Below are 55,388 nucleotides of genomic sequence, written 5' to 3' on the forward strand. Positions count from 1 at the left end.
CGCCCCTCTTTTTTTCTGGTCCTTATAATATATCACTTTTTTTTTTTCCCCCCCCCCCCCCCGGGGGGGGTGCGGGCCCCCCCGCCCCCGGCGCCCCCACGACAGTGGAGAGTGAGGCGCCGACGTCGCGCCTCACAGCGGAGCTTAGCGGCTAGCCGTACCGCCCGTGGCAGTGCTTGTACTTCTTGCCTGAGCCGCACGGGCAATCCTCGTTGCGGCCGACCTTGCCCCAGCTTGCGGGGTTCTTCGGATCGCGAAGAGCTGCGTCGGAAGCCTGCGCACCGAGCGTGACGCTGGCGAGCGCCATTTCGTCCTCGCCGGTGTTCGGGTCGAACTTGTGCGCTTCCATCGGCGGCAGCACGGGGGCTTCCTGCTCCGGCGGGACGATCTCGACCCGCATCAGCTGCGCCGTGACGGCCTCGCGCAGATGCGCGCTCATCTCCTGGAAGAGATTGAAGGCCTCGGTCTTGTACTCCTGCAACGGATCGCGCTGGCCGTAGCCACGCAGGCCGATGACCTGGCGCAGATGGTCGAGCATGATCAGATGCTCGCGCCAGAGATGGTCGAGCGTCTGGAGCAGAATGGTCTTCTCGACGTAACGCATCACGTCGGGACCCCATTGCCCGACCTTGGCCGCCATGTGCTCGTCGGCTTTGGTCTCGATGCGGGTGAGCAGCTCCTCGTCGGCGATGCCCTCTTCCTTGGCCCATTCGTCGACCGGCAGGTCGAGATCGAGCACGCGCTTCAGCTCTTCCTTCAGGCCGGCCACATCCCACTGCTCGGCATAGGCATGCTCGGGCACGTGCTTGGCGACGAGGTCGTCGATGAAGGCGTGGCGCATGTCGGTAACGGTCTCGGCGACGCTGTCGTCCTTCATCAGGTCGACGCGCTGATCGAAGATCACCTTGCGCTGGTCGTTCTGGACGTTGTCGAACTTGAGCAGGTTCTTGCGGATGTCGAAGTTGCGCGCCTCGACCTTCTGCTGCGCCTTCTCGAGCGCCTTGTTGATCCAGGGATGGATGATCGCCTCGCCTTCCTTGAGGCCGAGACGCTGCAGCATGCTGTCGAGGCGATCCGAGCCGAAGATGCGCATCAGATCGTCTTCCAGCGACAGGAAGAACTTCGAGCGGCCGGGGTCGCCCTGACGGCCGGAACGGCCGCGCAGCTGGTTGTCGATGCGGCGGGATTCGTGACGCTCGGATCCCATGATGTAGAGGCCGCCGGGCTTCTTCACGGTCTTGGCGGGCTTCGAACCCTTCGCCGGCTCGATCTCGACCTCTTCCTCGGCCTTCAGCACGATCTCGCGGAAGTGCTCGATGTCGGCCTTGATCTGCTCGATCTTCTTCGCCTTCTCCGCCTCGTCCTCGATGCCGGCAGTCTCCTGCTGGATCCGCATCTCGAGCGAGCCGCCGAGCTTGATGTCGGTACCGCGGCCGGCCATGTTGGTGGCGATCGTGATCGCGCCAGGCACGCCGGCTTCCGCGACGATATAGGCTTCCTGCTCGTGGAAGCGCGCGTTCAGCACCGCAAACAGTTTTGCCGGCTTGCCGGCGCGGGCCGCGGCGTACAGCTTCTGCATCGAATTCTCGTTGCCGAAATCGATCTGCCGGTAGCCGTGCTTCTTGAGGTATTCGGCGATCACTTCCGATTTTTCGATCGAGGCGGTGCCGACCAGCACCGGCTGCAGTCGCGCATTGGCGCGCTCGATCTCGGCCAGGATCGCGGCGTATTTCTCGGTCTGGGTGCGATAGACCTCGTCGTCCTCGTCGAGGCGGCCGACCGGCACGTTGGTCGGGATCTCCACGACTTCGAGCTTGTAGATGTCGAAGAGTTCGTCGGCTTCGGTCAGCGCCGTGCCGGTCATGCCGGCGAGCTTTTCGTACATCCGGAAATAGTTCTGGAAGGTGATCGAGGCCAGCGTCTGGTTTTCCGGCTGAACCTGGACATGCTCCTTGGCTTCAAGCGCCTGATGCAGGCCTTCCGAATAACGTCGGCCGGCCATCATGCGTCCCGTGAACTCGTCGATGATGACGACCTCGTCGTCGCGGACGATGTAGTCCTTGTCGCGCGTGAACAGCGTGTGGGCGCGCAGCGCCTGGTTGATGTGGTGCACGACGGAAACGTTCTCGACGTCGTAGAGCGACTCGCCCTTGAGCTGGCCGGCGTCGCGCAGCAACGTCTCGATCTTCTCCATGCCACCTTCGGTCAGCGTCACCGTACGCTGCTTCTCGTCGACGTCGTAGTCGCTCTTGTCGAGCTTGGGCAGGAAGCCGTCGATGGTGTTGTAGAAGTCGGAACGGTCGTCGAGCGGGCCGGAGATGATCAGCGGCGTGCGCGCTTCGTCGATCAGGATCGAGTCGACCTCGTCGACGATGGCGTAGAAGTGCGGCCGCTGGACCATGTCCTCGAGCCGGTACTTCATGTTGTCGCGCAGATAGTCGAAGCCGTACTCGTTGTTGGTGCCGTAGGTGATGTCGCAGGCATAGGCGGCCTTGCGCTCGGCATCGTCCAGGCCGTGCACGATCACGCCGGTGGTCAGGCCGAGGAAGCCGTAGATCTGGCCCATCCAGCCGGAGTCGCGGCGGGCGAGGTAGTCGTTGACGGTGACGACGTGAATGCCCTTGCCGGCGAGCGCGTTGAGATAGACCGCGAGCGTTGCGACCAGCGTCTTGCCTTCGCCGGTCTTCATCTCCGCGATGTCGCCCTCGTGCAGCACGATGCCGCCGATCAGCTGCACGTCGAAATGCCGCTGGCCGAGCGTGCGCTTGGCGGCCTCGCGCACGGTGGCGAAGGCCGGCACCAGCAGATCGTCGAGCGTCTTGCCCTCGGCGAGCTGTTTCTTGAACTCGACGGTGCGGGCCTTCAGTGCCTCGTCGGAGAGTTTCGAAACCTCCGGCTCCAGCGCGTTGATCGCGTTGACGCGGGACTGGTATCCCTTCACCCGCCGGTCGTTGGCGGAGCCGAAAAACTTGCGGGCGAGCGCGCCGATCATGCCTAGTTCCTGTGTTCGCGATTCAACCGCGTTGCAGCCAAGAAGTTGTCACCCCCCTGCCTATCAACTCACCGTGACGCCTGATGGCGACAGAGCCCGGACTGCGGGGGGTCATCCGCCATATGGGTGGGAATTGGGCAAGTCTGGGTTCAACGGCCAAAAACGCAGCAAAATAAACGCCATCGCCATGGTCGCGACCGGGCAGAGATATGGCCCGGTCAGGGCCTTGTCAACGGCGGGCGCATTGCGGCTAATTCATCATTTTGACAGACTTTTCGCGTTGCCAAGCCCCCCTGAATTGGGCGAGTGTCCGCCCCGCTAGAGCAGCCCCCTGCTTCAACAAAAGGATTTTCCATGACCACCTCGTTCCCGGTAACCAAAACCGGCCTGCGCTTCGGCCTCGCCACCGCCCTCGTGGGCTGCCTTGCGTTGGCGCTGATCGCGGGTCCCGGCCGGGCTGCCGACGATCCGGTGCTGGCGAAGGTCAATGGCGCGGAAATCAAGAAGAGCGACGTCGCCATGGCCGAGGAGGAACTCGGGGCGAGCCTCGCCCAGATGGACCCGGCGACCAAGGACGAGAACGTGCTGTCCTTCCTGATCGACATGAAGATCGTCAGCAAGGCTGCCGAGGACAAGAAGGTCGCCGACGGCGACGAGTTCAAGAAGCGCCTGGCGTTCGCCCGGAACCGCCTGCTGATGGACAGCCTGCTCGCCAACGAGGGCAAGGCCGCCACCACCCCCGACGCCATGAAGAAGGTCTATGAGGAGGCCTCCAAGCAGATCACCGGCGAGCAGGAGGTCCGCGCCCGCCACATCCTGGTCGAGACCGAGGACGAGGCCAAGGCGGTGAAGGCCGAGCTCGACAAGGGCGCCGATTTCGCCGAGCTCGCCAAGAAGAAGTCCAAGGATCCGGGCTCCGCCGATGGCGGCGACCTCGGCTTCTTCACCAAGGAGCAGATGGTGCCGGAGTTCTCGGCCGTGGCCTTCACGCTGGAGCCGGGCAAGATCTCCGATCCCGTGAAGTCGCAGTTCGGCTGGCACATCATCAAGGTCGAGGAAAAGCGCAACCGCAAGGCGCCGGACTTCGAGCAGGTCAAGGCCCAGATCGAGCAGTACGTCACCCGCAAGGCCCAGGCCGACTACGTCGCCAAGCTCCGCGCGGAAGCCAAGGTCGAGCGGACGGACCAGCCGGCAGCGGATGCCAAGCCGGATGCCAAGCCGGCCGACCCTGCCAAGCCGTCCGACAGCAAGATGGCGCCCCCCGCGAAGAAGTAAGAATTCGCTGTCACTTCGCGGACGCCAATAGTATCTAACGTCGCAATGGCCGGGCAAATGCCCGGCCATCTGCATATCCAGACCTCACCAAGGCGCCCCGATGTCCTCCTCCGTCTCCCCGCTCGCCCCCAAAACTGTCCCCGACATGCCCGTGATCGCGGGCGTCCGTCTTGCGACGGCCGAAGCCGGCATCCGCTACAAGAACCGCACCGACGTGCTGCTGGCTGTGATGGACAAGGGCACCGCGGTCGCGGGCGTCTTCACCAGGTCGAAATGCCCCTCCGCGCCGGTGGAATGGTGCCGCGCCAAGCTGAAGGGCGGCAAGGCGCGCGCGCTGGTGGTGAATTCCGGCAACGCCAATGCCTTCACCGGCAAGACCGGACGCAGCTCCACCGCGCTGACCGCGAAGATCGCAGCCAAGGCGGTCGGATGCAGCGAGGGCGAGATCTTCCTGGCCTCGACCGGCGTGATCGGCGAGCCGCTGGACGCGACCAAGTTCGACGGTGTGCTCGGCCGGCTGGCCGAGACTGCCGAGTCCGGCGACTATCTCGCCGCGGCCAAGGCCATCATGACCACCGACACCTTCCCGAAGGTCGCGACCGCGACCGTCAAGCTCGGCAAGGCCAAGGTCACCATCAACGGCATGGCCAAGGGCGCCGGCATGATCGCCCCCGACATGGCGACGATGCTGTCCTTCATCTTCACCGACGCGCCGATCGCGCCCGGTGCACTGCAAGCCCTGCTCAAGAGCGGCGTCGAGGACACCTTTAACGCGGTGACGATCGACGGCGACACCTCGACGTCGGACACGCTGCTGGCCTTCGCCACCGGCGCCGCCGCCGAGCACGGCGCGCCGAAGATCAGCCGCGCCAGCGATCCGCGCCTGAAGGCCTTCGTCAAGGCCTTCAACCAGGTGCTCGCCAATCTCTCCGAGCAGGTCGCCCGCGACGGCGAAGGCGCGCGCAAGCTGGTCGAGATCACCGTGGAAGGCGCCAAGACCAAGGCGTCGGCGCGCAAGATCGCGATGTCGATTGCGAACTCGCCGCTGGTCAAGACCGCAATCGCCGGCGAGGACGCCAATTGGGGCCGCGTGGTGATGGCGGTCGGCAAGGCCGGCGAGCCGGCCGATCGCGACAAGCTCTCGATCTCCTTCAACGGCATCCGCGTCGCCAAGAGCGGCGCGCGCGATCCCGACTACGACGAGGCGCAGGTGTCGGAGGCGATGAAGGCCCCGGAGATCGCCATCAAGGTCTCGCTCGGCCTCGGCAAGGGTCGCGACCGCGTGCTGACCTGCGACCTGACGAAGGAGTATGTCGCGATCAACGGGGATTACAGGTCTTAAACCGAACGCCGATGGCCGATCTCAAACTGACATTGGTGGTGGCCTGCGCGCTCGTCGACGCCGACAAGCGCGTCCTGATCGCGCAGCGCCCGGAGGGCAAGACGCTTGCGGGCCTCTGGGAATTCCCCGGCGGCAAGTGTGAGCCCGGCGAGCGGCCGGAGCAGAGCCTGATCCGCGAGCTGCACGAAGAGCTCGGCATCACCGTCGCCGAACCGTGCCTGGCGCCGCTGACCTTTGCGAGCTACGGCTACGAGACCTTTCACCTGCTGATGCCGCTTTACATCTGCCGGCGCTGGGAGGGGCTGGTCACCCCGCGCGAAGGCCAGACCCTGGCCTGGGTCCGCTCCAACAAGCTGCGCGACTACCCGATGCCGCCCGCGGACATTCCGCTGATCCCGCATCTGATCGATTTGCTGATGTGAGTACGGACCTCATCCTGAGGAGCGCGGCACGCGCGTCTCGAAGGATGGCCACACGGCGAGAGCGGGGCCTGCATGGTTCTCGCGGCGATGCGAAGCATCGTCCGCTAAGCGCGCCTCACGCGCCTCCTCACCATGAGGATCACTCCTTCCCCGCCTTCTTCACTGCCTCCGCCAGGCTCGCTTTTGCCGACCACGGCTTCAGCGGCTGCTGCTGGCTCGCATGCGGGGCCCAGCCGGAGAGCCAGATGATGTCGAATGTCGCGCGGATGCGGCCGTCGGCATCCGCAAAGCGTTCGGCGTAGATTTCGGCCATGCGCAGCAGCGTCGCGCGGGGCGTCGGCGTGCGCCGCCGCTCGATCAGCACATTGGCCGCGCCCATGCGGCGGAGATCCTGCATCAGCGCAAACGCATTGGCGTAGCGCACCACGACACGGTCGACATCGGTGACCGGAAGCGCAAAGCCTGCCCGCTGCAACAGCGCGCCGATATCGCGCAGATCGGCGAACGGGGCCACGCGCGGCGACACGCCGCCCTCGCATTCGGCCTCCGCCGCGGCAAAGGCCTGGCGCAACTCGGTCAGGCTGTCGCCGCCGATCATCGCGGCGAGCAGCAATCCGTCCGGCTTCAGCGCACGCCGCACCTGCGCAAGCACCCCCGGCAGGTCGTTGACGAATTGCAGCGCCAGTGCCGAGACGACGAGATCGAGACTTTCCGGGGCAAAGGGCAGTTTTTCCACGCCCGCTTCGTCGAGCGCGATCCGCTGGAGTGATGGCAGCCCCGTGAGCCCCTCTCCGGGTGTCCAGAGATCGGCCGCAGCATGAAACTCCCGCATCACGGCGGCCAGCCGGTCGGTCATGTCCTCTGCAACACGATCGAGCAGGAATGTCACCTCGCCCTGCGCAAGTGCGCGCCGCTGCCGCGCATGCAGCAATGCGCGATCGAACAGAGCGGGCGGGGTTTGCGGGGTCTGGGCCATGCCGCTGGTTACGCCGATCGCCACGGTTCTGGCAACGCTCTCGTGTCCCGGACGCGCTGAAGCGCTCTTAGCGCTGCTGCGCAGAGCCGGGACCCAGAAGGCACCACCGCATGATGCGGTGAGATGGGCCCCGGCTCTGCAGCGCACCGCACCGGACGATGCTTCGCATCGCCGGGAGCGCTGCGCTGCGTCCGGGGCACGAGAGTGTGGCTTGAGCGGCTCTTCCCATAACGCTAGCCTCTCCCCATGGAAGCCGACGCTGCCCCCACCCGCTCCATCGCCGCGCCGCTGCGTGCAGCATGGACGGCCGGCCGCCACGTGCTGTCGCGCGCCGCACGGCTCGCGCTCGACATTGCGCTGCCGACGCTGTGCGTGTCCTGCCGCGAGCCGGTCGACGGCGAGGGCGTCTGCGCGGCCTGCTGGGCGCGGCTGTCGTTCATCGAACGGCCCTATTGCCCGCGCCTCGGCATTCCCTTCGTCTATGATCCCGGCCCCGAGATGCTGTCGATGGAGGCGATCGCCAGCCCGCCGGCTTACCAGCGTGCACGCGCGGCGGTGCGCTATGACGACGTCGCGCGCACGCTGGTGCATGCGCTGAAATACCAGGACCGTACCGATTTGGCGCCGGCCATGGGCCGCTGGATGGCGCGCGCGGGCGCCGAACTGCTCACCGGAGCCGACATGCTGGTGCCGGTGCCCCTGCATTGGCGCAGGGCGTGGCGCCGCCGCTACAACCAGTCCGGGGCGCTGGCGCGCATCATCGCGCGGCAGAGCGGTGTCAGGGTGCGCGGCGAAGTGCTGCGCCGGGTGCGCGCGACCGAGCAGCAGATCGGCCTGTCGCGGACCCAGCGCGCCACCAATGTGCAGGGCGCATTCCAGGTATCCCCCGACCGCCAGGGGGAAATCCAGGGCCGCCGCATCGTCCTGATCGACGATGTCCTCACCTCGGGGGCGACGCTGGACGCCTGTGCGCGGGCCCTGCTCCGCGCCAAGGCGGCCCAGGTGGACGTGCTGGTGTTCGCCCGGGTTGTCGAGAGCGGCCCCCGTCCCATATAATTCAATGACTTCATGACATGAGAGCGCCACACGACATGACCGACGCTGTCGAAATCTACACCAGGCCGGGCTGTGGCTATTGTTCCGCCGCCAAATCGCTGCTGACCCGCAAGAAGGCAACCTTCACGGAGTTCGACATCGCCAGGAACCCGTCCTGGCGCGAAGAGATGTACGACCGCGCCGGCGGGGGCTCGACTTTCCCGCAGATCTGGATCGGCGGAACCCATGTCGGCGGTTGCGACGAGCTCTATGCGCTCGACCGCGAGGGCAAGCTCGACGGCCTGCTCGAAAGCGTAAAGGCGGTGTCATGAGCGAGGATCGCACCTTCACCGCCGCGATGATCCAGATGCGCACCGGCCTGATGCCCGAGCCGAGCCTCGCGCAGGCCACCAGGCTGATCCGGCAGGCTGCCGCCAACGGCGCCGACTACGTGCAGACGCCCGAAGTCAGCAACATGATGCAGCTCAACCGAAAGGCGTTGTTCGAGCACCTCCAGAGCGAAGAGGACGACACCTCGCTGAAGGCCTATCGCGCGCTCGCGGCGGAACTCGGAATTCACATTCATGTCGGATCGCTGGCGCTGCGCTACTCGGACGAAAAAGCGGTCAACCGCTCTTTCCTGATCGGGCCCGAGGGCAGTGTGCTCGCGAGCTACGACAAGATCCACATGTTCGACATCGAATTGCCGGACGGCGAGAGCTATCGCGAATCCGCCAATTACCAGCCGGGCGAGACCGCCGTGATCTCCGACCTGCCCTGGGGCCGCGTCGGGCTGACGATCTGCTACGACGTGCGCTTCCCCGCGCTCTACCGCGCGCTGGCCGAGAGCGGCGCGTATTTCATCACCGTGCCCTCGGCCTTCACCCGCAAGACCGGCGAGGCGCATTGGCACATCCTGCTGCGCTCGCGCGCGATCGAGACCGGCTGCTTCATCTTCGCGGCGGCGCAGGCAGGCACCCACGAGAACAAGCGCGAGACCTATGGCCACTCGCTGATCATCGACCCCTGGGGCGAGATCCTCGCCGAGGGTGACGTCGAGCCCGGGATCATCATGGCCAAGATCGACCCGGCCAAGGTCGAGACCGCACGCCGCGCGATCCCCTCGCTCCAGCACGGCCGCCGCTTCGGCGTCGCCGATCCCAAGGCCGGGCCGGACCATCTCCACCTCGTGCGGGGATCGGCATGATCCGCTACGCGCTCCACTGCGACCGAAGCCACGCATTCGAAAGCTGGTTCCAGAGCTCGTCGGCTTATGATTCGCAGGTGAAGCGCAAGCTCGTGACTTGCCCGATCTGCGGCTCGGCCAAGGTCGAGAAGGCGATCATGGCCCCGCGGATCATCGGCAAGAAGGGCCGCGGACGGGCGACGCCGCCGCCGGAGCCGGCTTCAACGCCTGCGCCCGAGGCCGCGCCGTCGGGACCGACCTCGCTGATGATGGCGCAGGAGCGCGAGTTGCGCGCCAAGCTCAAGGAGCTGCGCGATCACATCGTCAAGAACGCCGACAATGTCGGCGAGCGTTTTGCGAACGAAGCCCGCGCGATGCATTACGGCGACAAGGAGCACCGTCCGATCTATGGCGAGGCTTCGCCCGACGAGGCAAAGTCGCTGATCGACGAAGGCATCGAGGTGTCGCCGCTGCCGACGCTCCCGGAAGATAGGAACTGACAGTTCGCACTCTCCGTCATGGCCGGGCTTGACGGCGGTGAGATGCGGCTACACTCCCACCAGCAACGCAACTCCAACCACGATCAGCGCGATACCAAAGATCTCGCGCGGCGCGATCGGCTGATTGAACGAGTAATACGCCACGCCTTGCGCGAACAGCACCTCGATCAAAGCGAGCGTGCGGACGTTGGCGGCGGCCGTCAGCGCGAAGGCCAGGAACCAGAATTGCGAGGCGAACGCGCCCATGAAGCCGGCGAGCAGCGACGGCTTCCACAATCCCAGGATCGACTGGAGCACCTTTGGCGCGCGCCAGAGCAGATAGATGGTCAGGATCAGCGTCTGCACGAACAGGCCGAGCACCAGCGTGAACGAGGCTGCCGTCACGAAGGAGACGTCAGGCACGTTGATGATGGCGCCGCGGAAGCCAACGGCTGAGAGCGCGAACGCCGCGGCCGCAACGAGGCCCGTGATGGTCGGCCTCAATTCCGCAAAGCTCTTCTCGCCGCCGGGCCGGAGCGCGGTGATGACGACGCCGACAGTCGCGATCACGATCGCCAGCACCTTCAGCCAGGTCAGATGATCGCCGAGGAAGACGAAGCCGAAAATTGCGGTCTGGATCGCCTCGGTCTTCAGGTACGCCGTCGTCACCACGAAGGAGCGATCGTTCATCGCGAGCAGCATCAGCCCGGTCGCAACGATCTGGCTGAGCGCCCCGAGCAACAGCCAGGGCCAGAACACGGTCGGCGGCATGCCGAGGTGATCACCGGTCGCGACCAGCACCACGCCCAGAAACAGCAGCGAGAACGGGAAGCCGAACAGGAAGCGGATATTGGTCGCGCCCCAGGTCCCCAGCGGCTTCGTCAGCGACCGCTGCATCGCATTGCGCGCGACCTGGCCTAGCGCAGCAATGACGGTGAAGGGAATCCAGAGGCTGGCGATGGTAAGCATGCGGGTGGAGCGGTAGGAGGGGAAGCCGTGGCCAACCTGCCGCTAGCGGCGAAGCAGGTCAATCACGCCCACGTCATGGGTGCGATGCTCGCGCCTCGCGTACCCCTCAGACCATCCCTTCCGCCACGACCATGTAGTTCACGTCCATGTCGGAGGAGAGGGTCCATTTGTCGGCGAAGGGTGAGTAGACGACGCCGGTCTGCTCGGTGATGACGAGGCGGTTGTCGAGGAGATATTTGGTCAGCTCGTCAGGGGTGACGAACTTGTTCCATTCGTGGGTGCCGCGCGGCAGCCAGCGCAGGACGTATTCGGCGCCGACGATGGCGAGCGCGAAGCTCTTCCAGTTCCGGTTCAGCGTCGAGACCACCATCAGCCCGTTCGGCTTCAGCAGCGCCGCGCAGCGCTTGAGGAAAACGCCGACATCGACGACGTGCTCGACCACTTCCATCGCCAGCACGATGTCGAAGCGCTCGCGCGGGTCGATCTCCTCGACCGTGGTGCAGCGGTAATCGATCGAAAGATGGCTCTTGTCGGCATGCAGCTTCGCGGCGGCGATGTTGCTGACCGAGGGATCGACGCCGATGACCTGGGCGCCGAGGCGCGACAGCGGCTCGCACAACAGGCCGGCGCCGCAGCCGATGTCGAGCACGCGCAGGCCGCCGAGGCAGTTGAGGCTGCGCACGTTGCGCTCGAACTTGCGGCAGGCGGCGTCGCGGATGTAGCCGAGCCGCAGCGGGTTGATCCGGTGCAGCGGCGCCATCTTGCCGTTGGGGTCCCACCACTCGGCCGAAAGTTTCGAGAATTTCGCGATCTCGGCGGCGTCGACGGTCGAGCCCGGCTGCGGGCTTGCGGTTGCGGAAGTATTTTGCTGCATGCTCATGGTTAGGCGCGGTCCTACCGCGTGGTGATCGAACTACGGAAGGCGAGCGGCGTGTCGACGGTCGTGATCTTTTCGATCCCCTCGCCAACGCCGCGAATCGTCACGTCGCCGTAGTTGAGAATACGTCCAAGAATCGACTGGTCGACGTCGACACTCTCGACCTTGTCCAGCGCCATTTCAAAGGTCCGGCGCTTGATGAACCCCGTCTTGTGCACAACCCGCAAGTTGGTGACGTCGGTCTCGGTCGTGAAGCGATGGAACCAGCCCTTGATGGTCCAGTATAGGGCGGCCAGAGCCACGACGCCGGCGGCTATGAGGCACAGCACCCTGAGACCATCGGCCGTGGCCTGCGGCATCAGGACGAGAAAGGCAAGAGCCACGATCCAGGCCACGATGGCCGGAAAATAGAAGATCCAGTGCGCATTGGTCGAATACAGCACCCGCTCGCCCGGTTGCAGGATCTCGTCGATATAACGCGCCATGATCTCGGTTAACCCATACCCCCAAGCCCGACCTTAGGTCGGACCTTACCCTGCCCCCGCAGGAACCCGCTTGCCCCCGGCCCCGCCGCTATGTATACGCGCGGTCGGTGTCCGCTGGCACCCGTCCGGTGCGGGTCACCATACTGATCCTTATGAGGGAATGCACGCGTCGTCATGAGCCGCCTCGTGATGAAATTCGGCGGCACGTCCGTCGCCAATATCGAACGTATCCGCAACGTCGCACGCCATGTGAAGCGTGAGGTCGACGCCGGCCACGAAGTGGCCGTGGTCGTCTCGGCGATGTCCGGCAAAACCAACGAGCTGGTGGCCTGGTGCACCGAGGCCTCGCCGATGCACGACGCGCGCGAATACGACGCCGTTGTCGCCTCCGGCGAACAGGTGACGTCGGGCCTGCTCGCCATCGTGCTTCAGGGCATGGGCATCCAGGCCCGCTCCTGGCAGGGCTGGCAGATCCCGATCAAGACCAGCGACGCCCATGCCTCGGCCCGAATCGAGGACATCGACGGCAACGAGATCATCAAGCGCTTCCGGGAGCGCAAGGAGGTCGCGGTCATCGCCGGCTTCCAGGGTATCAATCCCGAGACCAATCGCATCACCACGCTCGGCCGCGGCGGCTCCGACACCTCGGCCGTGGCGATCGCCGCCGCCGTCAAGGCCGACCGCTGCGACATCTACACCGACGTCGACGGCGTCTACACCACCGACCCGCGAATCGTGCCGAAGGCCCGCCGCCTCGACAAGATCGCGTTCGAAGACATGCTGGAACTGGCCTCCCAGGGCGCAAAAGTGCTCCAGGTCCGCTCGGTGGAACTCGGCATGGTCCACAACATGCCGATCTTCGTCCGCTCGAGCTTCGACAAGCCCGAGGATATCGACCCGCATGCCAACCAGCCGCCCGGCACGCTGATCTGCAGCGAGGAGGAGATCATGGAAAGCCACGTCGTCACCGGCATCGCCTTTTCGAAGGACGAGGCCCAGATCTCGGTACGCCAGATCGAGGACAAGCCCGGCGTGGCAGCGTCGATCTTCGGCCCACTGGCGGATGCCAACATCAACGTCGACATGATCGTGCAAAACGTCTCCGAGGACGGCAAGACCACCGATCTCACCTTCACGGTGCCGGCGGCCGACTACACCCGCGCCAAGGACACGATCACGGCCGCCAAGGGCAAGATCGGCTATGCCCGGCTCGATACCGCCACCGACGTCGCCAAGATATCGGTAATCGGCAGCGGCATGCGCAGCCATGCCGGCGTCGCCGCCCAGGCGTTTTCGGCCCTCGCCGGACGGAATATCAACATCCGGGCCATTACAACCTCCGAGATCAAATTCTCGGTTTTGATCGACACCGCCTATACCGAGCTCGCGGTACGCACCCTGCACACGCTCTACGGTCTCGATCAGGCCTAGACGAATTTTCTCTTAGCGGTCGCAGCAAACGCGAAGGTGTACACACCTTCGCGTTTGGCAGGCGTTTTGCTTGGCAAAACAAGCCTCGATTCGCTATACGGCGAACAGGGTGGGCTGCCGCAGACTGTGTCCCAGTTCAGGCGGCGCTGATTCGGTGCAAGCGCTAAATCTTGAGTAGATTTGTGTTTGTGCCTGCGCCGGACGAACAATTTGGTTGTTTTTCTGGAATTTTGGGCCAGCCGCCGGCCGATACCGCCGGGCCAGGCAGACGGAGGAGATTGACGGTTCATGCGGAGCGCGTCGGGAGGTCCCCGCGTCTTGTTGAGACGGCTCCGCGAAACCATGGCGGAGCAGGTCTCGGCCCAGGAGCGGCTGGACAAGATCGTGGTGCTGATCGCCGCCAATATGGTGGCCGAGGTGTGCTCGGTCTATGTGCTGCGCATCGACAACACGCTCGAGCTCTACGCCACCGAAGGTCTCAACCGCGAGGCGGTGCACCATACCGTGCTCAGCGCCCATGAGGGCCTGGTCGGCCTCGTCGCCAGCGAGGCGACCCCGCTCAACCTCAGCGACGCGCAAAGCCATCCGGCCTTCTCGTTTCGCCCGGAGACCGGCGAAGAAATCTACCACTCCTTCCTCGGCGTGCCGATCCTGCGCGCCGGCAACACACTCGGCGTGCTGGTGGTGCAGAACCGTGCCAAGCGCAATTATGTCGAGGAGGAGCTCGAGGCGCTCCAGACCACCGCGATGGTGCTGGCGGAGCTGATCGCCTCCGGCGAATTGTCTGCGCTGGCCCAGCCGGGCCAGGAGCCGGCCGCGCGCCATTCGGCGCAGAAGGTCGGCGCCATCCTCTCGGAGGGCATTGCGCTCGGCCATGTCGTGCTGCACGAGCCGCGCGTCGTCATCAAGGACTACATCGCCGAGGATCTGCCGAAGGAGATCAAGCGGCTCGACACCGCGCTTGCCAAGCTGCGCGCCGATCTCGACCGCATGCTGGAGCGTGGCGACGTTGCCGAGGGCGGCGAGCACCGCGAGGTGCTGGAAGCCTATCGCATGTTCGCCAACGACCAGGGCTGGTCGCACAAGCTGCATGAGGCGGTCGCCACCGGCCTCACGGCGGAAGCCGCCGTCGAACGCGTGCAGTCCGACACCCGCGCGCGCATGCTGCGCTCCACCGATCCCTATTTGCGTGACCGGCTGCACGATCTCGAGGATCTCGGCTACCGCCTGATGCGGCAGCTGGTCGGCCAGGACCACGCGCCGTCGCGCGAGCAATTGCCCGACAATGCCATCGTCATCGCGCGCGCAATGGGCCCGGCGGCGCTGCTCGACTACGACCGCAAGCGCCTGCGCGGCATCGTGCTGGAGGAAGGCACCGCCAACTCCCACGTCTCGATCGTGGCCCGCGCGCTCGGCATCCCCGCGGTCGGCGAGGTCCCGAACGCGCCCGGCATCGCCGATCCCGGCGACGCCATCATCGTCGACGGCACCTCGGGCTCGATCTATGTGCGCCCGTCGCAGGAGGTCGAAGCGGCCTTTGCCGAGCGCGTGCGCTTCCGCGCCCGCCGCCAGGCGCAATACCTTGCACTGCGCGACCGCCCCTGCGTCACCAAGGACGGCCAGAAGGTCGAGCTGATGATCAACGCAGGTCTTGCGATCGACCTGCCGCATATTGAGGACACCGGCAGCGCCGGCATCGGCCTGTTCCGCACCGAGCTGCAATTCATGGTGGGACAGAGCCTGCCGCGCACCAGCGACCAGCTCGCGCTCTATCGCACGGTGCTGGATGCCGCGGGCACCAAGCCCGTCACCTTCCGCACCCTCGACATCGGTGGCGACAAGGCACTGCCTTACATGGAAGCGGTGATCGAGGAGAATCCAGCACTCGGCTGGCGCGCGATCCGGCTCGGGCTCGATCGCCCCGGCCTGCTGCGCGGCCAGATCCGCGCGCTGCTGCGCGCCGGCGGCGGCCGCGCGCTGCGCATCATGTTCCCGATGATCTCGGAGGTCGCCGAATTCGATTCGGCGAAGGCGTTGGTCGAGCGCGAGCTGACTTATCTGCGCCAGCACGGCCACACCCTGCCGGAGCGGATCGACATCGGCACCATGGTCGAGGTGCCCGCCCTGCTCTACCAGCTCGACGAGCTCCTGAAGAAGGTCGACTTCATCTCGGTCGGGTCCAACGATCTGTTCCAGTTCCTGTTCGCGGTCGATCGCGGCAATGCGAAAGTCTCCGAGCGCTTCGACACCATGTCGGCGCCGATCCTGCGCGTGCTGCGCGAGATCGCGCGGAAGTCGAACGATGCGAAGAAGTCGTTATCGCTGTGCGGCGAGATGGCCTCCAAGCCGATCGGCGCACTGGCGCTGATCGCGATGGGCTATCGCTCGCTGTCGCTCTCGGCGACGGCGCTCGGTCCGGTCAAGGCGATGGTCATCGATCTCGACGCGAAGAAGGCCGAAGCGATGCTCGGCCCGCTGCTGGACGCGCCCTCCGGCAGCGTCTCGATCCGGCAGAAGCTGACGGAATTTGCCGAGGCCGAAGGCCTGGCGTTGTAGCGGGCCTGTCGCCCCCTCCCGCCGCCTCGCCCTCTTCCGCCATTTGAGACTGAACCGATGTCGTCACTCCCCGAAGCCAAACTGGACGTCCTGCTCGCGCATCACGCCTCGCTCGAGGCCGAATCGCTCGGCCAGCTCGCCTCCGAACGCTACGTGCAGATCACCCGCGAGCTCGCCGAGCTCACCCCGCTGATCGAGGCGGTGAAGGCGTATCGTTCTGCGGTCAAAGAACTCGCCGACACCGAGGCGCTGATCGCCGATCCCGCGACGGATTCCGAGATGCGCGGCATGGCTGAAGCCGAGCGCGACGAGCTGACGCCTAAAATCGAAGAGCTGGTCCAGAAGATTCGCGTCGCGCTGCTGCCCAAGGACGCCATGGACGACCGCAACGTGGTGCTGGAAATCCGCGCCGGCACCGGCGGCGACGAGGCCTCGCTGTTCGCCGGCGATCTGTTCCGGATGTACGAGCGCTTCGCGGCCTTGCAGGGCTGGAAGGTCGAGGTGATCTCGGCCAGCGAAGGCACCGTCGGCGGCTACAAGGAAATCATCGCGGAGGTGCAGGGCCGCGGCGCGTTCTCGAAGCTGAAATTCGAATCCGGTGTGCACCGGGTGCAGCGCGTGCCGGACACCGAAACGCAGGGACGCATCCACACCTCCGCCGCTACCGTCGCCGTGATGCCGGAGGTCGAGGAGGTCGACGTCGACATCAAGAACGACGATCTGCGGATCGAGACCATGCGGGCGCAGGGCGCCGGCGGCCAGCACGTCAACAAGACCGAATCGGCGATCCGCATCACCCACATCCCGACCGGCATCGTGGTGATGATGCAGGACAGCCGCTCACAGCATAAGAACCGCGCCTCCGCCATGAACATTCTGCGCTCGCGCATCTACGATGCCGAACAGCAGCGCCTCGACGCCGCACGCTCGGCCGAACGCAAGGAGAAGGTCGGCTCCGGCGACCGCAGCGAGCGCATCCGCACCTACAATTTCCCGCAAGGACGCGTCACCGATCATCGCATCAACCTGACGCTCTACAAGCTGCCGCAGGTGATCGCCGGCGAAGCGCTCGGCGAATTGACCGACGCGCTGACCACCGAGCATCAGGCCGCACAGCTCGCCGCGCAAGGCGCAGCCGCCTGAACCGCGCCTCAGCGCGCTTTGGCCCGGAACGATCGCAGGATCCTGGCCAGGGCGGGCGCGGCGGCACCCAGCTCGTCCAGGTGAATGCGCGAGAGCGATCGCAGCTTCTGCTCGCCCTTGGCCGTCAGCCTGACCAGGACGCGTCTTGCGTCCTGCGGATCGGCTTCCCGGCCGATCAGCTTCAGCTTCGCCATGCGATCCACCAGCTCCACCGCGGTATGGTGCCGGATCAGGAGGAAGCGCGCGATGTCGCCGACGCTTGCGCCGTCAGGGGCGGCCAGCCCCTTGATCGCCAGCAGCGCCTGATGCTGCTGCGGCGTCAAGCCGGCACTCTGGGCCGCGGCTTCGCTGAACGCCAGGAAGGTCCGGAGCTGATAGCGGAACTGTGCGAGCGCCGCATAGTCGGCCTCGCGCATCGCGCCGCCCTTTGAGGGCGCCGCGGACGCGGGACGCGTCGTCTTCCGCTTCGATTGAGTCATTCCTGCCTGCGACGTCGAGCCCACCGATGAAGCGGGCGGGCGCTGCCGAGACTAGCAAGGAAGGACCGGCGGAACCAACCGAGCGGCGCCGCGGATGCACAAATATCGGGGGCTATTCGAAACTGGAGAGCAGGATCTTCACCAGGATGACCTGAAACGCGATCGGGATGCGAACGCTCTTTCGCCTGATCGAGCGCTGGAGCGCGCTGGCGATCTCGGCGCTGGTCAAGGCCCCGGCCGACGCATTGGCAATCAACTCCGCCCACATCTGCGACAGCGAGCCGCCGGGCGGTATCACCGGCTTGATGGTCACGCCGCAGCCCTGGGCCCAATCCACGATCTCCCGCATCGTGTGAGGACCGCAGTTGCGCGTGGTCGCAAGGCGCTCGGCCGTCAGCGCGAGCAGCAACTCGCGCGACGGCAGCCAATTCCCCTTCGGCGGCTGTTCGCCGGTGAGCTCCACCGCAAGCTCCTTCAGAACATTCTGCGCGCGCACGCTCAGCTTCTGCATCGGGCCGGGCGCGCGCTTGGCCTGGACCTTGGCCTGGACGGAGCCGACGACGGGTCCGCGCCGGCCGGCTGACCGGCTGCACGGCTCGGACACGCGGGAGGCATCGCCCGACTGCGGCGCCGCGCGCTGGTCGCTGCCCTCCCCCGCGGGCCACGCGGCCTCCGGCCGCTCCGCCTCCTGCGGCCAGGATCGTCGCTTCCGGGCACTCGCCACTGTCGTCTGCCGCGCCATTTCTCTCGCCGAACCCGCCAGCCTCGTACTCACAAAGACTAATATATATCGTGATCCGATATGTTTTCACGTGATAATTTTCGTCGTTCGACCAAAGACGAAATTGACAGAAGGACTTCACGAGCAATGCTTAGGGCCAAGAGCTACACGCGGATGTGACGTGCCCGGCGCAGCAGGCCAGCGAGGCCGGCTGGCGCCGGACAGGTCGTGCTTGCGCCTGCAAACAAGAACGATGTTCGGAGGAAACGACCATGACTGACGATCTCATCCGCCGCGGCCTCTCGCGCCGTGGCCTGCTCCAGACCACAGCTAGCCTCATCGGCGGCTCGATGCTGCCCGCGACGCCGGCCTTTGCCGAGGACAAGCCGGCGATCGGCTCGTATCCCGCCGGCGTTTCGGGTTCCACCGCGTTCATCGGAATCTCGGTCCCGCGCACCGGCACCTATGCCGTGCAGGGCGAGGACGAGCTCAAGGGCTACCAGCTCGCGATCGAGCACATCAACAGCGGCCACGACCTGATCAAGAAGATTTCGCCGAAGACCAGCAAGGGCGTGCTCGGCAAGGAGCTGAAGTTCGGCGTCGCGGATTCCGCGGCCAAGCCGAACGAGGCGGTGCAGGCGCAGCAGCGCTTCATCAGCGAGAACAAGGCGATCATGATCACCGGCGGCACGTCGAGCGCCGTCGCGGTCGCGCTCAACAAGCTCGCGCAGCGCGAACACGTGCTGTTCGTGTGCGGCATTTCCGGCTCGAACGACACCACCGGCAAGGACTGCGTTCGCTACGGCTTCCGCCAGAATTTCTTCGGCCAGACCGCCGCCGCGGCGATCGGCCCGGTGATGGTGAGGGAGTTCGGCAAGAACAAGAAGGCCGCCTACCTGACGCCCGATTACACCTACGGCCACACCGTCACCAAGTCGATGCAGGACTTCCTCGCGACCGCGGGCTGGACGACGGTGACCAACCAGGTCGCACCGCTCGGCGCGCCCGACTACTCCTCATATCTGCTGAACGTCGCGAATTCCGGCGCCGACGTGCTCATCAACGTCAACTGGGGCCACGACGCGGTACTGTCGACCCAGCAGGCCAAGCAGTTCGGCGTGCTCGACAAGATGAAGCTGGTCGTCCCCTACCAGGTGCCCTTCATCGCACGCGAGACCGGCGGCCTGATGCAGGGCGTGTACGCCGCCACCGACTATTGGTGGACGATCGAGGACAAGTTCCCACTCGCCAAGATGTTCAACGAGGCCTTCGAGAAGAAGTACGGCTACAAGCCCGAATGGGGCGCCGAGAACGCCTATGTCAGCTTCGCACACTGGGCCCACATGTGCGAGCAGGCCGGTAGCTTCAATCCGCCCGACGTGATCAAGGCCTATGAGAAGGGCGAGACGATCCCCTCCCTGGTCGGCGACGTACATTACCGCCCCGAGGATCACCAATGCGTCCGCCCGGTGATCATCGTGAAGGGCAAGCAGCAGAAGGACATGAAGAACAAGGAAGACTGGTACGACGTCGTCGAGATCGTCCCCGGTGAAGGCCTGATGCAGAAGCCGGACGCGTTCGGCTGCCATCCCGGCGATTACAGCTGAGCCCGCGCTAACCCCTGTGACGCCGCGGGCTGCACTCTGGTCCTGCGGCGTCACCTTTTTCTGACGCGCACCTTGGCGCGTCACAACGGCGATTGTCGCATGATCAGTTGGCCCAACCTCGTTTCGCAGCTTTTCAACGGGCTCGCGCTCGGCGCCCTGCTCGCGCTGATCAGCTCCGGCCTGACCATCATCTACGGCACGCTCGGCGTGCTCAACCTCGCGCATGGCGCGATGTTCATGATCGGCGGCTATGCCGGCTTCGTCGCCTACCAGTACACGGAGTCCTTCATCATCGCCGTCATCGCGGGCTCGCTGTTCGTGATGCTGCTTGGCGTCGCGATGGAACGCGTCATCATCCGCCATTTCTATCATCGCCCGCACGAGGATCAGCTGCTCGTGACCTTCGGGCTCGGCATCTGTTTCGTCGAGCTCGTGCGCCTGATCTTCTCGAGCCAGTCGCAGCTGGTGCCGCCGCCGGCCCTGTTCCAGGGCATCACCAATCTCGGCTTCATGTTCTATCCGACCTACCGCCTCGCCGTCGTCGGCATCGTCGCAATCGCCCTCGGCGCACTGTTCATCGTGCTCTACCGGACCCGGCTCGGCATGATCGTGCGCGCCGGCATCGAGGATTCGGTGATGGTCGATTCCCTCGGCATCAACGTCTACCGCGTCTTCATGGTCGTGTTCGGCATCGGCGCAATGGCCGCCGGATTTGCCGGCATCGTCAACGCGCCGGTGGTGTCACTGACACCGGGCATCGGCGACGACATCCTGGTCCAGACCTTCGTCGTGGTGGTGATCGGCGGCGTCGGCTCGTTCCCGGGCGCCATCCTCGGCGGCCTGATCGCCGGCGAGATCATCAGCGTCACCTCCATGTTCAACCCCGGCTACGCCTATGTGATGCTGTTTGCGGCGATGACGCTCGTGCTCGTGGTGCGACCGCATGGCCTGCTCGGCGTCCAGGGCCGCGAGTAAGCGATTTCCTGATGCTCAAGCAACGCCCGTTCCTGATCGAGACCCTGACCGCGATCGGTTTGATCGCAGCCCCGTTCGTGCTGCCTCATCTCGGCTTCGCCCCGAACACCGTGAACCGGATCCTGGTCTGGGGCCTGTTCGGTCTCGGCTTCGACATCCTGTTCGGATTCACCGGCCTGCTGTCGTTCGGCCAGTCCGCCTTCTACGGCACCGGCGGCTTTGTCGCGGCCTACCTCCTGACCCGCGCGGGTTTCGGCAACGTGCTGGGCGCGCTGATCATCGGCATGATCGCGGCGGCCGCGACCGGCTACCTGATCGGCCTGATCGCACTGCGCCGCACCGGCATCTATTTCGCCATGATCACCGTGGCGATCGCGGAGGTGTTCTTCTTCGTCGAGTTCAATCCGCTCTCGGATTTCACCGGCGGCGAGAACGGCCTGCCGGGCGTACCGACGCCGAGCTTCAATCTCGGCTTCACCACCATCCACTTCACCAATGGCTGGTCGCTCTATCAGTTCATCGCGCTGTGCTATTTCATCGGCGTCATCATCGCGCTCAGGATCGTCCGCTCGCCTGTCGGCGCCATCTTCAGCGCGATCCGCGACAATCCGCTGCGCGCCACCGCCGTCGGCCACAACATCCACGGCTACAAGCTGACCGCCTTCGTGATCGCGGCGGCCTATGCGGGATTCGCCGGCGGCCTGCTCGGCGTATTGCAGGCCTTCATGCCGCCCGACGCCTTCACCTTCGACACCTCGGGTCAGCTCGTGATGCAGACTGCCATTGGCGGCCGCGGCACGCTGTTCGGACCGCTGGTCGGCGCAACAGTTTGGCTCTTCCTTCAGGATTTCCTCCAGTCCGCGCTGGGCCTCGGGGCGGCCTGGAAGCTGGTGCTCGGCGTCGTGTTCGTGGTGCTGGTCTGCTTCCTGCGCGGCGGCATTGTGGGCGGCCTCGTCGATCTCTACGGCCTCGTGTCCGGCAAGCGAGCGCGGAAGGCTGCGGAGACGGAGGAGGAGGCCGAGATCGATACGCCACAGCAAGCTCCGCCTGCGCCGATGCAGGCCAAGGAGGTCGAGCATCCCGCCTACTCCGGACCGATTCTGAAAGCCACGGGCCTGACCAAGCGCTATGGCGGTCTCGTCGCCAACAGCGACATCGATTTCAGCGTCAATCAGGGCGAACTGCGCGGCATCATCGGCCCCAACGGCGCCGGCAAATCGACCTTCTTCAAGATGCTGACCTGCGAGATCGCGCCGACCTCCGGCCAGATCGTTTTCGAGGGGCGCGATATCACGGGACTGAAGGTCACCGAGGTTTGCCAGCTGGGGCTCACCAAGAGCTACCAGGTCAACCAGCTCTTCACTGGCCTCACGGTGCGGCAGAACCTGACGATCGCAGCACTCGCCGAGCTGCGCGGCAAATTCCGGCTCGATCTGTTCCGCAAGCTCTCGGGCGTGAAGGGCCTGACGGAGCAGGTCGAGCACACGCTCGCCCTGGTCAATTTGACCCGCCGCGCCGACACGCCGGTATCCGGGCTCGCCTATGGCGAGAAGCGCCGGCTGGAGATCGGGCTTGCGCTCGCCACCTCGCCACGCCTGCTGCTGCTCGACGAGCCGCTCGCCGGCATGAGCCCGCGCGAGCGGGTCGAGACCGTCAAGCTGCTCAAATCGATCGCGCGCGGCCGCACCATGATCATCATCGACCACGACATGGACTCGCTGTTCGAGCTGGTCGAGCGCGTGACGGTGCTCCAGGAGGGCAAGGTGCTGCTGGACGGCACACCGGAGGAAATCAGGACCAACGCCGCAGTGCAGGAAGCCTATCTCGGCGGCGTTCACGGAGAGATCGCCGCATGAGCCTGATCGAGGTCAACGGCCTGAACAGCTATTACGGCGACTCCCACATCCTGTTCGACGTCGCCATGCGCGTCGAGCGGCACGAGGTGGTGGCACTGCTCGGGCGGAACGGCGCCGGCAAGAGCACGACGCTCAAGAGCCTGATGGGCGTCGTGACGCCCCGCAGCGGCAGCGTGAAGTTCGACGGCATCGATATCGCCGGACGCAAGAGCCACAGAATCGCGCAGGCCGGCATGCAGCTCGTGCACGAGGAGCGCCGGATCTTCGGCAGCTTGTCGGTGGAGGAGAACATCGTCCTCGCCGGGATCACCGCACCGAAGCGCTGGCCGCTTGAGCGCATCTACGAGATGTTTCCGCGGCTGAAGGAGCGGCGCAACAACCGCGGCACCGAGCTCTCCGGCGGCGAGCAGCAGATGCTCGCGATCGCCAGGGCGCTGGTGCGCGATCCCAATATCGTGCTGCTGGACGAGCCGTTCGAGGGGCTCGCGCCCGTCATCGTCCACGATCTCGTCAAGGCCTGCCGCGAGCTCGCAGCCGCCGGCCAGACCATCGTGCTGGTCGAGCAGAATCTGGCAGCGACGCTGGCGCTGGCGACGCGGATCTACATCATCAACAACGGCCACATCGTGCACGAGGGACCGGCGCAGGAGCTCAAGGCCCAGCCGGAGCTGCTGCAGCGATACCTTGGCGTCTAGGTCGAGTCCCCCTAAACTCCGGGATATCTGCTTTCGAGGGCGCAGCATGCGGCCTCGCCCCCGGAATGTCGCCTTGGGCCCAAAGCGGACACAGGGTCGCCTTTAGCCGAGGTGAGGTCTTGCCAAGCCGAACCAAACCTGAGGGAGGAGACGCTATGAGCGCGATCTGGCCGGAGATTCCCTTCGAGGCATGGCGCGAAACCTGTTCCGCGCTTCATCTGTATTGCCAGATTGTCGGCAAGTATCGGCTCGCAAGAACGCCATGGGTCAACCATTCCTGGCACGCGACCTTCTACGTGAATGCACGCGGGCTCACGACTTCGCTGATTCCAGACGCATCAGGTATCGAGATCGTCTTCGATCTCTCCCGTCACGTCCTGATCGGAGAAGCAGCTGATGGGCGCAGGGCGGAAATGCCGCTCGGGCGAATGTCCGTCGCCGAATTTCACGCCCGGTTCTGTGATTTGGTAGGACATCTCGGCGGAACACCAGAATTTGACGGTCGGCCCAGTGAGGTCCCAGATCCGATCCCGTTCACGGAGGACCGCCAAATCAGGCCCTATGACGCAGACGCCGTGACGCGGTTCTTCCGCACCCTCGTCGCGATCAGCGGAGTGTTTTATCGGTTTCGGACGGGGTTCATCGGGAAAGTCAGTCCGGTCCATCTCTTCTGGGGCAGCTTCGATCTCGCGGTGACGCGCTTCTCTGGGCGTTCCGCTCCGCTTCACCCGGGTGGCGTCCCGGGTTTGCCGGACGTCGTGACACGCGAGGCCTATAGCGATGAGGTCTCGTCCGCCGGCTTTTGGCCGGGCGGAGGTGGTACAGACTTTGCGGCTTTCTACTCCTATGCCTACCCCACCCCGAATGGCTTTGCTGACGGACAGGTCATGCCGGCGGGCGCATACTTCGATCGGAAGCTCGGCGAATATCTCCTTCCCTACGACCTTGTGCGAAAATCCAGCGAGCCAGAGGCCACGCTCATGGCGTTTCTGCAAACCACCTATCAGGCAGCAGCTGATGTCGGACGCTGGGATCGTGCCGCGCTCGAATGTCCGATTGGCTCTCCCCTTCGACCCCGCCCGCTGAACAGGAACTGATGAAGGTTCGATGAAAGATCGCTGGCTCGCAGTTTCGGTGGAGCGAAGCTGCGCCAGTCGATTTCGAGTTTGTCTCGATGATGGATTTCGCAACAGCTCTACCCGTCCTACGGTCTTGCTGCAGCGCTATCTCGATCAACTGCCAAGCGCCGCAATCATCCGCTTGGCGTGATCGGCCAGCACGGCCATGTCTTCCTTGCGCGTCTGCGCCGGCAGCAGCTTGATTCCGGCCCTGACCGGCATGACGTGCATGTGCAGGTGGAAGACCACCTGCCCGCTCGCCGGTTCGCTGAACTGCTGCAGGATGATACCCTCCGCGTCGAACGCCTTCATCGCCGCAATCGCGATCCGCTTGCCGGTTCGGGCGACCGCGGCGAGATCGTCATCCGCGATGTCGAGGATGCCGCGCGCCGGCGCCCGGGGAATGACCAGCGTATGTCCGGGCGAGCGCGGCATGATGTCGAGGAAGGCGAGGCTGCGGTCGTCGCTGAAAACCTCGAAGCAGGGAATCTCGCCGCGCAGGATCTTTGCGAAGACGTTCTGATCGTCGTAAGCCGTCATGGCCCCCTCGCTCGCTGCGAGGTGCGATCAGACGCGCTCCTTTCCGTTGACGCAAGCAATGCCGCCGATCTATCCACGATACTAGGCAGGATGGCTCCATTGGCGACAGGTTTCGATTCCGGACACAGCATCGAGAGTGCGCGGCGCGCGCTTGCGGCACTGCTGCAATCGGCCGGCATCGAAGAGCCCGGCCTCGACGCGCGCCTGCTCGTCGGAGCCGCGCTGAGGCTTGATTTGACCGGCATCGTCACGCAGGCGGCGCGCCAGCTCACGCCCGAAGAGGCTGCGCGGCTCGAAGCCTATGCGCAGCGCCGGCTCGCGCATGAGCCGGTCGCCCGCATTCTCGGCGCGCGCGAATTCTGGGGCCTGCCGTTCCAACTGTCCGAAGCGACGCTGGTGCCGCGGCCGGACACCGAGACCGTGGTCGAACTGGCACTGGAAATCTTTCGGGAGGCCGCGATATCGGGGCAGCGCCCGCGAATCGCGGATATCGGCACTGGATCCGGCGCGATCCTGCTCGCGCTGCTGCACGAAATTCCCGATGCCTTCGGTGTCGGAACCGATCTCAGCCTCTCCGCGCTCGCCACCGCGCGGAGCAATGCCGCAGCACTGGGCCTCGCCGACCGTTCCGGCTTCGTCGCCTGCTCCTATGCGGCGGCGCTGCGCGGCCCGTTCGATCTCATCGTGTCGAATCCGCCCTATATTCCCTCAGGGGAAATTCCGAAACTGAGCCTCGACGTGCGCGAGCACGATCCGCATCTGGCGCTCGACGGCGGCAATGACGGCTATGACGCCTACCGCGCCCTGATCCCGCAGGCGGCCGAGCGGCTCGCCCCCGGCGGGGCGCTGATCGTCGAGGCTGGGCAAGGGCAGGCCCGGGATATTGAAACCTTGATGACAGCCGCCGCGTTGTCTGTGGACAGGCCGCCCAAGGCCGATTTGGCGGGCATCCCGCGGGCGGTTTCGGCCCGAAAAATGCCCCCATAAAAGCCGGATTGGGTTGCAAAAAACCTCTTGGAATATCCCTTGGGAACGACTACGTTCCGGTCAACACATCGGTGCCGGCCCCGTAGACCTACGGGCAAAAGCCGGGCTCTCGGGCGAGAGCTTTACTGATTTAAAGGTTCCAAGCCGCAGGTCCTGTTGAGCGCGATGGCCATTGGAGCTGCGCTGCTCTCCGACCGCAAAGTGAACGAAAGCCTGATATTGCGCTTGAAGACTTACGCAACAAAGCTGGGCTTGTTTCGGCAGGCGATATGAATGGGTTCGCTGGCAATGGATGCTGGCGGGTGGGGAACGCGTCTTTGTTGAACGCGACGGTCGACGGACATCGGCAGGGTTCAAGCCGCTCTTGCGCGCGGTGCGCATGAGAGATGTGAACCTCTGTCATCAGGTCACTCCGAGCAATCAGTAATGCGTGCAACCTTTAGGGCTGGAATTAAAGGCAGGACATGAGAAACGGTCAGAACAAGCAGCGGATGCGCAACCGCAATAACAATAATAATAACAACAACAACAACCGGCGCGGCCAGAACCCGATGACCCGGGTTTACGAATCGAACGGACCCGACATCAAGATCCGCGGCACGGCTTCGCACATCGCCGAAAAATATCTTCAGCTCGCGCGCGATGCGCGCTCTTCCGGCGACCCGGTCGCCGCCGAGAACTACTACCAGCACGCCGAGCATTATTTCCGCCTGATCGCGGCAGCCCAGGAACAGTTCCGCCAGAACCAGCAGCCGCGCGGCGACGAGCCCGTCAGCAACAGCGGCGACGACAGCGAGGACGACGGCGAGAATTTCTCGAATTTCGGCCAGGAGCCGGGCTTCGTCCCGCAGCCGCCGCAGCAGCAACAGCCCTTCATGCGCGACCGCGACGGCCAGCGCGATCACCAGCGTGATCATCAGCCGCGTGATGGCCAGCAGCCCTATCAGCGCGACAACCAGCAGCCCCGCGAACATCGCGAACGCGACCATCGTGCGCAGCCGCAATATCAGCCGCAGCCGCTGCCGCTGAACCAGCCGCAGCCCGTCGTTGCCGACACCGGCAGCGTCGATCGCCTGCCCTCCTTCATCACCGGCGCACAGCCGCAAGTGAATAGTGCCGCGAATGGCGGTCCTGGTGGCCTGGAAGGCGGCGGTGGCGGCGAACGCTTTCCGCGGCGGCGCCGCCGGCCGCATGGCCCGCGCCCCGAGCGCGAGGCGGCTCCGGCCGGCTCCAGCGACGAAGTCGCCTCCGGCGAGTAAGCTTTTTCCGATGTTCTGATCTGCAATCGTCCCGGCCTCGCGCCGGGACGATTTGTTTTCAAGTGCGCGTCACCGTCGAGGACGGCACCAGCACCGGCTTCAACGAGGGAATCAGCCGCGCGCGCTCGCGCTTGGCGGGGATCGCGCGATAGACCTGCTTGGTCGCCTCGACAATGTGCACGCCGGCAAAGGGCAACGACAGCGCCGCGCCCGCACGCTCCCACACCTGCGCCGATTTCAGCACCCAGCCGCCGGCATAGGGCGGCATGAACAGCGCCTCGCCCCAGGCAGTCGGCGTGAACCAGGTCTGGCGCAACAGGTCGGTGATCTGCGAGCGCGAATAGGGCCGGCCGTGACCGAACGGCGTGCTGTCGGTGCGGGTCCAGACCCCGCGCCGGTTCGGGATCACCGCGATCACGCGGCCGGAGGGCGACAGCACCCGCCACACCTCGCGCAAGAGCGCAGCCGGGTCGTCCGACATCTCCAGCGCATGAATCAGCAGGATCCGGTCGACCGCGGCGTCAGGAAGCGGCAGCGAGAATTCATCGACCAGCGAGGCCAGCGCTGGCCGGCCCGTCGGCCATTTCAAGACGCCCTGCGCCGACGGCATGAAGGCGATACAGCGCTCCGCGTCCTCGCGGAACAGGCCGAGATAGGGGGTGGGATAGCCGATGCCGAGCACACGCTGGCCCGCGGCGGTCGGCCAGCGCTCCCTGATGCCGCGATTGATCATTTGCCGCGCCACAATCCCGAGGCGACGGGAGTAGAACTCGCGGAGGTCGACGACATCAATGGTCATAACGGCAATGTAACATGCACGAGGCGGCTCCCGCGCGCGGAATATTGCATTGCCTGCGCAACGTTAACGCCATATTTGTCTGCGGGGCTGAGCGCGATGGAGATGACATGGCCGCCGAAATTCGTACTTTCACCTGTTTAAACGACAATTTCGGTTATCTGATCCACGATGTGGAAACCAAGGCGACGGCGTCGATCGACGCGCCGGAGGCCGGCCCCATCCTGAAGGCGCTTGAGCGCGAGGGCTGGCAGCTCACCGACATCCTGATCACCCATCATCATGGCGATCATGTCGGCGGGGTCGCCGAACTCAAGCAGAAATACAATTGCCGCGTCGTCGCGCCGCATGACAAGACGACTGAGATCGCCAACGTCGACCTGCGCGTCGCCAATGCCGACATCGTCAAGGTCGGCAGCTTGCTGGGGCGCGTGCTGGAGACGCCCGGCCACACGCTCGACCACATCTCCTACGTGTTCGACAATGAGAAGACGCTGTTCGCGGCCGACACGCTGTTCTCGATCGGCTGCGGCCGCGTGTTCGAAGGCGACTACCCGATGATGTGGGACTCGCTTCTGAAGCTGCGGGCGCTGCCTGACGACTTCAAGCTCTATTGCGGGCACGAATACACTGCGTCCAACGTCAAATTCGCACTCACCATCGACCCCGACAATGCGGCGCTCCAGGCACGCGCGGCGGAAGTGGCGAAGCTGCGGGCCGAGAACAAGCCGACCATTCCTTCACTACTTGGTGACGAGAAGCGAGCAAACGTGTTCCTGCGTGCTGATGAACCGTCGGTCGCAACCAGGCTACACATGAAGGGCGCGGACGCCGCCGCGGTGTTCGGCGAACTGCGCGAGCGCAAGAACAAATCCTGAAGAAGAAATCCTGACGGGGATCGATGCCGACCGCAGCCGAGATCATCGCACGCCTCGAACTCCGCCCGCATCCCGAAGGCGGCCACTACCGCGAGACGTTTCGCGACCAGACCACTGATACCAACGGCCGCTCGCGCTCGACTCTCATTTATTTCCTGCTCGCGCGCGGCGAACGCTCGCATTGGCATCGCATCGACGCCGTGGAGACCTGGCACTACTACGCCGGCAGCCCGCTGACGCTGCGCATCGCGCATGAAGGCTGCTCGCAACACGAGGTACGGCTCGGCACGGACCTTGTGAGCGGCGAACGGCCGCAGGGAATCGTGCCGGCGAATGCCTGGCAGATGGCGGAGAGCATGGGAGAGTGGACGCTGGTCGGTTGCACCGTGGCACCCGCGTTCGAGTTCGCAAAGTTCGAGCTCGCGCCGAAGGGCTGGGAGCCGTAAGGCGCACTGTCATTCCGGGGCGCCGCATGGCGGCGAACCCGGCAACAGCTGTCACCGCTTCCGCAGCACCATATCCTTCGCCGCGATCAGGCCGCCGCCGGCGATCAGGATCGCGGCGATGGCGATGTTGGCGCTGGCTTTTGCAAAACCGGCGGCGATGAGGAATCCGGTCGAGAGCAGCGGCGTCGCATAGGATGCGGCGCCGAGCACGCGGATGTCGCCGCGCTTCATGCCGATGTCCCAGGCGTAGAACGCGGCGCCGACGGGGCCGATGCCGAGAGCGGCCACGGAGAGCCATTGCAGCGTCGTCTCCGGCCACACCGTGGTTTCAAGCAGACCATGCATCAGCGCGGCAAGCGCGGCGGTGGCAAGGCAGAAGCCCGCGACCGCATCGGTCGGCACCGCCTTTAATCGCCGCGACAGCACCGAATAGGTCGCCCAGACGAACGCCGCGATGAACGCCGCAATCAATCCCGGCAGCTGGCCCGGCGCGAAGCCGGAGGTGCTCCCGGCGAACAGCAGCACGGTGCCGACGAGGCCGAGCACGGCACCGATGATGTGATGCACCGCAAGCCGCTCGCCCGGCAGGAACGACGAGAACAGCACGATCAGGAGCGGCCACATGTAATTCAAAAGACCGGCTTCGGCCGGCGGCGCAAAGCGCAGCGCCAGGAAATACAGTGCGTGATAGCCGAACAGGCCACCGACGCCGACGACCCATACGACCAGCGGCTGACGCAAGCTCCTCGCCGCATCGCCGCGGCCGACCCAGGTGAGGAGGCCGACGAGACCGCCGATCGCGAACGTCATGGCGGCGAGCTGGAACGCCGGAATCTTTCCGGTCGCCACCGTCATCACTGATAGCAGCGACCACATCAGAATCGCGGTCAATCCGATCAGTGTGGCTGTGCGCGGGGTCATCAATCGAAAGGCCCTGAGGACGATGATGCCCGGCACGAGGCCGGGCATTTCGTCTTCACTATCGCCTTGTCGCGCCTGAATCTACAGGCTTGACGTCCTATCAGGCGTGATACTGGCCGCCATTGATGGTCAGCGTCGAGCCGGTGATGAAGCCGGCCTCGTCGGCGGCGAGGAACACCACGGCGCGCGCGATCTCCTCGGGTTCGCCGAGACGATTGACCGGGATCTGCGGGATCACGTTCTTTTCCAGCACGTCCTTCGGCACCGCCTGCACCATCTCGGTGTTGATGTAGCCCGGTGCGATCGCGTTGACGGTGATGCCGCCCTTGGCGTTCTCGATCGCGAGCGCCTTGGTGAAGCCGATGTCGCCGGCCTTTGCTGCGGAATAGTTGACCTGGCCGAATTGCCCCTTCTGGCCGTTGATCGACGAGATCGAGATGACGCGGCCGAACTTGCGCGCGCGCATGCCCTCGATGACCTGGCGCGTCATGTTGAACAGCGAGCCGAGATTGGTGTTGATGACGGCGTTCCACTGCTCGAGCGTCATCTTGTGGAAGGCGGTGTCCCGGGTGATGCCGGCGTTGTTGACGAGCACGTCGACGGGGCCGAGCTCGGCCTCGACCTTCTTCACGCCTTCGGCGCAAGCATCGAAATTGCTGACGTCCCATTTGTAGACGGCGATGCCGGTCTCAGCCTTGAACTTCTCCGCCGCCACATCGTTGCCGGCATAGCTTGCCGCGACCTTGTAGCCGGCCGCCTTCAGCGCCTTGCTGATCGCAGCTCCGATGCCCCGCGTACCACCCGTCACCAGTGCAACACGTGCCATATCGTATTCCTTCCCTTGGACTCTGCGGACGTTTCTGAGTGATCGTTTTAGATGCGGATTATGCGGTTGGTTTGACGGACATCAAGAACAAAACGCCCGGCATCGAGCCGGGCGTTTGTATTTAGTCGAGGCTGGCGCTGTTGCGAAGAATATTTGATTTGCAACCGCCGCCTTTTTAGTCGCGTGCGATGCACTCATCTATGTGTGCAGCGCACGCGCAAGTGACACGTAAGTTAGATGTCAGCTTCAGTCGCGCGCCAGGCACATCGCGATACCCATGCCGCCGCCGATGCACAGCGTGGCGAGGCCCTTCTTCGAATCGCGCTTCTGCATTTCGTGCAGCAGCGTCACCAGCACGCGTGCGCCGGAAGCGCCGACCGGATGGCCGATCGCGATCGCACCGCCGTTGACGTTGACCTTCGAGGTGTCCCAGCCGAGATCCTTGTTGACGGCACAGGCCTGCGCCGCGAAGGCCTCGTTGGCCTCGATCAGGTCGAGATCGCCGACGCTCCAGCCGGCCTTCTTCAGCGCGGCGCGCGAGGCCGGGATCGGGCCCGAGCCCATGATCTTCGGATCGACGCCGGCCTGCGCCCAGGACACGATGCGCGCGAGCGGCTTCTTGCCTTCCTTGGCGGCCTGCTTCGCCGTCATCAGCACAACGGCAGCGGCGCCGTCGTTGATGCCGGAGGCCGAACCCGCGGTGACCGTGCCTTCCTTCTCGAAGGCGGGCTTGAGCTTCGCCATCCCGTCGAGCGTTGCGCCATGACGCGGATATTCGTCGGCGCTGACGACGATGTCGCCCTTGCGGGTCTTGATGGTGACGGGAACGATCTCGTCGTTGAACTTGCCGGCCTTCTGCGCCGCCTCGGCCTTCTGCTGCGAGTGGACCGCGAACTCGTCCTGCTGGGCGCGGGTAATCTGCCACTGGCGCGCGACGTTCTCGGCCGTATTCCCCATGTGATAGCCGTTGAAGGCATCCCACAGGCCGTCCTTGATCATGGTGTCGACGAACTCGACCGGGCCCATCTTGACGCCGCCGCGCAGATACTGGGCGTGCGGAGCCATGCTCATGGATTCCTGGCCGCCGGCGACCACGATCTCGGAATCGCCGTTGAGCAGCGCCTGGTAGCCCAACGCGACGGTGCGCAGGCCCGAGCCGCAAAGCTGGTTGACGCCCCAGGCCGGGCTCTCCACCGGAATGCCGGCGGCAATCGAGGCCTGGCGGGCCGGGTTCTGGCCCTGAGCCGCGGTCAGGATCTGCCCCATGATGACTTCGGAGACCCGGCCGGGCTCGATGCCACCGCGCTCCAGCGCGGCCTTGATGGCGATGGCGCCGAGGTCATGGGCGGGAAGGGTCGCGAACGCTCCGTTGAAGCTTCCGACCGGGGTGCGGGCGGCGCTGACGATGACGACATCGTCTGACATGGGCATCTCCTGGTGTTGAAAGGGGGCAGGCGGGGCTGGGGAAACGGCTCGCCAGTCTCGAATGGCATCCTGTTAACGTCGTTGAGGCATGTCAATCGGCCGGCGACCGAATTCATGCCGCAACGCATTCAAAATAGCGTTCTTGGCGCTTTCGCAAGCACGTTTTTGCTGCCCGATTAACCGTGGCGCACAAAACGGTAGCGTGACCCCTTTGAAAATGCTTATTTTGTTGCGTTGCGTACTCTTCCCGCCCTGCGGCATTATCCGCCGGGTTCCCGTTCTCCGCGCTTGCAAGTGAGAGCCCATGGCGAAATCAGACCAACCCACCACCATCAAGAAATACGCGAACCGCCGGCTCTATAACACCGGAACGAGCACCTACGTGACGCTCGAAGACCTCGCCGCCATGGTCAAGGACGGAGAGGATTTCCTGGTCTACGACGCCAAGACCGGCGACGACATCACCCGCTCCGTGCTCGCCCAGATCATCTTCGAGCAGGAGAACAAGGCCGGCCAGAACCTGCTTCCGACCACCTTCCTGCGCCAGCTCATCCGCTTCTACGGCGACAGCATGCAGATGGTGGTGCCGAAATATCTGGAGCAGTCGATCGCGACGCTGACCCAGGAGCAGGAGAAGTTCCGCAAGCAGATCGCCAACTCGCTCTCCGGCACTCCTTTTGCTCCGTTGGAAGAACAGGTCCGCCGCAACATGGAGCTGTTCCAGCAGACCTTCTCGATGTTCAAGCCGTTTGCCCCCAACGCGGGCCGTCCGGCGACCAGCCCCGAACCGGAGGCCGACGCAAGCGCTGCGGCGCCGACGGACACCAGCAACATCGACGACCTTCGTCAGCAGATGAAGGACATGCAGGAACGCCTCGAGCGGATGTCGAAGAAGGACGAGTAGGGATTTCGTTCGCGCCCGCGCGTCCACCTTCGGCGGGCGCGCGGGCCGCCGGTTCGTAGCAGCGCGACTTGCGCGCTGTCGTCCCGGCCAGGCCGGAGCCGCCATGTCCGACCGCAGCACCCACTGGGACAACGTCTACGCCACCAAGGGCGAGGCCGAGGTAAGCTGGTTTCAGGACAGCCCAGCGATCTCCCTCGAGATGATCCGTTCGGCCCGTCCTGACCATGGCGCCGCCATCATCGACATCGGCGGCGGTGCTTCGCGGCTGGTGGACGCCCTCCTGCGGGACGGATACCGCGACCTCGCCGTGCTCGATCTCTCCGCCAACGCGCTTGAAGCGGCGAAGAGACGAATCGGTCGAGCCGCTTCAGCAGTCGACTGGATCGTTGCCGACGCCACGACATGGCGGCCGGGGCACAGCTACAACCTCTGGCACGATCGCGCGGCATTTCACTTCCTGACCGATCCGCGCGACAGGGCCGCTTACGTCGAGCGCCTGCGCTCGGCGATTACGCCCGGCGGCCAAATCATCATCGCGACATTTGCGCTTGATGGCCCGGAGAAATGCAGCGGCCTGCCGGTGCAGCGGCACGACAGCGCGAGTCTTGCTGCGGAGCTTGGGCCGGAGTTCGAGCTGAGCGAGACGCGGAGCGAGACGCATCACACGCCGTGGAAGTCGACCCAGGCGTTTCAGTTCAGCCGGTTTAAGAGACGTGGCTAGGACGCCGAAAAGCGCGGATCAAGCCGCCAGCTTCACCGCATGCGCAAAGTCCCAATAGAGCTTGCGCGCTTTGGTGTAGAGCGGGCCCGGCTTCAGTTCGCGATCGTCGATGCGGATGACGGGGGCGACCTTGGCGAAATTGCCGGTCGAGAAAATCTCGTCGGCAGCGAGGAAGTCGGCATAGCGCAGCGTCTTCTCGACCACGGTAACGCCGTCGCCGCGCAGCAGGCTGATGACGCGCTGGCGCGTGATGCCGTTCAGGAACGTGCCGTTCGGGACCGGCGTGTAGACCACGCCGTCCTTGGCCATGAACACGTTGGAATTGCCGAACTCCGCGACATTGCCGAGCATGTCGAGCATCAGCGCGTTCTGGAAGCCGCGCCCGGCGGCTTCCGCGAGCGCGCGCGAATTGTTCGGATAGAGACAGGCGGCCTTGGCCTCGACCGGCGCACATTCGGCCGTGGGTCTGCGGAACGGCGACAGCGTGATGGCGTTGCCGACGGGTTTCGGCATCGGCGCCTCGTAGATGCACAGGCACCAATTGGTCGTCTCGGGGTCGAACAGCACGCCGCCGCCCGAACCGTTCTGCGCCCAGTACATCGGGCGGACGTACAGCTCGGCATTCGCGGCGAAGCGCGCGATGCCTTCGTGTGCGAGCGAAAGCCAGGTGCCGGTGTCGACCACCGGCTTCAGGCCAAAATTGATCGCGGATTGGTTGGCGCGGGCGACGTGACGGTCGAGGTCGGGCGCGACGCCCTCGAACGCGCGCGCGCCGTCGAACACGACCGAGCCGAGCCAGGCGGCATGCGTGCGCGGGCCCATGATCGGCACGTTGCCGTCGTGCCATTTGCCCTCGAAGAAGGTCCAGCTCGGCGAATATTCGATCGGTTTCTTGATCTCGGCCATGACCGGCCTCCCTTGGAAATATCCGGGCACTATTGTCCCAATGTCTAAATGATTCCCTGCTGGGATATGGTGCGTTACCCTCTCCGACGAGGGGAGAAGGATCCATGCCGCTCGATCCGCTTGCAAGGCGTTTGTTGACCATGATGGCTGCGGCCGCCCCGCAGGGGCGGAGCCGGCCGAGCGTGGAGGCACGGCGGCAGTCGCTGGCGAAGCTGATGCAGTTTGCGCGCACTGATGCGCCGGATGTGACCACCGCCGACGGCACGCTTCCGGGTCCCGGCGGAGAGCTGCCCTATCGCCTTTATTCGCCCGCATCAGCCGGCGACCACGCGCCGGGCTTCGTGTTCTTTCATGGCGGCGGGCTCGTGGCCGGCAGCATTGCGACCCATGACCGCATCGCGGCGGCGCTGGCGCATGTGACCGGCTGTCGCCTCGTCTCGGTCGATTACCGGCTCGCGCCTGAGTACAAATTTCCTGCTGCCGTCATTGATGCGATCGCGGCCACGGAGTGGGTCGCGCGGCAAGCTTCGTCGCTGGGCATCGACGCCGAACGGCTGGTGGTCGGCGGCGATTCCGCCGGCGCCACGCTCGCGGCGATCGTGTGCCAGGAAGCGATGCAGACCGCCGGCCTCTCGATCGTCGCGCAATGCCTGATCTGCCCGGTGCTGGATTTCGAGGAGACCTCGCCTTCGCGCGAGGCATTCGCCGAAGGCCATCTGATCGATCGCGCCACCATCGAAGCCGATCTCGCCGATTATCTGCCTGATGGCATCGACACCGCCGACCCCCGCATCTCCCCCTTGCGCGCGACGCGGCTTGCAGGCCTGCCGACCGCGATCATCCACACCGCCGAATTCGATCCGATGCGCGACGAGGGCAATGCCTATGCGCGCAAGCTGCTCGCCGCCGGCGTCGCGGTCGAGCATGTCTGCCATGACGGCATGGTCCACAATTTCCACGCCATGGGCGCGATCCTGCCGCAGGCGCAGCTCGTGCTGTCGCAGATCGGCGAACAGGTCCGGCGGGCGGTGGAGAAATGAGGCGCTTTCTTACCCCCTCCCCCTGTGGGAGAGGGTGGATCGCCGCGTAGCGGCGCTTCGCGCCACCTTCTCCCGCAAGGGGAGAAGGGAAGAAAGCATCACGCGCGCGCGCCGAGCACGGCCCGCGCCGCCACGACATATTCCAGCCAATGCGCATCCGCATAGCGTTCGGCCTGCCGTGCGCAGCTGACGTCAGGGGCATGGGCGGCGGCAATCGTGCGCGCGAATCGCTCTTCGGCGACCGTCACGTCACCGGGCTCGGCCGACGGTACGCTAGCCGCCGCCGCGGTCGGAGCGACAGCGAGGCCCGCCAGACCAGTGAGCAGGATGCGGCGTGACGTGTTCATGGCTGTGTCCTTCCAATATCCGGCCCGCACTCCGGCCGGCGCGTGTGTCGGTGCGATCACGGCAGGGTAGCCGCGCACATCCGTGCCGTCCATCGCTTACGGATACCGCTTGACCACCCGAGCGATCACGTTCCATCCAACAACGGTTCCGTCATCAAATCGCCACGCGTCGGATTGTCACGTGTCCCATCACAACCCATCGCATCGCCAGGCTTCGCGCGCTGTCGCGATGGGACTGCTTTGTCTGACGATATCGGCAGGCACTGCCTTCGCTGCCGACGATGAGGACGACGCGCCGGCAAAGCCCGATGTCCCCAACATCTACCTCGATCTTCGCACGATCTATGCGACCATCCCCGCCGTCACGCTCGGGCTCGGCTTCGGCAACACATCATTGTCGGCCGCATTCGAAGCGCTGGCGGTACGCAGAGGCACGACGCTGCCGAGCGGCTTGCCGGCGGCGTCCGCAAGCGCGTGATGAGCGCGCAGGTCTTTGCCGATAAAGTTCAGTTCGGCCTCACCATGAGCATCGGCATGGCGGCAGCCACCGTCAGCATGTCCGGCATCGACGCGCTGATGGGCCCGGCCGATCATGCGCTCTACCAGGCCAAGGCCGAAGGCCGCAATCGCTGCATCGCCTGGGCGCCCCCGCCGCCTGTAAGCAAGGCGGCGGAGTGATCGTCGAAGCAGCGTCTACTCTGGCACCGGCACGTCAAACGTGTTGAGCGTGACCGAGACCATGCAGTAGACGCCGACGAGATAGGACAGCTCGGCCGCGCCGTGCTCGCCGAACTCCTTCACCGCGGCGCGCCAGGTCAATTCCGGCAGCACACCGCCGCCGACCAATGCGGACGCCACGTCGTAGGCGACGGCTTCCTGCTTGGTGAGATCGACCGGCCGCTGGCCGGCGACGATCGTCGCGAGCTTCTCGTCGGAGAGGCCGCGCTGCTCGGCAACGAGCACATGAGCATAGAGCTCGTAGCCGGAACGGAAATGCGAGCCGGTGACGAGGATCGCGACCTCACGCACCGGCGCCGGCAGCAGCGGGTTCGATGCGATTGCCTTGACCAGCTCCCACACCGGCTTGCCGAAACGCGGCTCGCGGATCCAGGGATTCCACGGCCCCAGCAGCGCGCCGTCATCGCGCATGTTCACGAAGCCCTTGAAGTGGTCCTTGATGCCGGCTCGCATGTCGTCATAGAGCGGCTTCTGTTCGTCGGTCAGGTCTTTCGGATCGAGAATGGGAAGGCGCACGGCGGGGATCTCCTCGTTGAGAAGCGGCGAAGCTCACCCGCGTGTGCGTGCAAGGCAAGTGAAGTTGCCGTGACGATCGTGCCATTTTGGAAGTGGCAAGGAAACGTCGGCTAGGATGCCTCGGGGCTTGGTACGATCTGCGGATTTGCGACGTCGTCGACATCGAGCTTCAGCGGCTCGCCCGTCGTGAGGAACGACGACAGGGCCGCCTCGAACGGCGCAGGATCGAGGCGGCGCCCCTTCAGCCATTCGGGCTCGTAATAGGTCTGCCGGTAGCGCTCGCCGGAATCGCAGATCAGCGTCACCAGCGATCCCGTCAAGTTCGCCTGTCGCATCTCCGAGGCGAGGCGGCACAGTGCCAGGAAGTTGGTGCCGGTGGAGCCGCCGACCGCGCGGCGCAGCCGGCGCGACAGCACGTTCATCGCCGCGATCGTTGCCGCATCCGGGATCTTCATCATGCGGTCGACCACGCCGGGGACGAAGGAGGGTTCGCAGCGCGGCCGGCCGACGCCCTCGATCAACGATGGGCGTTCGCAAACGTGAGAGCGGTCCTGCGTGCGGAAGCAATCGAAGAAGGCGGAATGCTCGACATCGGCGACGCACAGCCGTGTCGGATATTGGCGATAGCGCAAGTACCGTCCGATGGTGGCCGAGGTGCCGCCGGTGCCAGCGCCCATCACGATCCAGTCCGGGATCGGCCGCGGCTCGCCCGCCAATTGCGTGAAGATCGATTCGGCGATGTTGTTGTTGCCACGCCAGTCGGTGGCGCGCTCGGCGAAGGTGAACTGGTCCATGTAGTGGCCGTTCAGCCGCGTAGCGAGCGCGGCGGCTTCCGCGTAGAGCGCGCGGCCGTCGTCGATCAGGTGGCAGTTGCCGCCATAATGCTCGATCGCGGCGATCTTCTCCGCCGAGGTCGTGCGCGGCATCACGGCGTAGAAGGGCACGCCGATCATCTGCGCGAAATAAGCTTCCGACACCGCCGTCGATCCCGACGAGGCCTCGACCACGGGCGTGCCTTCGCGGATGTGGCCGTTGCAGAGCGCGTAGAGGAACAGCGAGCGCGCAAGGCGGTGCTTGAGGCTGCCGGTCGGATGCGTGGACTCATCCTTGAGATAGATGTCGATGCCTGATAGCGCCGGCACGATCAGCCGGATCAGATGCGTGTCGGCCGTGCGGCACTGGTCGGCCTCGATCGCGGCGACGGCCTCGTCCACCCAACCGCGCCGATAGGCCGGCGCGGCCGGATTGAGGTGGCGGAAGGGAAATGTCTGCATCGCCTGAATCTCCCATGAAGCGGATCGCGCATCAAGTGCACTGGATTTTGTTTTGACGCGTTTTATGACGCGAACCGGTTTCCACTTCGCTGGAAAACGCTATGGCTCAAAACTCCAGCGGCGCGTTGTCGACGACCTCCTTCATCACGAAGAAGGTCCGGGTCTGGCGCACGCCGGGCAGCGCGATCAGCTGTTCGCCGTGGATGCGGTTGAAATCCTCCATGTCGCCGACGCGGATCTTAAGGAAATAGTCGAAGTCGCCGGCGACGAGGTGGCAGTCGAGCACGCATTTCAGCCTGGTGATCGCCTGCTCGAAGGTGGCAAAACTCTCCGGGGTCGAGCGGTCGAGCACGACGCCGACCATCACCAGCGTGCCCTTCGCCACCTTCTTCGGCGCGACCATGGCGCGGACCGCGGCGATGAAGCCGTCCTCGAACAGGCGCTGGGTGCGGCGATGGCAGGTGGCGGGGCTGATGGCGACGGTTTCGGCCAGATCGGCATTGCTGAGCCGGCCGTTATTTTGCAGCAATCTCAGCATCTTAAGGTCGGTACGGTCGAGCCGGGCGGCCATGGAAGAAGCTTTCGCTATTGGGCTCCAGTTCGGAAGAAAATAGATCCTTTTGACGATCGACTGCAAGCTTTACGACAGTTGCTGCGCAATATTTGAAAGCACATTTGTCCACTGCAGTGCTAGGCGCTTGAGCCAATTCAACGCCAATCGGGATGACCCAATGATGCTGGACAAATTCACGCGCTATCCGCTGACCTTCGGCCCGACGCCCATCGAGAAGCTGGAGCGGTTGTCGAAGCATCTCGGCGGCAATGTCGAGATCTATGCCAAGCGCGAGGACTGCAATTCCGGCCTCGCCTATGGCGGCAACAAGCTGCGCAAGCTCGAATACATCATCCCGGACGCGATCGCCTCGAACGCGGACACGCTGGTCTCGATCGGTGGCGTGCAGTCCAACCACACCCGCATGATCGCGGCGGTCGCCGCCAAGATCGGCATGAAGTGCCGCCTGGTGCAGGAAGCCTGGGTGCCGCACGAGGACGCCGTCTATGACCGCGTCGGCAACATCATGCTGTCGCGCATCATGGGCGCCGACGTGCGCCTGGTCGACGACGGCTTCGACATCGGCATCCGCAAGAGCTGGGAGCAGGCGATCGAGGAGGTGAAGGCGGCGGGCGGCAAGCCTTACGCGATCCCCGCCGGTGCCTCCGTGCACAAATTCGGCGGCCTCGGCTATGTCGGCTTCGCCGAGGAAGTGCGCAAGCAGGAAGCCGAGCTCGGCTTCAAGTTCGACTACATCGTGGTCTGCACCGTCACCGGCTCGACCCATGCCGGCATGCTGGTCGGCTTCGCCGCCGACGGCCGCGCGCGAAAGGTGATCGGCATCGATGCGTCCTTCACGCCGGCGCAAACGAAGGCGCAGGTGCTCTCGATCGCGCAGAACACCGCCAAGCTCGTCGAGCTCGGCAAGGATATCGTCGAAGACGACGTCGTGCTGATCGAGGACTACGCCTATCCCGCCTACGGCGTGCCGTCGGAAGAGACCAAGGAAGCGATCCGCCTCACCGCACGGTTAGAGGCGATGATCACCGACCCTGTCTATGAGGGCAAATCGATGCAAGGCCTGATCGACCTGACCCAAAAGGGCCATTTCGAGAAGGGCGCAAAGATCCTCTACGCCCATCTCGGCGGCGCGCCGGCGCTCAACGGCTACGGTTACGCATTCCGGAACGGCTAGCCAAAGACCGTCGTCCGGGGCGCGACGAAGTCGCGAGCCCGGGACCCATAGCCACAGGGTCGCACTTGGCGGAGACTCGTGGTTGCCGGCTTGCCCCAACCACATCGTCCTGTGGTTATGGATCCCGGATCTGCGCTCCGCTTCGCTGCGCTTGTCCGGGATGACGAAAAGCCCTACCGCGTCTTGACGATCTGGAGCAGCTCGTCGCCGTAATGCTCGAGCTTCTTGTCGCCGATGCCGGGCACGTTGCGGAGCTCGTCGAGCGTCGTCGGCCACGCCCGGACGATGCCGTCGATGGTCGCATCGTGCAGCACGACATAGGCCGGCACGCCGCGTTCGCGCGCGATGTCCGAACGCCAGGACCTCAGCCGCGCCCGCAATTCGGGATCGACATCGCCCTGCGGCGCGTTGGCCGCAGGCGCGAGGTCACCACGGCGGGATTTTGTCCGGCTCGCGCGAACGCGCGTGCCCGGCGCCTCCTCGCGCAGCCACACCTCGGTCTCGCCACGTAGCACGCCGCGCGCGCTCTCCGTCAGTTTCAGCGCGCCGAACGCCTCGCTGTCGCTGTACAAATGCCCCATCGCCACCAGCTGCCGCAGCACGGTGCGCCACTGCTTCTCGTTCAGCTCGCGCCCGATGCCGAACACGGACAATTTGTCGTGGCCGAACTGCGTCACCTTTTCGGTGAGGCGGCCAATCAGCACGTCGATCAGCTGCATCGCACCGAAACGCTGCCCGGTGCGATAGGCGCAGGACAGCAGCTTCTGCGCCAGCACCTTGCCGTCGCGCATCTTGGGCGGCGTCAGGCAGTTGTCGCAATTGCCGCAATTGTTCGCCGTCTCCGCCTCGCCGAAATAGGCGAGCAGCCGCTTGCGCCGGCACTGCGCGGTCTCGGCGAGGCCGACCAGTGCGTCGAGCTTGCCGATCGACACCCGCTTGAAATCGTCAGAACCGCTGGACTCGTCGATCATGCGGCGCTGCTGCACGATGTCGGAGAGACCATAGGCCATCCAGGCCGCCGACGGCTTGCCGTCGCGGCCGGCGCGCCCCGTCTCCTGATAATAGGCCTCGATGCTCTTCGGCAGATCGAGATGGGCGACGAAGCGGACGTCGGGCTTGTCGATGCCCATGCCGAAGGCGATGGTCGCGACGATGACGATGCCGTCCTCGTTGAGGAACCGGTCCTGGTTGCGCGAGCGTATGCTGCTGTCGAGCCCGGCGTGATAGGGCAGCGCCGCAATGCCGGCGTCGTCGAGCGCGGCGGCAACCTCCTCGACGCGATTGCGCGACAAGCAATAGACCACGCCGGCGTCGCCCGCATGCCGCTCCCGGATGAATTCTTTCAGCTGCGACACTGCGTTGCGCTTGTCGACGATCTCGTAGCGGATATTCGGGCGGTCGAAGCTGGAGACGAATTGCGGGCTGTCGGCGAGCCGGAGGCGCTCGACGATCTCCTTGCGCGTCAGTTCGTCGGCGGTCGCAGTCAGCGCGATGCGCGGAACGTTCGGAAAACGTTCGGCGATGATGGAGAGGCCGACATACTCGGGACGGAAGTCATGACCCCATTGCGAGACGCAATGCGCCTCGTCGATCGCGAACAGCGCGACCTTCGCCTGCGCCAGCAGCGCCAGGCAGCGCGGCGTCACCAGGCGTTCCGGCGCGACATAGAGCAGGTCGAGATCGCCCGCGATCAGGCGGCGCTCGATGTCGGAAGCTTCCTGCAGCGTCAGCGACGAGTTCAGCGCCGCGGCGTTGACCCCGGCCTCGAGCAGGCCGGCGACCTGGTCGCGCATCAGCGCGATCAGCGGCGACACCACGATACCGCAACCTTCGCGCAGCAGTGACGGCAGTTGATAGCACAGCGACTTGCCGCCGCCGGTCGGCATCAAGACCAGGCAATTGCCGCCATCCGTGACGTGCCGGATGATCTCGCCCTGTGCACCACGGAACTCCGGCAGGCCGAACACCGAATGCAGCACCGACAGCGCGTCGCGGCCGTTGGCCGGCGCAGGCAGCGGGGCGGTGGAGGGAGCGGACATGGGTGCGTCGGTGCAAGGCCGTAGGATTCGTCACAAGGCCAGTCGCATGACCGCGCGGGCATGGCAAGACTGTTTGGATGGCAGGCAGGACTCTTCCCCTCTCCCCTTGCAGGAGAGGGTGGATCGCCGCGTAGCGGCGAGACGGGTGAGGGGTATCTATCCACGGATTCGGTAAAGCTTGCTCTGTGGAGACATAACCCTCATCCGGCGCCATAGCCGAAGCTTTGCTTCGGCGTTCCTAGGAACGGCGGCCGAAGGCCGCCTATGCCACCTTCTCCCGCAAGGGGAGAAGGAAGAAGAAGCTACGCCCCGATCCGTCGTAGCGCTTCCGCGACCGTCACGATCGGCATGTCGCGCTTCCCGGCCGCCTCCAGCGCATGGCGCATCAGGTGCGGCGTGCAGCCGTAGGGGCTTGGCGCGTCGGCGACGTCGTGGCCGTAGAAGATCAGCCATCCGCCGCTCGCCACCGCCTCGTCGAAATAGCGATCGACGCCAGCAATATCGATCTCGCGATCGACCAGAGGCGAGGCGCGTAGGAACTGGAGGTCGATGACGTCGCGATTGACGCCGGGAAGGATGCCGCGCGCCGAGCGAAAGGCCTTTGCAAGCTGCGGCTTGCGCCAGACCGAGGCGATTCCATAGGGGTAGGCGAAGTTCTCCAGCACGATCGAGGAATCGATGGCGTGGAAATGGCTGCGGTTACGCTCGATCTCGCGCGCCATGGCGGCCTCGTCGAGATCGGCCGAGCTCTGGTGCGAAAAGGTATGGCAGGCAATCTCGTGACCGGCCCGGTGAAGCCGCACGATCGCGTCGTTCGACAGGCCGTGCCAGTGATCCGACGGACGATCGATCAGGCTGCCGGCGAGGTAATAGGTGCCGCGGCCACCATGCGTCTCCAGAAGCGCGGCGCCCTCGCCTGCGGCGCTATCGGGCGCGTCGTCAAACGTGAAGCTCACCATCGGCGCATGCGCAGGCAGCCGGTGCGGCGCGGCACGGAAATGCCGGGCCAGCCGATTGCTCACGCGTCCCTGGAGTGCCGACCACACGACTGCGTTTCCTGCGGTTCCCTATTTCTCTACTGAAACATTCGTGCGCTGGTAGAGGCAAGCCTAACGCCCGGGTAATCCTAATGCGGAACCAACGCCCTTCGTCTAGCGTGCCAGGACCGAAATATCGGCTTCCGCACCGAGATATTGCAGCCAGTTGCGGAAAAGCGCCGCCGCGGCGCTGCCGGCAGCGATATCGGCGCGCAGATTCAGCGCAGGCAGTTCGTTGGTGAGCGCCGGGTGGCGCTGTTGGGTCGCCTTCTTCTCGAAGCGGGCGAGCTTCTCTTCAGTCGCTGCGTCAAAATAACTCACGGGCAGGTGCGGATACGCCTCGCGCTCGCGCGCGAGATAGCGGCCGATGTCGCGCAGATATTCGCGCTGGAGCGACAGCGCATCGTATTCCGGGTGGCCCTGGAAGAAGACGAAGCGGCTGGCATATTGCCTGACGAAGATATCGATGCCGGCCTTTGCCGAACGCGTCAGCACCTGATAGCCGGCCTGCGTGAGATCGCTCTCGGCGATCTCGTTCAGGCGCGAATGCGAGACCTTGAGGGGCGCAGGCGCAGCGCGCGTCAGCGCATCGTTCGTCGCAGTTTCGCAGTCGAAAATGCCGTGACATTTGGCCGGGAGCCGCCGCCGCGCGATGCCGTCGAGATGCAGCACCGCCGCATGCGCGGCGAGGCACGACCAGATCGTCGAGCGCGTGTTGACCTTGGCCCAGTCGATCAGGTCGGTGAGGTCGCGCCAATACGGCTCCTGGTCGAGCTCGGGCGCGACCGGCTCGGCGCCGGTCACGATCAGCCCGTCGAACTTGTGGTGCCTGAGCTCGCTGAGTTCCGAATATTCGCTTTCGACATGCCACTTCGCCTCGGGCGACCGCTTCACCGAGGGCAGCGAGAAACAATGGAAACGGATACGGCGCGGACCTGCGGCCGCCTGGAGCAGCTTCATGAACTGCCGCTCGGTCGCCTTCAGCGCTGGATCCGGCATGTTGTTGATCAGGCCGATCGTGAGATCGGCGAAACCGTGGTCGCGCGCGAAATCGCCCTCGGCCGGCACCAGCGCCGGGCTCGATATACCTTGATCCCTGTCGATCAAGATCGTCATCGGCGCCGGCGCCTACTCCGCGGCCTGGAGGCGGGCCGACGGGCAGGCCTTCTCGAGCGCCTGATCGATGTCCGCGATGATATCTGCCGAATGCTCGATGCCGATTGACAGGCGGATCGTCTCCGGCAGCACGCCGGCAACGCGCTGCTGCTCCGCCGACATCTGCCGGTGCGTGGTCGAGGCCGGATGGCACGCCAGCGACTTGGCATCGCCGATATTGACCAGGCGTGTGATCAGCTTCAGCGCATCGTAGAAGGTCTTGCCGGCCTCCATGCCGCCCTTGATACCGAAGGTGAACAGCGAGGAGGCGTTACCGTCGAGGTATTTCTGAACGAGCGGGTAATAGGGGCTGTCCGGAAAGCCGGTGTAGTTGACCCAGGCAACGCGCGAGTCCTTGCGCAGGAATTCGGCGACCTTGCGCGCGTTCTCGACATGGCGCTCCATGCGCAGCGCGACGGTCTCGATGCCCTGGAGCAGCAGGAAGGCGTTGAACGGCGACAGCACCGATCCCATGGTGCGCTGATAGACGCTGCGGGCGCGTTCGATATAGGCGGTTCGGCCGAAGCGCTCGGCATAGACGAGGCCGTGATAGGAGGCGTCCGGCTTGTTGTAGCCGGGGAAGCGGTCGGCGTGCTTCGCCCAGGGGAAATTTCCGGAATCGACGATCGCACCACCGAGCGTGGTGCCGTGGCCGCCCAGAAACTTGGTGAGCGAATGCACGGCGATGTCGGCGCCGTAATCGAACGGCTTGAGCAGGATCGGGGTCGCGACGGTGTTGTCCACGATCAGCGGCACGCCGTGCGCATGCGCGATCTTGGCGAGAGCCTCGATGTCGCAGACATTGCCGGCCGGATTGCCGATGGTCTCGGCGAACACGGCGCGCGTATTCTCGTCGATCAGTTTTGCGATCGCATCCGGCTTGTCGCTCTCGGCGAAACGGCCGTTGATGCCCTGCCGCGGCAGGATGTGCGAGAGCAGCGTGTGCGTGGTGCCGTAGAGCTGCGGCACGGAAACGATGTTGCCGCCGTGATCGGCGACGTTGACGAAGGCGAAATGCAGCGCAGCCTGGCCGGTCGCGACCGCGAGCGCGCCGACGCCGCCTTCGAGCTGGGCGATACGCTTCTCCAGCACCGCGCTGGTCGGATTGGCGATGCGGCTGTAGCGAAAACCCTCGGCCTCGAGATTGAAGAGCGCGGCGCCGTGATCGGCGCTGTCGAAGGCATAGGCCGCGGTCTGGTAGATCGGCACCGCAACCGCGTGCGTGGTGGCTTCTGGCTCGTAGCCGGCGTGAATAGCGATCGTCTCGTTGCGCATCGTGCCACCTCCGCGTGGAGCGGGCCGCACTTATTGGCCTGTATGAGGCATGTGCGTTCTCCGCCGTTCCTCTGTTAGAGGCGGGTGGTAAAGCGGACAATAATTCGCCTAGAGATCGAGGAAGTAACCCTAACGATTGTTGGTGAATTGGCTAAAATTTGAATCGAATTGGATTAATGAATTGCTGCGAGCAAACGCGGCAGTGACGGTGCTTTCCCTTCTCCCCTTGTGGGAGAAGGTGGCGCGAAGCGCCGGATGAGGGGTATCTGTCCATACGGCAAAATGCTCGCCTGTGGGGAGAGACCCCTCATCCGTCTCGCCGCTTTGCCATAGCCGATGCAAAGCATCGGCGTTCTAAGGACGGCGGCCGAAGGTCGCCTATGCCACCCTCTCCCACAAGAAGGGGGGAGGGTGAGAGTACTCCCTACTCCATCGTCTCCCAGAGCCGGTGAGCGAGCACACCGGCACGCTTCTCGATCGCGGCCGCCGCATCGAGCGCGAGGTCCTCGCGATAGCGGCCGGCGATGAGCTGCACGCCGATCGGCTTGCCGTCATGCAGGGTCACCGGCACCACCGCGCCGGGCAGGCCCAGCACGTTGATGGCGGAGATGAAGCGGATCTCGCCCCAGAAGATTTCCTTCACGCGATCGGCACTGACGGTGTCGTCGCGCGGACCCGGCGTCGGCTTCACCGTGGTCGGCGCCAGCACGACCGGATACTCCTCGAAGAACAATTGCCAGGCGCGGATATGGCCGTTGCGTGCGGCCGTCGCCTGCATCCAGGCCTTGAGATCAAGCACATTGGCCTTGGTCTTCATGCCGCCCCAGGCCTTGTGGAAGTCCTCGGACGTCACCTTCAGCATGCCGGCCTCCTGCATCACCACGGTCTCGTTGGTGATGATGTCGCACCAGGTCTGCCAGACGCCGTCGATGTCGGGGACATCGACCTCGGTCACGCGATAGCCGGAACGCTCCAGGTGATCGGCGGCCTGCCGCAGCGCCGCGCGGACGGATGGATCGACGTCCATATCCTCCGGAATCCTGGCCAGTGCGACCTTGATCGGTCCCTTCGGCTTCGGCCCGGCCAGCGGCGTGGGCACCCACCAGGGATCGCGCGGATCGCGCTGGCTCATCACATCGAGCGCGAGGCGGACGTCGCCGACGTGGCGGGCGAGCGGGCCCTGCGCCGACATCAGATGCGCCAGCATCGGACGCTCGGCCGTGGCGCTTCCGTTGAAGGCGGGGATGCGGCCCTGCGTCGGCTTGATGGTGGCAACGCCGTTGCAGTGCGCCGGCCAGCGCAGCGAGCCGCCGATGTCGTTGCCATGGGCGATGGTGCCGATGCCGGCGGCCACCGCCGAGCCCGCTCCGCCCGAAGAGCCGCCGCAGGTGATGTTCGGGTCCCAGGGGTTCAGCGTCAGCCCGTGCAGCGGATTGTCGGTGAAGCCGCGGAAGGAGAATTCCGGCGTGTTGGTGAGGCCGATGACGATCGCGCCGGCTTTCTTGAGATTGCGCACCACGGGCGAGTCCGACGGCGCGACTAAATCCTTGTTGGCGGGCACGCCGTTGAAATTCGGCCGGCCTTCGTAGTCGACATTCTCCTTGATCGTGATGGGCACGCCGTGCAGCAGGCCGAGCGCGCCGCCCTTGGCGCGCTGCTTGTCGGCCGCATGCGCAGCCTTCAGCGCTTCCTCGCTGAGATCGACGACAACCGCGTTCAGCCGCGGATTGACGGCGCGCATCCGTTCGAGATGCGCTTCGACGGTCTCGACCGCGGAGATCGCGCCGTTGCGGATCGCGGCTGCGGTGTCGACCGCGGACCATTGCCAGACCGGACCTTTCGGACGGCGTGCCGTGGCCGCCTTACGCGGTGCCGGCTTCTTGACCGTCTTCTTGGCCGCCTTCGCAACGGCCACCTTGCGGGCGGTGCTCGCCTTGACCGAGGTCTTCGTTACTTTCCTTGCAACACTTTTCTTCTTCGTCGCCGTCTTCTTCGCCACGCCGCATCTCCAAAAAATTGCGCGGCGGAGGTTATGGAGATCACGCGAGCGTGTACAGGCGCGTTTCTGCATGGCGCGTCGCCGCGACGCTCTGCCACGGGCCGGCGCGAGTGACGCGCATGAACCTTTGGCCCCGCTGTCCTGACCCATATACTGGTTGAATAGTGGAACAAACCACCGCCAAGATTGTGTCATCAAGATTGTGCCATGGCGATTAGGTTTTTGACGTAGCTATTCTGACAGCGACGCATCGGAGCATTTGCCATGCTCGTGGAATTCGACAGCGGATACGACCAGCAACCCTTCCGCGATCTGTGCGCCGACTATCCGGGCGCTGAAACCTACGATCCCGACGATTTCCGGATTGAATGGGGGCCGATCTTTCACCGCGGCCGGCTCGACGGATCGGCGCGTGTGCTCGTCGTCGGTCAGGATCCCGCCCAGCACGAGACGATCGTGCGCAGAATTCTGGTCGGCACCGCGGGGCGCCGCACTCAGGGCTTTCTCGCCAAGCTCGGCATCACGCGGAGCTACGTGATGGTGAACACCTTCCTGTACAGCGTCTACGGGCAGAGCGGCGGCAACAAGCACAAGAACGAGCCGGGCATCGTCGAGTATCGCAACAAATGGTTCAAGGCCGTGCTCGCGCCGGGCAATATCGAAGCCGTTGTCTCACTCGGCGGCCTCGCCGACGAGGCGTGGAAGTCTTGGCTCAAGACGCCCGACGGCGAGGCCTACAAGACCCTCGCCTATCAGCATATCACGCACCCGACCTGGCCGGAAAGCTCGGCCCACGATAACGCGACGCGGGCCGCGAACACGAAGATCATGCTGACCAAGTGGAATGCCGCGCTCGCGGCTCTCGCGCCTGGGCTCCAGCATCCCGACGTGCCGACGACGCTCGTGCCGTACGGCGACGCCTTCAAGCCGACCGAGCTCTTCGACATCATCGCAAAGGATCTTCCCGCCGGACTGCCGGCCTGGATGCGCGGAGACACGCCATGGGCCGTGCGCCAGGGCGCCGACGCGGCCACCAAGCGGCGCACGATCACGATCACCATCCCCGACGGAGTGATCCCATGAGCCCGGCTGCCAACCCGAAACGATGGGCCCTGAGCGGGCGGATCGTGACGATGACCACCGAGGGCGACGTCATCAAGAGCGGGACGATCTTCATCGAGGACAATCGCATCGCGGCGATCGTACCCAAGGGACAGCCGGCCCCGGCAGGCTTCGAGGCCGTCGTTGCAGTGGCGACCGGCGGCACCATCTATCCTGGCCTGATCGAGCTGCATAATCACCTGAGCTACAACATCCTGCCGCTCTGGCGCGTGCCGCAGCCCTACGGCAATCGCGACCAATGGCAGAATGCCAAATCGTACAAGACGTCGGTCACCGGCCCCATGAGCGCGATCGCGCTCGCCGACGACGGCTCGCTGCTGCCGGCCCTGGTCCGCTATGTCGAAGCCAAGTGCATGGTCGCAGGGACCACGACGAGCCAGGGGATCACGCTGTCGAACTGGAGCGGCACGATCCACAAATATTACAAGGGCGCGTTGCGCGCCGCCGAGATCGGCAGCCCGCCCGATCTGCCGCGGGCACACTCGAAGATTCCCGACATCGATGCCGAGGATTGGGCGAAGTTCGACAACGAGTTGAAATCGTCATCGTGCTTCCTGCTGCATCTCAGCGAAGGCATCGACACCAAGGCGCATAGCCACTTCCTCGCCTTGCGCAATTCCGAGGGAGATTGGGCGATCGAGCCGTCACTCGCCGGCATTCATTGCACGGCACTCGATGCGACCGACTTCGGAACGATGGCCGAAAACCATGCCAAGGTCGTCTGGTCGCCCCTGAGCAATCTCCTGCTCTACGGAAAGACGACCAATGTCGTTGCTGCGCGCACGGCCGGCCTCACCATTGCGCTCGGTTCTGACTGGTCGCCGTCCGGCAGCAAGAACCTGCTCGGCGAGCTGAAGGCGGCCAAGGTCGTGTCCGCGCATTTCAATCTCGGCTTCAGCGACTACGACATCGTCTCGATGGCGACGCGCAATCCGGCCGCGATCCTCAAGTGGGATACGAAGCTGGGAACGATTGCCAATGGCAAGTTCGCCGACCTTCTGGTCGTGAAGGGAGTCACCGGCGATCCCTACGCTCATCTGATCAAATCGCGCGAGCAGGACATCGTCCTGGTCACCATCGGCGGACGAGCCCGTTATGGGACGAAGACGGTCATGCAAAAGGCAGGCGGAATCGGCGAGGCGCTCAAGATCGGCAGCAGCGCGCGAGTGATCGACTTCACCTCGCCCGACCAGGATCCCGGGATCGAGAGGATCACGCTGGCGGAGGCGACGAGCCGCCTCCGTGCCGCGCTCGGCAATCTCGGCACCTTGCAACCGCACAGCCTCGCCATGAGTGATGCGATCGCCCGCGGAGCGGTGTCACGCACCGGATGGCGTCTCGCGCTCGACGAGCAGTTCGGCAACAACGTCCAGCTCCGCCCGCGGCTGGAATATAACGGCGTCAGGACCGGTCCGGATTTGGCGGCGGTCGCGGCAGCGGCCGAGCCGCTGCACCCGATCAAGCTGGATGGCCTCACGGTATCAGGCGATCCCGCGTTTCTGGACACGCTGAAGAACGAGCCGAATCTTCCAGCGGGAATCGCGACCGCGATCGCGGCCTTTTACTAGTTCTCCGTCACACCAGCGGTGGGTTAAGGCGCGCAAAGCCTTCCTGGATGCGATAGGGGTAGTAGGGATAAGGCGGCATCACGGCGCTGACCTCGTCGAGACGCGCGATCTGCGCAGCGCTGAGCGACCAGCCAACCGCGCCGAGATTGTCGCGCAACTGCGCTTCGTCGCGGACGCCGATGATCACCGAGGATACGGTCGGACGCGACAGCAGCCAGGCGATAGCGATTTGCGGCACGGTGCGGCCGGTCTCCGCGGCGATCGTCTCAAGCACGTCGACGATGGCATAGAGACGCTCATCATCCACGGGCGGGCCGAACTGCGCAGTGGCGTGCAGACGGCTGCTCGCAGGGAGCGGCTTTCCGCACCGGATCTTGCCGGTGAGCCGGCCCCAGCCGAGCGGGCTCCAGACCAGCGCGCCGACGCCCTGGTCGCGTGCGAGCGGCATCAGCTCCCATTCGTAGTCGCGGCCGAGCAGCGAGTAATAGACCTGATGTGCGACATGGCGCGGCCAGCCGTGCCGGTCAGCGATGGAGAGCGACTTCATCAGCTGCCAGCCGGCGAAATTGGAGACACCGACATAGCGGAGCTTGCCGGCGCGTACGAGCGTATCGAGCGTGGACAGCACCTCCTCGATCGGCGTGAACGCATCGAAGGCATGGAGCTGGAGCAGATCGAGGTAATCGGTGCCGAGCCGCCGCAGCGCTGCTTCGACCGAGGCGACCAGACGATATCGCGAAGAGCCGGCATCGAGCGGACCATCGCCCATCGGCAGGCTCATCTTGGTGGAGATCAGCACCTTGTCGCGGCGTCCCCTGATCGCGGCGCCGAGGATTTCCTCGGATGCGCCGTTCGAATAGACATCGGCGCTGTCGAACAGGTTGACGCCGGCCTCGAGGCAGATGTCGACCAGCCTGCGCGCTTCGTCGGCGCCGCTGCGGCCCCAGGCCGAGAATAGCGGGCCTTGGCCGCCAAACGTGCCGGTGCCGAAGCTGAGGACGGGTACCCTGAGGCCGGAGGCACCGAGATTGCGATATTCCATGATCATTCTCCTATTCCGCCGGGCACGCCGCGACTGCGGACTGCGTTCGATCAAGCTGAAGGCTCCATAGCGCGAGCACGAGACCGACAGCCGTGATGCCGGCCGCGACCAGCGGCAGCGCGGAGAGACTGAGCCCGCGGTCGATGGTGACGCCGCCTGCCCAGGCGCCGAGCGCGTTGCCGAGATTGAAGGCGGCGATGTTGAGGCTGGAGGCGAGCGTGCGGCCGCTTGGCCCCGCCGCCTCCAGCACGCGAAGCTGGAGCGGCGCGACGGTCGCAAAGGCCGCAATGCCGAGCAGCAGGATCAGCGCAATGGCTGCGATCTTGACCGACAGCACGGCGGCAAGGCCAAGCAGCACGATGGCGAGCGCAGCGAGCGTGCCGATCAGGGCACGCGCGAGGCCGCGATCGGCGAGCTTGCCGCCGGCGACGTTGCCGATTGCGAGACCTGTACCGAACACCAGCAGGATCGGCGACACCGCGGCTTCCGAAAAACCGGTGAAGCGCGTCAGGATCGGCTGGATATAGGTAAAGACGACGAACAGGCCGGCAAAGCCGAACACGGTCATGGCAAGGCCGAGCAGCACCTGCGGACGGCCGAGCACCGCGACCTCCTCGGAGAGCGAGATCGGCTTGTCGCCATTGCCGACATCGCCGGGCACGAATGTGGCCACCACTGCGAAGGCGATCACGCCGATCACCGTCACCGCCCAGAATGCCGCGCGCCAGCCGAGCATCAGGCCGAACCAGGCGCCGAAGGGCACGCCCAGGAGCGTCGCGACCGTCAGGCCGATGAACATGGTCGCAATCGCCGACGCGCGCTTGTCCTCCGCGACGAGGCTGGTCGCAACGACCGACCCGACGCCGAAGAAGGTGCCGTGGGCGAGCGAGGTCAGCACCCGCGCCGCCATCAGCCATTCGTAGTTCGGCGCCAGCGCGCAAGCGGCATTGCCGAGCGTGAAGATCGCCATCAGGGCGAGAAGAACGGTTTTCCGCGGCATCCGCCGCGTCGCCAGCGTCAGGACAGGCGCGCCGACGAAGACGCCGAGCGCATAGCCGGAGATCAGCAGCCCCGCGACCGGCACGGAGACGTGCATGTCGGCGGCGACCTGGAGCAACAGGCCCATGATGATGAACTCGGTGGTGCCGATGCCGAAGGCACCGGCGGTGAGGGCGAGGACGGCGGGAGGCATGCGTGGCTCCAATGCGAGGGACGAGCCACGCAGATAGCCGCAGCGCAGCAAAACCATTAGGATGTCCGCAATCCAATCATTTGTGACGTGAATTCAACATGGCCCGTTTCGACACCAACCGCTCCGCCGAGATGGAGGTTTTCGTCCGCGTCGTCGAACTCGGCGGATTCACCCAGGCCGCGCGAAACCTGCGCCTGACGCCGTCGGGCGTCAGCAAGCTGATCTCGCGGCTGGAGACGCGCCTCGGCTCGCGGCTGATCAACCGCACCACGCGCAAGCTGACGCTGACGGAGGAGGGCCAGGCCTTCTACCAGCGCACCGTGCGCATCCTCGGAGAGATGGAGGAAGCTGAGCGCGAGGCGGCTTCAGGCGCGGCGCCGCGCGGCCACCTCACGGTCAACTGCAACATCCCTTTCGGCATGCTGCACGTCCTACCGCTGATTCCCCGCTTCCTGGAACGGCATCCCGAGATCACACTCGACCTCGTGCTGACCGACACGCTGATCGACCTGATGCAGGAACGGGCCGATATTGCCATCCGCGTCGGGCCCCTGAAAGCGTCACGCCTGGTCGCGCGAAAGCTCGGCACCAGCCGCATGGTCGTCGTCGGCACCCCGAACTATCTGGCGCGCTTCGGCACGCCGAAGACGCCGGCGGATCTCACCCAGCATCGCGGCATCGGCTGGACCTTTCCGCGCATCCGCGGCGGCTGGCCATTCCGGCGCGGCGACCACACCGAGGAAGCCATGCCGCCACCGGCCGCCCGCGCCAGTGACGGCGAAATCGCCCGCCGCCTCGCCCTCGGCGGCGTCGGCCTCGCCCGCCTCGCCCTCTTCCACATCGGCCCCGACATCGAATCGGGCCGTCTCGTTCCGGTCTTGCAGAACTACAATCCCGGCGACCGCGAAGACATCCACGCCGTCTATGTCGGCCACACCGCGCCCCTGCCCGCGCGCGTGCGCGCGTTCATCGATTTTCTCGCCGAGCATGTGCGGGTGAGCGACCCCGCGCTGAAGCGCGCGGGGGACGGGAGGTGGAGGGTGGCCTAGGGACGTCGAAATCGCGGCGATAGGTGCGTTCGGTGCTGCCCATCGTGTCATGGGAGCGGACCAACTATCCGTTGGCCGTTGCGCGCTGCGATCTTCGGCAGCATGTCCATGTGCTGCTCGCGCGGCTCGGGGATCCTGTGCAGATCGCGGAAGAATTCCTCGTGACGACGCGGCGTGGAGACGAGGATGTGTCTCGCGTCGGCCGGCCCCTCATTGGTGAAGCCGTGAACAACTCCTCTCGGCACGAGAATCCGCGAACCGGGTCCAGCGACCTCGGTCTGGTCTCCCACGAGGTATTTCACCTGGCCCTCCAGGAGGACGAACAGCTTGTCCTCCTCCTCGGAGATGTGGGCGGGTGCGCCGAAGCCCGGCTTGATGGTCATGTCCAGCACCGTGAACAGGCTTTCCTGCGGATTGATAATTTTCGTCGTGAGACCGGCAAATTCGGTCGTTTCGAACTTCGTCGTGATGACGCTCTGCATTGGCCAAGGCTCCATTGACTTCGGAGCTCGATAGATTGCATGCGGGAGGGCTGCGGATTAGTCCCCTTCCGCAAGCCACAGCGGCTGTAGTTCTGGCCAATTGGCATCGGAGTTTCCCGAAGACCAGTTCAGCTGCCCGAACGGTCCACCTCAAACTGTCGGCATGAACAACGACAACAACGAAAATCACCGCCCCGCAGCTGCAAGCTGTCGCTCGAACACACGGGTAAAATCCGCGACCTTGGCGCTCAGATCGGCCCGCGACGGATATGTGAGATGCAGGCGGATCGTCCCGGAGAACTGCTCTGGCAAAACCGGCACGACGAGCCCCGATGCGTATTCCACTCTGCAGAGGGCTTCCGGAAGCAGACCAATCCCCTGGTGATTCAGCACAAGCTCACGAGCAAGAGCGAAGGAGTCGACCGCGAGATGAAAGGCGGGCCACGTCGCCCCGCCCGGCAAGGAGCGGGATAGAAGGCGCAGCAATTCCGGCCTCGATGGCCCGATCAAGGTCGACGCGTCGCGAATATCGACGGG

At 65.0% G+C, this 55,388-nt stretch carries 54 protein-coding genes (1 of these 54 only partly in view); 28 read left to right on the forward strand and 26 right to left on the reverse strand.

Translation table 11 applies throughout. From position 1 onward, the window contains the following. Positions 1–151: 151 nt before the first annotated feature. Positions 152–2,992: a preprotein translocase subunit SecA gene (gene secA, locus AC0L3X_RS30500; RefSeq protein ID WP_354131653.1), complete on the reverse strand. Its 2,841-nt coding sequence runs from the start codon at positions 2,990–2,992 to the stop codon at positions 152–154. Positions 2,993–3,346: 354 nt separating this feature from the next. Here secA and AC0L3X_RS30505 point away from each other — a divergent pair, with 354 nt between their 5' ends. The 3 genes from AC0L3X_RS30505 (at position 3,347) to AC0L3X_RS30515 (ending at position 6,031) form a co-directional block, all read left to right on the forward strand. Then, positions 3,347–4,267, forward strand: coding sequence for a peptidylprolyl isomerase (locus AC0L3X_RS30505; RefSeq protein ID WP_063980581.1), 921 nt, complete (start codon positions 3,347–3,349; stop codon positions 4,265–4,267). A 100-nt stretch (positions 4,268–4,367) separates the two neighbouring features. Further along, positions 4,368–5,609, forward strand: a complete 1,242-nt coding sequence (gene argJ / locus AC0L3X_RS30510; protein ID WP_354131654.1) for a bifunctional glutamate N-acetyltransferase/amino-acid acetyltransferase ArgJ — start codon at positions 4,368–4,370, stop codon at positions 5,607–5,609. 11 nt (positions 5,610–5,620) lie between these two features. Further along, on the forward strand, positions 5,621–6,031 hold the full coding sequence (locus AC0L3X_RS30515; protein WP_354131655.1) for a (deoxy)nucleoside triphosphate pyrophosphohydrolase: 411 nt from the start codon (positions 5,621–5,623) through the stop codon (positions 6,029–6,031). A gap of 139 nt (positions 6,032–6,170) precedes the next feature. On the opposite strand, the gene AC0L3X_RS30520 is transcribed toward AC0L3X_RS30515, so the two are convergent. Then, entirely contained in the window at positions 6,171–7,007 is an 837-nt protein-coding gene (locus tag AC0L3X_RS30520; RefSeq protein ID WP_473317085.1) for a methyltransferase domain-containing protein, read from the reverse strand. A gap of 246 nt (positions 7,008–7,253) precedes the next feature. Here AC0L3X_RS30520 and AC0L3X_RS30525 point away from each other — a divergent pair, with 246 nt between their 5' ends. The 4 genes from AC0L3X_RS30525 to AC0L3X_RS30540 are packed head-to-tail and all read left to right on the forward strand — an operon-like array spanning position 7,254 to position 9,728. Beyond that, on the forward strand, positions 7,254–8,063 hold the full coding sequence (locus AC0L3X_RS30525; protein WP_473317083.1) for a ComF family protein: 810 nt from the start codon (positions 7,254–7,256) through the stop codon (positions 8,061–8,063). Positions 8,064–8,098: 35 nt separating this feature from the next. Then, entirely contained in the window at positions 8,099–8,374 is a 276-nt protein-coding gene (gene grxC, locus AC0L3X_RS30530; protein ID WP_063980577.1) for a glutaredoxin 3, read from the forward strand. Continuing rightward, positions 8,371–9,249: a carbon-nitrogen hydrolase family protein gene (locus tag AC0L3X_RS30535; RefSeq protein ID WP_354131657.1), complete on the forward strand. Its 879-nt coding sequence runs from the start codon at positions 8,371–8,373 to the stop codon at positions 9,247–9,249. The genes grxC and AC0L3X_RS30535 overlap by 4 nt, the downstream gene beginning before the upstream one ends. After that, positions 9,246–9,728 (forward strand): DUF1178 family protein, encoded by a 483-nt coding sequence (locus AC0L3X_RS30540; RefSeq protein WP_063980575.1) that lies wholly within the window; start codon positions 9,246–9,248, stop codon positions 9,726–9,728. The genes AC0L3X_RS30535 and AC0L3X_RS30540 overlap by 4 nt, the downstream gene beginning before the upstream one ends. A 48-nt stretch (positions 9,729–9,776) precedes the next feature. Here the strand turns inward: AC0L3X_RS30540 and AC0L3X_RS30545 are convergent, their stop codons facing one another. The 3 genes from AC0L3X_RS30545 to AC0L3X_RS30555 form a co-directional block, all read right to left on the reverse strand. After that, entirely contained in the window at positions 9,777–10,676 is a 900-nt protein-coding gene (locus AC0L3X_RS30545) for an EamA family transporter (protein ID WP_354131658.1), read from the reverse strand. Between the two features lie 106 nt (positions 10,677–10,782). Continuing rightward, positions 10,783–11,556, reverse strand: a complete 774-nt coding sequence (gene ubiG / locus AC0L3X_RS30550; protein ID WP_166346270.1) for a bifunctional 2-polyprenyl-6-hydroxyphenol methylase/3-demethylubiquinol 3-O-methyltransferase UbiG — start codon at positions 11,554–11,556, stop codon at positions 10,783–10,785. Positions 11,557–11,570: 14 nt separating this feature from the next. Then, positions 11,571–12,038: a PH domain-containing protein gene (locus AC0L3X_RS30555; RefSeq protein ID WP_071908493.1), complete on the reverse strand. Its 468-nt coding sequence runs from the start codon at positions 12,036–12,038 to the stop codon at positions 11,571–11,573. 174 nt (positions 12,039–12,212) lie between these two features. On the opposite strand from AC0L3X_RS30555, the gene AC0L3X_RS30560 reads away from it, so the two are divergent. The 3 genes from AC0L3X_RS30560 (at position 12,213) to prfA (ending at position 17,168) form a co-directional block, all read left to right on the forward strand. Continuing rightward, positions 12,213–13,469: an aspartate kinase gene (locus AC0L3X_RS30560; protein WP_354118576.1), complete on the forward strand. Its 1,257-nt coding sequence runs from the start codon at positions 12,213–12,215 to the stop codon at positions 13,467–13,469. A 288-nt stretch (positions 13,470–13,757) separates the two neighbouring features. After that, positions 13,758–16,025: a phosphoenolpyruvate--protein phosphotransferase gene (ptsP, locus tag AC0L3X_RS30565; RefSeq protein ID WP_063980570.1), complete on the forward strand. Its 2,268-nt coding sequence runs from the start codon at positions 13,758–13,760 to the stop codon at positions 16,023–16,025. A gap of 57 nt (positions 16,026–16,082) precedes the next feature. Further along, on the forward strand, positions 16,083–17,168 hold the full coding sequence (gene prfA, locus AC0L3X_RS30570) for a peptide chain release factor 1 (RefSeq protein WP_063980569.1): 1,086 nt from the start codon (positions 16,083–16,085) through the stop codon (positions 17,166–17,168). Between the two features lie 8 nt (positions 17,169–17,176). Here prfA and AC0L3X_RS30575 read toward each other — a convergent pair whose 3' ends face one another. Together AC0L3X_RS30575 and AC0L3X_RS30580 are read right to left on the reverse strand one after the other, a co-directional pair. Further along, positions 17,177–17,647 carry a MarR family winged helix-turn-helix transcriptional regulator gene (locus tag AC0L3X_RS30575; RefSeq protein ID WP_063980568.1) on the reverse strand — a complete coding sequence of 157 codons (471 nt, stop codon included), beginning with the start codon at positions 17,645–17,647 and terminating at the stop codon, positions 17,177–17,179. A 112-nt stretch (positions 17,648–17,759) separates the two neighbouring features. Then, positions 17,760–18,389, reverse strand: a complete 630-nt coding sequence (locus tag AC0L3X_RS30580) for a hypothetical protein (RefSeq protein ID WP_187387884.1) — start codon at positions 18,387–18,389, stop codon at positions 17,760–17,762. 251 nt (positions 18,390–18,640) lie between these two features. Between AC0L3X_RS30580 and AC0L3X_RS30585 the strand changes: the two genes are divergently transcribed. The 5 genes from AC0L3X_RS30585 to AC0L3X_RS30605 all read left to right on the forward strand — a co-directional run bounded on the left by AC0L3X_RS30585 (position 18,641) and on the right by AC0L3X_RS30605 (position 24,598). Beyond that, positions 18,641–19,975, forward strand: a complete 1,335-nt coding sequence (locus AC0L3X_RS30585) for a substrate-binding protein (protein ID WP_354131659.1) — start codon at positions 18,641–18,643, stop codon at positions 19,973–19,975. Between the two features lie 99 nt (positions 19,976–20,074). Beyond that, complete coding sequence (locus tag AC0L3X_RS30590; protein WP_354131660.1) at positions 20,075–20,950, forward strand: branched-chain amino acid ABC transporter permease; 876 nt, start codon at positions 20,075–20,077, stop codon at positions 20,948–20,950. Positions 20,951–20,961: 11 nt separating this feature from the next. Further along, a complete protein-coding gene (locus tag AC0L3X_RS30595; RefSeq protein WP_354131661.1) occupies positions 20,962–22,806 on the forward strand; it encodes a branched-chain amino acid ABC transporter ATP-binding protein/permease in 1,845 nt (614 codons plus the stop codon). After that, entirely contained in the window at positions 22,803–23,501 is a 699-nt protein-coding gene (locus AC0L3X_RS30600) for an ABC transporter ATP-binding protein (protein ID WP_354131662.1), read from the forward strand. The genes AC0L3X_RS30595 and AC0L3X_RS30600 overlap by 4 nt, the downstream gene beginning before the upstream one ends. Positions 23,502–23,656: 155 nt before the next feature. Next, entirely contained in the window at positions 23,657–24,598 is a 942-nt protein-coding gene (locus AC0L3X_RS30605; protein WP_354131663.1) for a DUF5996 family protein, read from the forward strand. 135 nt (positions 24,599–24,733) lie between these two features. On the opposite strand, the gene AC0L3X_RS30610 is transcribed toward AC0L3X_RS30605, so the two are convergent. Further along, positions 24,734–25,159 (reverse strand): HIT family protein, encoded by a 426-nt coding sequence (locus AC0L3X_RS30610; protein ID WP_354131664.1) that lies wholly within the window; start codon positions 25,157–25,159, stop codon positions 24,734–24,736. A gap of 90 nt (positions 25,160–25,249) precedes the next feature. Here AC0L3X_RS30610 and prmC point away from each other — a divergent pair, with 90 nt between their 5' ends. Together prmC and AC0L3X_RS30620 are read left to right on the forward strand one after the other, a co-directional pair. Further along, on the forward strand, positions 25,250–26,146 hold the full coding sequence (gene prmC, locus AC0L3X_RS30615; protein ID WP_354131665.1) for a peptide chain release factor N(5)-glutamine methyltransferase: 897 nt from the start codon (positions 25,250–25,252) through the stop codon (positions 26,144–26,146). 464 nt (positions 26,147–26,610) lie between these two features. Then, on the forward strand, positions 26,611–27,405 hold the full coding sequence (locus AC0L3X_RS30620) for a DUF4167 domain-containing protein (protein WP_354118568.1): 795 nt from the start codon (positions 26,611–26,613) through the stop codon (positions 27,403–27,405). A 58-nt stretch (positions 27,406–27,463) separates the two neighbouring features. On the opposite strand, the gene AC0L3X_RS30625 is transcribed toward AC0L3X_RS30620, so the two are convergent. Further along, a complete protein-coding gene (locus tag AC0L3X_RS30625) occupies positions 27,464–28,204 on the reverse strand; it encodes a class I SAM-dependent methyltransferase (protein ID WP_014490441.1) in 741 nt (246 codons plus the stop codon). Positions 28,205–28,311: 107 nt separating this feature from the next. On the opposite strand from AC0L3X_RS30625, the gene gloB reads away from it, so the two are divergent. Beyond that, entirely contained in the window at positions 28,312–29,079 is a 768-nt protein-coding gene (gene gloB, locus AC0L3X_RS30630) for a hydroxyacylglutathione hydrolase (RefSeq protein WP_354131666.1), read from the forward strand. A 23-nt stretch (positions 29,080–29,102) separates the two neighbouring features. Further along, positions 29,103–29,525 (forward strand): cupin domain-containing protein, encoded by a 423-nt coding sequence (locus AC0L3X_RS30635; RefSeq protein WP_354131667.1) that lies wholly within the window; start codon positions 29,103–29,105, stop codon positions 29,523–29,525. 51 nt (positions 29,526–29,576) lie between these two features. On the opposite strand, the gene yddG is transcribed toward AC0L3X_RS30635, so the two are convergent. From yddG to AC0L3X_RS30650, 3 genes are all read right to left on the reverse strand, one after another. Then, positions 29,577–30,446, reverse strand: a complete 870-nt coding sequence (yddG, locus tag AC0L3X_RS30640; protein ID WP_354131693.1) for an aromatic amino acid exporter YddG — start codon at positions 30,444–30,446, stop codon at positions 29,577–29,579. A gap of 100 nt (positions 30,447–30,546) precedes the next feature. Then, positions 30,547–31,272, reverse strand: coding sequence for an acetoacetyl-CoA reductase (gene phbB / locus AC0L3X_RS30645; protein ID WP_085403614.1), 726 nt, complete (start codon positions 31,270–31,272; stop codon positions 30,547–30,549). A gap of 246 nt (positions 31,273–31,518) precedes the next feature. Next, entirely contained in the window at positions 31,519–32,697 is a 1,179-nt protein-coding gene (locus AC0L3X_RS30650; RefSeq protein WP_166346296.1) for an acetyl-CoA C-acetyltransferase, read from the reverse strand. 304 nt (positions 32,698–33,001) lie between these two features. On the opposite strand from AC0L3X_RS30650, the gene phaR reads away from it, so the two are divergent. Together phaR and AC0L3X_RS30660 are read left to right on the forward strand one after the other, a co-directional pair. After that, positions 33,002–33,601 (forward strand): polyhydroxyalkanoate synthesis repressor PhaR, encoded by a 600-nt coding sequence (gene phaR / locus AC0L3X_RS30655; RefSeq protein ID WP_071908507.1) that lies wholly within the window; start codon positions 33,002–33,004, stop codon positions 33,599–33,601. A 103-nt stretch (positions 33,602–33,704) separates the two neighbouring features. Continuing rightward, on the forward strand, positions 33,705–34,322 hold the full coding sequence (locus AC0L3X_RS30660; protein WP_354131668.1) for a class I SAM-dependent methyltransferase: 618 nt from the start codon (positions 33,705–33,707) through the stop codon (positions 34,320–34,322). Between the two features lie 18 nt (positions 34,323–34,340). On the opposite strand, the gene AC0L3X_RS30665 is transcribed toward AC0L3X_RS30660, so the two are convergent. Then, positions 34,341–35,228, reverse strand: a complete 888-nt coding sequence (locus tag AC0L3X_RS30665; RefSeq protein WP_028159599.1) for a branched-chain amino acid aminotransferase — start codon at positions 35,226–35,228, stop codon at positions 34,341–34,343. A gap of 104 nt (positions 35,229–35,332) precedes the next feature. Between AC0L3X_RS30665 and AC0L3X_RS30670 the strand changes: the two genes are divergently transcribed. Then, complete coding sequence (locus tag AC0L3X_RS30670; protein ID WP_354131669.1) at positions 35,333–36,268, forward strand: alpha/beta hydrolase; 936 nt, start codon at positions 35,333–35,335, stop codon at positions 36,266–36,268. A gap of 98 nt (positions 36,269–36,366) precedes the next feature. Here AC0L3X_RS30670 and AC0L3X_RS30675 read toward each other — a convergent pair whose 3' ends face one another. After that, on the reverse strand, positions 36,367–36,615 hold the full coding sequence (locus AC0L3X_RS30675) for a hypothetical protein (protein WP_063986016.1): 249 nt from the start codon (positions 36,613–36,615) through the stop codon (positions 36,367–36,369). 181 nt (positions 36,616–36,796) lie between these two features. On the opposite strand from AC0L3X_RS30675, the gene AC0L3X_RS30680 reads away from it, so the two are divergent. Together AC0L3X_RS30680 and AC0L3X_RS30685 are read left to right on the forward strand one after the other, a co-directional pair. Further along, the gene (locus AC0L3X_RS30680; RefSeq protein ID WP_247314694.1) at positions 36,797–37,093 is read left to right on the forward strand and encodes a hypothetical protein; all 297 of its coding nucleotides are present in this window, start codon (positions 36,797–36,799) and stop codon (positions 37,091–37,093) included. Next, positions 37,093–37,293 carry a diguanylate cyclase domain-containing protein gene (locus tag AC0L3X_RS30685; RefSeq protein ID WP_354131670.1) on the forward strand — a complete coding sequence of 67 codons (201 nt, stop codon included), beginning with the start codon at positions 37,093–37,095 and terminating at the stop codon, positions 37,291–37,293. The genes AC0L3X_RS30680 and AC0L3X_RS30685 overlap by 1 nt, the downstream gene beginning before the upstream one ends. 15 nt (positions 37,294–37,308) lie before the next feature. On the opposite strand, the gene AC0L3X_RS30690 is transcribed toward AC0L3X_RS30685, so the two are convergent. The 3 genes from AC0L3X_RS30690 to AC0L3X_RS30700 form a co-directional block, all read right to left on the reverse strand. Further along, entirely contained in the window at positions 37,309–37,869 is a 561-nt protein-coding gene (locus AC0L3X_RS30690) for a carboxymuconolactone decarboxylase family protein (protein ID WP_354131671.1), read from the reverse strand. A gap of 110 nt (positions 37,870–37,979) precedes the next feature. Then, positions 37,980–39,143, reverse strand: coding sequence for a PLP-dependent cysteine synthase family protein (locus AC0L3X_RS30695; protein ID WP_354131672.1), 1,164 nt, complete (start codon positions 39,141–39,143; stop codon positions 37,980–37,982). A gap of 106 nt (positions 39,144–39,249) precedes the next feature. After that, positions 39,250–39,714: an Lrp/AsnC family transcriptional regulator gene (locus AC0L3X_RS30700; protein ID WP_354131673.1), complete on the reverse strand. Its 465-nt coding sequence runs from the start codon at positions 39,712–39,714 to the stop codon at positions 39,250–39,252. A 163-nt stretch (positions 39,715–39,877) separates the two neighbouring features. Here AC0L3X_RS30700 and AC0L3X_RS30705 point away from each other — a divergent pair, with 163 nt between their 5' ends. Continuing rightward, positions 39,878–40,891 carry a 1-aminocyclopropane-1-carboxylate deaminase gene (locus tag AC0L3X_RS30705; protein WP_063986015.1) on the forward strand — a complete coding sequence of 338 codons (1,014 nt, stop codon included), beginning with the start codon at positions 39,878–39,880 and terminating at the stop codon, positions 40,889–40,891. Positions 40,892–41,064: 173 nt separating this feature from the next. On the opposite strand, the gene recQ is transcribed toward AC0L3X_RS30705, so the two are convergent. The 5 genes from recQ to AC0L3X_RS30730 all read right to left on the reverse strand — a co-directional run bounded on the left by recQ (position 41,065) and on the right by AC0L3X_RS30730 (position 48,396). Next, the gene (recQ, locus tag AC0L3X_RS30710) at positions 41,065–42,930 is read right to left on the reverse strand and encodes a DNA helicase RecQ (RefSeq protein WP_354131674.1); all 1,866 of its coding nucleotides are present in this window, start codon (positions 42,928–42,930) and stop codon (positions 41,065–41,067) included. Positions 42,931–43,232: 302 nt separating this feature from the next. Next, positions 43,233–43,976, reverse strand: coding sequence for a polysaccharide deacetylase family protein (locus tag AC0L3X_RS30715; protein WP_063980550.1), 744 nt, complete (start codon positions 43,974–43,976; stop codon positions 43,233–43,235). A 105-nt stretch (positions 43,977–44,081) separates the two neighbouring features. Next, positions 44,082–45,083, reverse strand: coding sequence for a homoserine O-succinyltransferase MetA (gene metA / locus AC0L3X_RS30720; RefSeq protein ID WP_063980549.1), 1,002 nt, complete (start codon positions 45,081–45,083; stop codon positions 44,082–44,084). A gap of 12 nt (positions 45,084–45,095) precedes the next feature. Next, a complete protein-coding gene (locus AC0L3X_RS30725; RefSeq protein ID WP_063980548.1) occupies positions 45,096–46,397 on the reverse strand; it encodes an O-acetylhomoserine aminocarboxypropyltransferase/cysteine synthase family protein in 1,302 nt (433 codons plus the stop codon). A 424-nt stretch (positions 46,398–46,821) separates the two neighbouring features. Beyond that, entirely contained in the window at positions 46,822–48,396 is a 1,575-nt protein-coding gene (locus AC0L3X_RS30730; RefSeq protein ID WP_354131675.1) for an amidase family protein, read from the reverse strand. A 264-nt stretch (positions 48,397–48,660) separates the two neighbouring features. Here AC0L3X_RS30730 and AC0L3X_RS30735 point away from each other — a divergent pair, with 264 nt between their 5' ends. Continuing rightward, entirely contained in the window at positions 48,661–49,479 is an 819-nt protein-coding gene (locus tag AC0L3X_RS30735; RefSeq protein WP_063980546.1) for a uracil-DNA glycosylase family protein, read from the forward strand. Further along, on the forward strand, positions 49,476–51,086 hold the full coding sequence (locus AC0L3X_RS30740) for an amidohydrolase family protein (RefSeq protein ID WP_063980545.1): 1,611 nt from the start codon (positions 49,476–49,478) through the stop codon (positions 51,084–51,086). The genes AC0L3X_RS30735 and AC0L3X_RS30740 overlap by 4 nt, the downstream gene beginning before the upstream one ends. A gap of 7 nt (positions 51,087–51,093) precedes the next feature. Here AC0L3X_RS30740 and AC0L3X_RS30745 read toward each other — a convergent pair whose 3' ends face one another. Continuing rightward, positions 51,094–52,128 carry an aldo/keto reductase gene (locus tag AC0L3X_RS30745; RefSeq protein WP_473317084.1) on the reverse strand — a complete coding sequence of 345 codons (1,035 nt, stop codon included), beginning with the start codon at positions 52,126–52,128 and terminating at the stop codon, positions 51,094–51,096. 10 nt (positions 52,129–52,138) lie between these two features. Then, positions 52,139–53,320, reverse strand: coding sequence for an MFS transporter (locus tag AC0L3X_RS30750; protein ID WP_063986014.1), 1,182 nt, complete (start codon positions 53,318–53,320; stop codon positions 52,139–52,141). 98 nt (positions 53,321–53,418) lie between these two features. Between AC0L3X_RS30750 and AC0L3X_RS30755 the strand changes: the two genes are divergently transcribed. Continuing rightward, on the forward strand, positions 53,419–54,369 hold the full coding sequence (locus AC0L3X_RS30755; protein WP_063980543.1) for a LysR family transcriptional regulator: 951 nt from the start codon (positions 53,419–53,421) through the stop codon (positions 54,367–54,369). 47 nt (positions 54,370–54,416) lie between these two features. On the opposite strand, the gene AC0L3X_RS30760 is transcribed toward AC0L3X_RS30755, so the two are convergent. Together AC0L3X_RS30760 and AC0L3X_RS30765 are read right to left on the reverse strand one after the other, a co-directional pair. Beyond that, positions 54,417–54,851, reverse strand: a complete 435-nt coding sequence (locus AC0L3X_RS30760) for a cupin domain-containing protein (RefSeq protein ID WP_063980542.1) — start codon at positions 54,849–54,851, stop codon at positions 54,417–54,419. A gap of 186 nt (positions 54,852–55,037) precedes the next feature. Then, positions 55,038–55,388, reverse strand: partial view of a LysR family transcriptional regulator gene (locus tag AC0L3X_RS30765; protein WP_187387881.1) — the final stretch only. It continues 615 nt past the right edge of the window; the window shows 351 of its 966 coding nt (coding positions 616–966); the start codon falls outside the window, past its right edge; it ends in the stop codon at positions 55,038–55,040.

It is taken from the genome of Bradyrhizobium sp. MI1.7 (genome assembly GCF_055811795.1).

What these genes read in the sequence shown, in the direction of transcription:
- secA (WP_354131653.1), bottom strand. Translation starts at nt 2,992, where the DNA reads ATGATCGGCGCGCTCGCCCGCAAGTTTTTCGGCTCCGCCAACGACCGG.
- AC0L3X_RS30505 (WP_063980581.1), top strand. Translation starts at nt 3,347, where the DNA reads ATGACCACCTCGTTCCCGGTAACCAAAACCGGCCTGCGCTTCGGCCTC.
- argJ (WP_354131654.1), top strand. Translation starts at nt 4,368, where the DNA reads ATGTCCTCCTCCGTCTCCCCGCTCGCCCCCAAAACTGTCCCCGACATG.
- AC0L3X_RS30515 (WP_354131655.1), top strand. Translation starts at nt 5,621, where the DNA reads ATGGCCGATCTCAAACTGACATTGGTGGTGGCCTGCGCGCTCGTCGAC.
- AC0L3X_RS30520 (WP_473317085.1), bottom strand. Translation starts at nt 7,007, where the DNA reads ATGGCCCAGACCCCGCAAACCCCGCCCGCTCTGTTCGATCGCGCATTG.
- AC0L3X_RS30525 (WP_473317083.1), top strand. Translation starts at nt 7,254, where the DNA reads ATGGAAGCCGACGCTGCCCCCACCCGCTCCATCGCCGCGCCGCTGCGT.
- grxC (WP_063980577.1), top strand. Translation starts at nt 8,099, where the DNA reads ATGACCGACGCTGTCGAAATCTACACCAGGCCGGGCTGTGGCTATTGT.
- AC0L3X_RS30535 (WP_354131657.1), top strand. Translation starts at nt 8,371, where the DNA reads ATGAGCGAGGATCGCACCTTCACCGCCGCGATGATCCAGATGCGCACC.
- AC0L3X_RS30540 (WP_063980575.1), top strand. Translation starts at nt 9,246, where the DNA reads ATGATCCGCTACGCGCTCCACTGCGACCGAAGCCACGCATTCGAAAGC.
- AC0L3X_RS30545 (WP_354131658.1), bottom strand. Translation starts at nt 10,676, where the DNA reads ATGCTTACCATCGCCAGCCTCTGGATTCCCTTCACCGTCATTGCTGCG.
- ubiG (WP_166346270.1), bottom strand. Translation starts at nt 11,556, where the DNA reads ATGAGCATGCAGCAAAATACTTCCGCAACCGCAAGCCCGCAGCCGGGC.
- AC0L3X_RS30555 (WP_071908493.1), bottom strand. Translation starts at nt 12,038, where the DNA reads ATGGCGCGTTATATCGACGAGATCCTGCAACCGGGCGAGCGGGTGCTG.
- AC0L3X_RS30560 (WP_354118576.1), top strand. Translation starts at nt 12,213, where the DNA reads ATGAGCCGCCTCGTGATGAAATTCGGCGGCACGTCCGTCGCCAATATC.
- ptsP (WP_063980570.1), top strand. Translation starts at nt 13,758, where the DNA reads ATGCGGAGCGCGTCGGGAGGTCCCCGCGTCTTGTTGAGACGGCTCCGC.
- prfA (WP_063980569.1), top strand. Translation starts at nt 16,083, where the DNA reads ATGTCGTCACTCCCCGAAGCCAAACTGGACGTCCTGCTCGCGCATCAC.
- AC0L3X_RS30575 (WP_063980568.1), bottom strand. Translation starts at nt 17,647, where the DNA reads ATGACTCAATCGAAGCGGAAGACGACGCGTCCCGCGTCCGCGGCGCCC.
- AC0L3X_RS30580 (WP_187387884.1), bottom strand. Translation starts at nt 18,389, where the DNA reads ATGGCGCGGCAGACGACAGTGGCGAGTGCCCGGAAGCGACGATCCTGG.
- AC0L3X_RS30585 (WP_354131659.1), top strand. Translation starts at nt 18,641, where the DNA reads ATGACTGACGATCTCATCCGCCGCGGCCTCTCGCGCCGTGGCCTGCTC.
- AC0L3X_RS30590 (WP_354131660.1), top strand. Translation starts at nt 20,075, where the DNA reads ATGATCAGTTGGCCCAACCTCGTTTCGCAGCTTTTCAACGGGCTCGCG.
- AC0L3X_RS30595 (WP_354131661.1), top strand. Translation starts at nt 20,962, where the DNA reads ATGCTCAAGCAACGCCCGTTCCTGATCGAGACCCTGACCGCGATCGGT.
- AC0L3X_RS30600 (WP_354131662.1), top strand. Translation starts at nt 22,803, where the DNA reads ATGAGCCTGATCGAGGTCAACGGCCTGAACAGCTATTACGGCGACTCC.
- AC0L3X_RS30605 (WP_354131663.1), top strand. Translation starts at nt 23,657, where the DNA reads ATGAGCGCGATCTGGCCGGAGATTCCCTTCGAGGCATGGCGCGAAACC.
- AC0L3X_RS30610 (WP_354131664.1), bottom strand. Translation starts at nt 25,159, where the DNA reads ATGACGGCTTACGACGATCAGAACGTCTTCGCAAAGATCCTGCGCGGC.
- prmC (WP_354131665.1), top strand. Translation starts at nt 25,250, where the DNA reads ATGGCTCCATTGGCGACAGGTTTCGATTCCGGACACAGCATCGAGAGT.
- AC0L3X_RS30620 (WP_354118568.1), top strand. Translation starts at nt 26,611, where the DNA reads ATGAGAAACGGTCAGAACAAGCAGCGGATGCGCAACCGCAATAACAAT.
- AC0L3X_RS30625 (WP_014490441.1), bottom strand. Translation starts at nt 28,204, where the DNA reads ATGACCATTGATGTCGTCGACCTCCGCGAGTTCTACTCCCGTCGCCTC.
- gloB (WP_354131666.1), top strand. Translation starts at nt 28,312, where the DNA reads ATGGCCGCCGAAATTCGTACTTTCACCTGTTTAAACGACAATTTCGGT.
- AC0L3X_RS30635 (WP_354131667.1), top strand. Translation starts at nt 29,103, where the DNA reads ATGCCGACCGCAGCCGAGATCATCGCACGCCTCGAACTCCGCCCGCAT.
- yddG (WP_354131693.1), bottom strand. Translation starts at nt 30,446, where the DNA reads ATGACCCCGCGCACAGCCACACTGATCGGATTGACCGCGATTCTGATG.
- phbB (WP_085403614.1), bottom strand. Translation starts at nt 31,272, where the DNA reads ATGGCACGTGTTGCACTGGTGACGGGTGGTACGCGGGGCATCGGAGCT.
- AC0L3X_RS30650 (WP_166346296.1), bottom strand. Translation starts at nt 32,697, where the DNA reads ATGTCAGACGATGTCGTCATCGTCAGCGCCGCCCGCACCCCGGTCGGA.
- phaR (WP_071908507.1), top strand. Translation starts at nt 33,002, where the DNA reads ATGGCGAAATCAGACCAACCCACCACCATCAAGAAATACGCGAACCGC.
- AC0L3X_RS30660 (WP_354131668.1), top strand. Translation starts at nt 33,705, where the DNA reads ATGTCCGACCGCAGCACCCACTGGGACAACGTCTACGCCACCAAGGGC.
- AC0L3X_RS30665 (WP_028159599.1), bottom strand. Translation starts at nt 35,228, where the DNA reads ATGGCCGAGATCAAGAAACCGATCGAATATTCGCCGAGCTGGACCTTC.
- AC0L3X_RS30670 (WP_354131669.1), top strand. Translation starts at nt 35,333, where the DNA reads ATGCCGCTCGATCCGCTTGCAAGGCGTTTGTTGACCATGATGGCTGCG.
- AC0L3X_RS30675 (WP_063986016.1), bottom strand. Translation starts at nt 36,615, where the DNA reads ATGAACACGTCACGCCGCATCCTGCTCACTGGTCTGGCGGGCCTCGCT.
- AC0L3X_RS30685 (WP_354131670.1), top strand. Translation starts at nt 37,093, where the DNA reads ATGAGCGCGCAGGTCTTTGCCGATAAAGTTCAGTTCGGCCTCACCATG.
- AC0L3X_RS30695 (WP_354131672.1), bottom strand. Translation starts at nt 39,143, where the DNA reads ATGCAGACATTTCCCTTCCGCCACCTCAATCCGGCCGCGCCGGCCTAT.
- AC0L3X_RS30700 (WP_354131673.1), bottom strand. Translation starts at nt 39,714, where the DNA reads ATGGCCGCCCGGCTCGACCGTACCGACCTTAAGATGCTGAGATTGCTG.
- AC0L3X_RS30705 (WP_063986015.1), top strand. Translation starts at nt 39,878, where the DNA reads ATGCTGGACAAATTCACGCGCTATCCGCTGACCTTCGGCCCGACGCCC.
- recQ (WP_354131674.1), bottom strand. Translation starts at nt 42,930, where the DNA reads ATGTCCGCTCCCTCCACCGCCCCGCTGCCTGCGCCGGCCAACGGCCGC.
- metA (WP_063980549.1), bottom strand. Translation starts at nt 45,083, where the DNA reads ATGACGATCTTGATCGACAGGGATCAAGGTATATCGAGCCCGGCGCTG.
- AC0L3X_RS30725 (WP_063980548.1), bottom strand. Translation starts at nt 46,397, where the DNA reads ATGCGCAACGAGACGATCGCTATTCACGCCGGCTACGAGCCAGAAGCC.
- AC0L3X_RS30735 (WP_063980546.1), top strand. Translation starts at nt 48,661, where the DNA reads ATGCTCGTGGAATTCGACAGCGGATACGACCAGCAACCCTTCCGCGAT.
- AC0L3X_RS30740 (WP_063980545.1), top strand. Translation starts at nt 49,476, where the DNA reads ATGAGCCCGGCTGCCAACCCGAAACGATGGGCCCTGAGCGGGCGGATC.
- AC0L3X_RS30745 (WP_473317084.1), bottom strand. Translation starts at nt 52,128, where the DNA reads ATGGAATATCGCAATCTCGGTGCCTCCGGCCTCAGGGTACCCGTCCTC.
- AC0L3X_RS30750 (WP_063986014.1), bottom strand. Translation starts at nt 53,320, where the DNA reads ATGCCTCCCGCCGTCCTCGCCCTCACCGCCGGTGCCTTCGGCATCGGC.
- AC0L3X_RS30755 (WP_063980543.1), top strand. Translation starts at nt 53,419, where the DNA reads ATGGCCCGTTTCGACACCAACCGCTCCGCCGAGATGGAGGTTTTCGTC.
- AC0L3X_RS30760 (WP_063980542.1), bottom strand. Translation starts at nt 54,851, where the DNA reads ATGCAGAGCGTCATCACGACGAAGTTCGAAACGACCGAATTTGCCGGT.